Source organism: Ectobacillus funiculus, assembly GCF_004138295.1.
Classification (GTDB): domain Bacteria; phylum Bacillota; class Bacilli; order Bacillales; family Bacillaceae_G; genus Ectobacillus; species Ectobacillus funiculus.
Window position 1 is genome coordinate 1 of the sequence record NZ_SCFM01000001.1, and the last position, 57,671, is coordinate 57,671.

Sequence of the window (57,671 nt, forward strand, 5' to 3'; positions counted from 1 at the left end):
CTTCGCCCAAAAGCAGGGCTCGCCAGTCGGCGAGTTTTCTTTAGAACGTAAGCATAAGAACATTGGAAACAGGCAGTTAGCAGGTTACCTGTTTCCAATATTTTTTATATGTTTCTACTGCCATGACCATGAAATGACGTGTAAAATGAAGAGAGAAGGTGCAGATGGGGATATATTGGAGCTGAGCAGATGGAGCAATTAAATAAATTCGTAGAGAGAATCGAAACAACGCTACTAAAGGGAGTTCGTCTAGAAAGCGAAAATCCGTATGATCCAGTTGTTGTTAAGCACACTCCAACTGGATGGAGCTGTATAGGAGCAGGAAACTATGCGGCTGTGTTTGCATACCAAGGAAATGAAGAGTGGGTTGTGAAAATTTATGCTAGGGAACAAGAAGGACTGAAAAAAGAAGCAAAGGTATACCGTAAGCTAGGGGGGCATCCTGCTTACTCTGAGCTTATTTATCAGGGAGAGCAATACTTAGTGTTAAAAAGGCTCAGGGGTATTACTTTATACGAAGCGGTTCATAAAGGGATACAAATTCATGAGAGTATTATCCACGATGTAAATGAAGCATTACAATATGCTAGAGAGCGCGGACTCACCCCTTGTGATATCCATGGGAAAAATGTGATGATGAATGAAGGGAAAGGGTATGTAGTTGACATCTCTGATTTTTATAAGCCTGGCGAGGACGAAAAGTGGAATGATTTAGTGAAAGCTTATTATAAATTCTATAAGCCATTTTTTTATAAATATTCTATACCAATCCCTGATTTTGTATTGGATGCTATACGGCACTCATATCGATTTTATCGAAAATGGAGAAAGAAAAGAAAGCAAGTGCAGTTGTATAAAGGATAAGATGTTTCCTTGCTTGTATGAACAAGTCCTTATAATAAAATAATCCTCTCCGATGTGTGTTGGAGAGGATTATTTATCTGTAGGGTATAAGCAGTGTTTGTGTTGTTATTCAAAGTTATCGGTAAGGAACCTCACGGGCTAAATATTCTCCTATTAAATCTTTAATATAAGGAGCTTCTTCTTCCTTGAAGAAAATCATAATGCCTTCTTCGGATTCTTCTCCATTTTCCTTTGTCACAGTATTGCGAAGCAGAACGCCGTCTCCTGTTTCTGGGACAATGCCAAGTTTATAATGAATGTTATACTCTATATCTCCATTAGGAGAGTGCTCTTCAATGTGAGCATATTTATCATTTGTAATCCACTCAATAGAATCATTCTCCTCGACGTCTTCTTCAAACTCATCATCATAGTCATCAAATTCTTCAGGATCATCATCATAGTCATCAAATTCTTCAGGATCATCATCGTAGTCATCAAATTCTTCATCTTCTTCATCGAAATCCGCATCTTCCATTTCATCCAAATATTCATGAAAAGCATCATGGATAAATGCGAGCATTTCATCTAAATTCCCAAACAGAGCCTTTGTTTCAAAAGCAGTATCCTCTTCAGAATGATAGCAATAAAATTCTTGATTGACTGGATCAAAATGGATGAGACAAAAGCTTTCCTGTTCACCCTCATCAAAACCGACAGCAACTGAGAAGATAAACGAAGGATGCTTTGTTGTTGTGTCTGTATCAAATACAATATTAAGTTCATCAAAGCCCTCGCATATGCCAGGAAGGCTTTGTCTTACTGCGTGTTCCATTCTATAAAACCATTCTAAGCTCATATGATCTCCTCCTCGCTATAACGACTACCCCTAAAGGTTTCCCATGTAAGGCTAAAACATGCTATTTACTTCGAAAAATACAAATAAGAGGAATAAAAAAAAGGGCAATCACAGAACACTATGATTGCCCTTTTTTATTAGCTTGCTTGTTTTTTGCCTGCGTTAGCCCCGTTTAAGTTGCTGTGTCTGCGTCCGTATACGAAGTAAATAACAAGACCGATAACCAGCCAAATACCAAAGCTAATCCAAGTAACTGCAGGAAGCTGCAGTACGAGATATCCACAGAAGAGAACTGCTAAAATTGGAACTAACGGAACGAGTGGAACCATGAAGCCTCGTTTTAAGTTAGGTTGTGTTTTACGTAGTACTAAAATACCGACGGAAACCATAATAAACGCGAACAAGGTTCCGATGTTTGTTAGTTCCGCTAATTTGCTAAGAGGAAGTACTCCCGCAAAGAATGAAACAACTAAACCAATTAACCAAGAGTTTACCAATGGGGTTTGTGTTTTTGAATTTACTTTAGAGAACACTTTTGGAAGTAATCCGTCACGGCTAATTGCATAGAATAGACGAGTTTGTCCATACATCATAACAAGTAATACTGTTGTAATACCTGTGATTGCCCCTAGAGAGATAAAGCCTGCTATCCAATCTTGACCAATGTAATTTAACGCAAAAGCCACTGGATTTTTTACACCAAGCTCAGTGTAAGGGACAATCCCTGTTAAAATTGCAGAAACGACAATATATAATATAGTACAAATTGCCAAGGAGGAAATAATTCCAATTGGCATGTTACGCTTTGGATTTTTAACCTCTTCTGCAGCAGTTGAAACTGCATCAAAACCGATATAAGCAAAGAATACGGTTGCTGCACCTGTTGCTACACCGGAGAAGCCAAATGGCATAAATGGTGTCCAGTTGTCTGGTTTTACATACCATACACCTACGCCGATAAATAAAAGAACAACTGCTATTTTAATGATTACCATGATCGTATTGAAACGTGCTGATTTTTTTGCGCCTTGTGTTAATAGGAATGTCATAACAAAAACGATTAAAATAGCTGGTAAATCAATAAATGTACCCTTTTCTGGATTATATGCACTTGTTAAGGCTGTTGGGAAATGGATACCAAAGCCTGCAAGCAATCCTTGGAAATAACCGGACCAACCAGCTGCAACAGCTGAGGCTGCAACACCGTATTCCAAAATTAAATCCCATCCTAAAATCCAAGCGATCAGCTCACCAAACGTCGCATAGCTGTAAGTATAAGCGCTTCCAGATACTGGCACAGAAGAAGCGAATTCTGCATAGCAAAGAGCCGCAAATACGCAAGCCAGACCTGAAAGAACAAATGAGAGTACAAGTGCAGGTCCAGCGTGTTCAGCGGCTGCAACTCCTGTTAGTACGAAAATCCCCGTACCAATAATGGCACCGATTCCGAGCATCGTTAAATCGAATGCTCCTAGTTCTTTTTTGAGTCCTACACCTTTATTGTCAGATTCTTTAAGAAGAGTCTGAATAGACTTCTTTCGAAAAAGACTCATATAAATCACCTTCCTAGTGTGCTGAAAAAATTATGTCGAAATATTTTGTTCGCAGAAGTGATTGTATAATGGATATGACAGTTTGTAAAGTTTAAATATTAAAAAAATTATAGAAAGATATGACAAATTCTTTAAATTTATATATAAAGCAACCGAAAAATACAAGGGGTAATTGTTAGAATTTTGGATATATTCTTAACAAGACTAGTTCTTTAAAAGGTTGATAGAATGAGGAAATAAAAGGAATGGAATTATTAGAATAGTTTTTTGGGATCTGGGGAATAGCGGGATAAAAACTTATTTTTATTATTTTAGGAAATAGATGAAGGTTGGATTTATATTGTATGCGTATAAAAGAAAGGCGAAATAGATTGCAACTGCATTCCATTTCGCCTATCGCTTCATTCAGAGCGGCTGAGTCCAGCTTGGAAGGCTGCAAGGTGATTAAGGGAAGCGTGTCGAATGGTTGTCATCGCTCTTTGGACATCTGCAGGGATTCCGGGAGTCTCAAGAAGTTTAGTATACATTGAAATGTGATCTGTTTCTTTCTCGATGCCTACTCTAAAGGCTGCCTTTAAGGATGCTGGCGCTTCTGTAAGATTGGCAGCTTGATTTTTAGGGACAGGGACCTTGTAGGCTTTAAATAACGGTAGTAAGGTTTCAATATGTGATTGCTCGGCCTTTTTAATACGCACAAATGGTTTGACAGCCCCGAATTTTTGAATGACTGCGTCACACCTTGCCTGTGCTGCATATTCATCCTGAAGTGCGTATGTTAATGCTTTTTCTAATGTAATGGAAGAGTCTTGCAGCGCCCCCTTTGCTCCTAGGTTTTGGAGCGTATTTGTTTGAGCGGAAACAGTGTAAGATACTGTAAGGAACAAAATGGAGGCAATCATGCAGCTGATATACTTAGAAACCGAAGTTTTCATGACAAGAAAATTCTCCTTCCGTACTTGTATTACGAATAGCTTATACAATATTTGTAACAATATACAGATAGTATGAACGAAGGATAAAAGATGGTTTTCATTCTTTCAATTCTATGGTATTGTAAGACAATAACGCAAAGGAATGAGAATATTGACACAATTGACACAATTCGAAAATGTAACTATTTCAAAGAAAGCTAATGTGTATTTTGAAGGAAAGGTAACAAGCAGAACAGTAGTGTTCCCTGATGGTACAAAAAAGACATTGGGTATTATGCTTCCGGGAGAATACGAATTCTCTACTTCTGTGAAGGAAGAGATGGAATTCGTAGGAGGGACTTTAGAATATAAGTTACAAGGCCAAGATTGGCAAAAAATCGAGGAGAGCGGCGTATTCTATGTGCCTGCAAACGAGACATTTCTATTGAAGGTTTATACTGTTGCTGATTATTGCTGCTCATATATAAGTGAATAATTATCTATTAACCATGTAACAAATAGAGGGTGTCTCGAACTTCGGGACACCCTCTATTTTTAGTACACGAAGAGTGGGTTTTAAACTAACATACTGATTTTAGATGCTCGATGAGTTTTCTTTAGGTAGATGATAAAGGCTTGTTTCTTTCTTTTAGAATATCTTGAATGATTTCGATGTGAACGGCAGCCCAAGCTTTCTCGTGAAAGTGAAGGATCACGCTAATGGTTAGAAGGAGGATGTAAATAAAAGAGAAGCCAATGACAATTAAACCTCCGTAATTAAAAAGAAATTTTTGCAGTTGATTGGAGAATACTAACAAAATTAACGGTCCCGATGACACAAGGATAGGGATAATTCCTGAACCATTCTTTTCTTTAATCATACGATAATAAATTTTTTTTAACATACGGTCATCAATGGTACTATAAAACTTTTGGATTTCATCAATTTCTGTAAGTTCTTGGATAGATATAAACTGTTGGTCCTTACTCAGTGTTGTTTTTAGTTTTAGATAAAATCTATGAGCATCTCCGCGTGTTGCAAACATATTCAATCCTCCATTATTAAGGAATTCTTAATAGAAGATTTTGCATGAGAGCTGCTTTTTATACGTAGCTGAGGTATTTTAAGATAGGCTGCCTTAGCAGGAGTTGGTAGAATCTAGCTCATAATGCGGAAAAATGGATGTAGGAAAGGCTGGTTCACCATTCAGCCTTTCGCTATAAAGCTGTTCGGTTAAATGTTAGAATATTTTCAAGAATAAACCTCCCGGCTCTCTCCACTCCTCGCTTATTAAGCTCTCGAAATAAACTTTTATAGTCACTGGCAGATAAATCGCCACCAGTATAGCTTTTTTGCAGATAGTCTAATAATTCCATTGTATGTAACGGTACTCGTTTGTTCATGAGTATAAATTGGTGTATAAAGTCTTGCAGTAACACTATTACTCAACCTCCATATAACATGTTTAATATACAAAAATCATACCATGGAACCGATTATAAATTGATTATTTTGAAAATTCAAACTTGCGACATTTATCAACAATATCCTAGTTTATTTTTTTGCACTTTAAGAATGATGTGATGGGATTTGCTCAAGTAGCCAAACATCAGGAAGTAGAACGGTATTTCTTAAGGGGAAAACAAATTGTCCAAAAGCATATGGACTTCTTTAGTGAGATTTTAAAGAAAGAAGACCTTTCTGCTCCTATGTCTTGGGATACAGCTGTTAGTAATTCTACAATAAGTCCCTTTTCAGATAAGTTGATGATGTTTCATGTATCCGCAATGACGGCAGCTGGAATAGGGAACTATAGAGTAGCTATGTCTGCAAGTCCAAGGCGGGATATTGGAATGAGATATGCATCCTTACTTCCTGAAGTTTCGTTATATGCAGAAGCTGGGGCTAATATTATGATTGAGCATGGTTGGTTAGAGGAATCGCCCCAAACAGATGACCGGGATAAGCTGGCAAAGGAATAAATAGTGCACGAATGCAAGCGATAAAGCCTGCAGTAAAAATCTGAGCTATTGATACTAATCAGATTTTTACTGCATAAGGTATGAATGCAGTATCGTTAAATTGTAGATAGCAGATGAATTCTTTTTGCTAATTAGTTAACATAGTGTATAATACCTTGTTGGTATAAAGGAGGGGCGGGACAAATGAAAAACAGAACTTCTATTATGATTAGCATTATCCTTGCGATGTTAGTTGCGTCTATGGATTCTACTATCATGAATACGACTATGCCGATTATTGCAAAGGAATTAGGGCGATTTGACCTATATGCGTGGTCATTTGCGTCATATATGATTTTTTGTACAGTTCTTTCGCCAGTTGCGGGAAGAATTTCTGATTTATTCGGAAGGAAACAAGTATTTGCATCGGGAATTATTTTATTCTTAATTGGTTCGCTTTTGTGTGGATTAGCTCAAGGTATGATACAACTGGTTATCTTCCGTGCTATTCAAGGAATCGGGGCGGGTGTCATGATGCCATTCCCTGCGATTATTGCAGGAGATTTATTTCCGATTGAGAAGCGTGGGAAGATTCAAGCCTTTTTTACGGCAATGTGGGGGCTCTCTGCGATATTGGCTCCGATGCTTGGTGCCTTCTTTGTAGAGTATATGACATGGAGATGGATTTTCTTTGTCAATTTGCCGATTTGTATTTTGTCTATTGTTATGCTGCTGCCGTATAAAGAGGTGTATACACCGAAAAAAGCAAGTGTGGATTATCTGGGTGCGGCTTTATTTGCGATTGGTGTCAGTCTGTTGCTGCTTGTGACGGTATTAGAGAGCGAGCAACTTTTATATGGGATTGCAGGAATTATGATTCTCGTTATCTTTTATTTTTATGAGAAAAAGCAAACGTCTCCTATTGTCCCGATATCGATGATTCACCACAAAACGATTAAGTGGATGAATATTAATGGATTCGTAGGATGTGCTGCTTTATTTGGTACATCCAGTTACATCCCTTTGTTTTTGCAGAGAATGGCCCATCAATCGATTTTTATGAGTGGTGTAGCGTTACTAGGTATGTCACTCGGCTGGATGGTGGCTGCTGTACCGGCAGGGAAATGGATCCTCAAATATGGATACCGTATGCTGCTTATTATTGGCAATGTTTTACTTGTTATGTCTGGTATTATGCTCGCTCTGCTGCAAGAAGGAAATGGCTTCTGGTATGTATTTATCGCTATGGTTGTTCAAGGGATTGCATTTGGTCTAATCTCGACCGTCAGCGTCATTGGTGCACAGCAATTTGTAGCACCGCATGAAAAAGGGATTTCGACGTCTTTTCTAATGTTCTCTCGTAATATCGGTACCGCGATTGGTGTAACAATTATGGGTGCTTTCCTGACAAAGGCGTCCATTTTTATGGAAGGTATGCACCATTTGTTTGTATTTGGGTTTGTAGGAAGTTTGCTTGCGCTTTTAACTGCATTCTTTATTCATGATAAATCGCACGAAGAAACAACGAGCGTACAAGTGGTGTAATAGATAAAAAGGATGAAAGTCACAGGCAGGTATGATTCACTCTATACTTGTTTGTGACTTTTTGTATGACGAAAAGGTGAAAATGAATAACGGCTCTTTTATAATCTTGACTACCCAATAACTGTTTTGTGTAATACATTAGATATACTAGAAGTGGCATCAGCAATTGGATTTATATAAATTGGTAATTGTAACCATTTTTTATTGCTTTTTGGCTGTGAATCCTGAATTTTCACATAAGTTCCATGTGAAAGTGCATGATATTAAACTTTATTAACACAGGGACATAACGTGTCCAAGGATTGCTTGTTATGCCCTCTTATAATATAATTTCACTTGGGAATATTAAGAAAAAACAGTTGTTTTTCTACATGACTTTTTTATGTTTGCTTTTGGATTTATAAATTTTTATCGATCCGCTCTCTAATTAAAAAACTCGGCTGAAACAATACCTTCTCATCCTTTCTTTACAGGTATGAAAAAGTTTGATAGAAATATCTTCGAGTTTTTGAGTCATGTTAAATGGAACGGAGGTCATATGAAGTTTAAGACAAAGCTATATGTTGGACTAGGTTCTATATTTGCCCTAATTATAATCCTTTTAGGCATTCTATTGAGTATGCTTAATCAATTAACTGTAAATATGAATGTTGTAGTGAATGAATTGTCTGATAGGGTAAAGCTCACTTCAGCTATTCAGTATGAGACGAATAATATGGATAAAGAATTGCGTGAGGTTGCATCTCATCCTCCTGAGGACATTCGTCCGAAGATTATAAATGATTGGGAACAATCTCGCCTGAATATCAACAAGTCCCTTGCTTCCCTTCAGGAGATAGATAAACGTGAGAAGTCTCAGGAATTAATCGCAAAGTTTAACACTCTGTATGAAGCATATGAAGGCATTGGTCAGCAAGTTATCACCCTTCAAAAGGTTGATCCCAATGCTGATTTGGATACATTGTTATGGGGGGACTTTAAGCTGACGCAACAACGTATGCTGCAACTCGTAGATTTGCTTCATACGTTGCAGGAACAAGAAATGAAAAATGAGCTTTATCGAACTCGACAAACATATAACTTAGCTGTTCAGGTGATTTATGCTTATGCCATCATAGGGTTTTTAATCGGTTTAGGAATCGCCCTTTGGTTAATAAGAGGCATGATAAGGAATCTAAATCGAGTGACATCAGTGATGACGAGTGTTTCCGAGTATCAAGGAATGCGGTTTCCTCGGATTGAGGTTACTTCTAAGGATGAAATTGGCGCGATTTCCGAAGCTTTTAATGGTATGGCCCAATCCCTAGAGGAATATATGGAGCAGGAGCAGGAATTAAAGAAAAAGGCGGAGGAACATAGCTGGTTAAAGTCAAGGATTGCAGAAATCACTGCTATATATCCTACGGTAGAGGATTTTCAAACATTGGCGAAGTTATTTATTGAAAAGATTACACCGATGGTACGAGCCCAATATGGTACCTTCTATATTAACGAGGGAAGCGGCGAACAGCAGTATCTGAAAAGAATGGCTTCGTACGCATTTATTCCTGACGCGGCTGAGTTCGATGGCTTTCATTTTGGAGAAGGATTGGTAGGTCAATGTGCTATCGAGAAGAAGCCTATTTTAATTACGGAAGTGCCTGACGATTATATGAAAATTACCTCTGGAACTGGTAGGGCAGCGCCGAAGAATATTTTGATCCTTCCTGCTGAGTTTGAAGACGAGGTCGTAGCCGTCATTGAGTTTGCTTCATTTGAGCCGTTTAGTGACCTTGAGCAGCTATTTCTTCATGAAGTTATGAGCCATATTGGAATTACGATTAATAGTATTGGAAGCCGTATGAAAGTGAGAAATTTGCTTCATGAATCACAGGTTCTAACTGAAGAAATGCAGAGCCAATCTGAGGAACTGCAGATGCAGCAGGAGGAACTAAGAACAATGAATGAGCAGCTTGAGGAGCAGTACCAAAGCTCAGAACAGAGGAAAGAGGAGCTTGAAAAAATCAGCAGAATGCTCGAGGAAAAGGCTCAGCAGCTTGTCCTTAGCTCCCAATATAAATCTGAGTTTCTGGCAAACATGTCTCATGAGCTTCGAACACCGCTTAATAGCCTGTTGATTCTAGCTCAAATGTTGGCAGAGAAAGATTATGCAAATCTTACATCTAAGCAATTAGAGTATATTCAAACCATTTATTCATCTGGTAATGACCTACTCCATCTTATCAATGATATTTTAGATTTAGCGAAGGTGGAAGCAGGAAAAATAGAAGTAATTCCGACTGCTGTAAGACTTCAAGATGTGAAACAGCTTGCTGAAAGACAATTTTTACCATTAGCACGTCAAAAGGGAATCCGTTTTTCAGTGCAGCTAGATGAGGACGTACCAGAAGTACTTTATACGGATGAGCATCGACTTAATCAAGTTTTGAAAAATCTATTATCGAATGCTTTTAAGTTTACAGAAAAAGGGAGTGTATCTTTAATCATACACAAGGCTGTTAAAAAAGGCTCGAAGGATAGATTTTCTGTGGAACAAAAAGATTCAGCATTAGCTTTTTCAGTAATTGATACCGGAATTGGTATTCCAAAAGAAAAACAAGCGCTTATTTTTGACGCCTTTAAACAAGCCGATGGGACTACTAGCCGCAAGTATGGCGGTACCGGATTAGGGCTATCGATTAGTCGAGAAATTGCTCAATTGCTGGGTGGATTTATTGAAATGGATAGTGAAGAGGGAGCAGGGAGTTCTTTTGTCCTATACCTTTCAAACTATGAATTAAACAGTCATGGAGAATCCCTATCTGCAAGAATGGAAGTTGCAGCGGGTCAGATGGAGCAGGAGATTTCTTCAGTTGAAAATAAAGTGAGCGCCTATCCGTATGAGACAAATGAATCTAATACAAGTGGAAATGCCTTGATGAGAGGGAAGAAGATTCTAATTGTGGACGATGATATGCGGAATATATTTGCCTTAACAGCAGCACTGGAAGGATATGAGATGGAAGTTTTATTTGCGGAAAATGGCGAGGAAGGAATTGAGGTTCTACAGGAAAATCGTGATATAGACTTGCTTATGATAGATATTATGATGCCAAAAATGGACGGATTTGAAGCAATGCGCTTAATTCGAGGTATGAGCGAGTTTGCAGAGTTGCCAATTATCGCTTTGACGGCTAAGGCTATGAAGCACGACAGGGAACAATGTATTGAAGCAGGAGCCTCCGATTATATTAGTAAGCCAATTAATTTAGATCAGCTATTCTCTTTAATGCAAGTATGGCTATATAGATAGGTGGGGACGGCTATTACAGATCAATTTAATAAAATCAGAGACAATCATCATAGTGAGCTGGAAAAAATAGAGATAGAGCTATTGTTGGAAGGTATTTACCGTTATTATGGTTTTGATTTCAGAAACTATGCCTTCCCGTTCCTGCAAAGGCGAATTCTGCATTGCATGGGAGCAGAGAAGCTTACAAGTGTATCAGCATTGCAGGAAAAGGTCTTTCGTGATTCTGCAGTAATGAAAAAATTGTTTGCTGAGTTCTCTGTGAATGTGACAGAGATGTTTCGTAATCCTTCCTTTTTCTTGGCGCTTCGTACAAAGGTGCTCCCTATGCTGAGAGAGTGCAATAATATCCGTATTTGGCATGTTGGTTGTGCCTCAGGAGAGGAAGTGTACTCTATGGCAATTCTTTTGCATGAAGAAGGGCTGTATGAGAAAACAACTATTTATGCAACTGATATGAATGCGAAGGTTTTGAAAAAGGCTAAGCAAGGGACCTTCCCTTTAGAAAGAATGCAAACTTATACAAAAAATTATTTTCAATCCGGAGGGAAAAGAGCTTTTTCAGAGTACTATACAGTGCAGCAGGAACAAGTAATTTTTCAGCCATTTCTTAGAGAAAATATCGTGTTTGCTCAGCATAATGTTGTGACGGACCATTCATTTAATGAGTTCCATATTATTATTTGCCGGAATGTTATGATTTACTTTAATAAAGTTTTGCAAAATCATGTACATCGACTATTATACGACAGTCTAAGCGTATCTGGTTTCCTTGGACTGGGTGAAAGAGAGGAAGTTCAATTTACGAGCTATGCAGACTACTATAACGAATTTGACTCGAAAGAAAGACTATATCGGAAAATCAAATAGTGTAATAACTTCTAAGAAAGTGAATATCTTAATGGTTGATGATCGACCAGAAAACTTGTTAGCTCTAGAGGCAGTGCTTACATCTCCTCATTATCACTTAGTTAGCGCAAGCTCTGGAGAAGAAGCGTTAAAGTGTTTGTTGCAGAAGGATTTTGCAGTTATTTTACTGGATGTACAAATGCCGGGATTGAATGGATTTGAAACTGCGAAATTAATTAAGAAACGAGAAAAGTCCAAGAATATCCCAATTATTTTTATTACAGCTATCAGCCAGGATATGGAGCATGTTCTTCAAGGCTATTCCGTTGGAGCTATTGATTATATTTTTAAACCATTTTATCCAGAAACGCTCCAAAGAAAAATAGAACAATTTGTAAAAATACATCAAAATCATGAACAAATCAGGATGCAAAGTGAAGCAAAGCGTTCCGTCGAACTTGAGGAAGTGCATAATAAATTAGATATAACAACTCTTGATTTACGCAAGACAGAGGCACTTTCAAGAGTAATTGGTGAAACATTAAGGGATACAATTGTTACTTGTGATGAGCGAGGCTACATTCTATCTGTCAATCCTGCGGTAACAGAGATGTTTGGATACCAAACAGAAGAGTTACTAGGACAATCTATTACAGATCTCCTCCTTTCTATAAAGCAGGATGGGGGAGAAAGTACTACTTTTACCACTGCTTCCTTTGTTAAGCAAGTTACTAGGCAGGTAATGGAATGTACTGCGTTACGCAAAGATGGAAGCCATTTCTTTGCTGACATTCAAATCGGAGAAGCTATCATTGAAGGCGATTGCATCTTTGTGTGCTCCATTCATGACATTACAGAGCGGAAGCAAATGGAAGAAGTGAGAAACCAAAGATTTAATGAGTTAGAAAAGCTGGTGGAGGAAAGGACGTTAGACCTTTTATTAGCTAATGAGAAGTTACAGAAGGAAATTGAGGAAAGAAAAAAGATAGCAGATGATCTCTATCTATCTCAAGACCGCTTTCGGAAGATTTTTGAATCCAGTCCGTGTTTAATAGCGATTCGTTCCTTACAGGATGGAAGATATATAGATGTGAATGCAAGCTGGTTACATTATACCGGTTATCATTATGATGAGGTGAAGCAGCAAACGTCTGACTTATTAAATTTTGTTCAGAGCTGTGATGGCGACGATACTGACTTTGATACTCTTGCATTTAGTAAGCCAATTCGGAACATGAAAATCAGTTATCAAACTAAAATGGGAGAAGTACGGCGTGGTTTATTATCAACAGAAATGATAGAAATTCAGGATGAAACATGCGTCCTGATTGTGCTGATAGATATTACCGAAAGGGATCTTCTAGAGAAAGAAGTGTCGCGATTAGATCGTTTGAATTTAGTTGGGGAGATGGCTGCTGGAATTGCCCATGAAATTCGAAATCCGATGACAACGGTTCGTGGATTCTTGCAAATCGGAAGAATCGACAGCAAACAGCTTTCGCCTGAGCATATCGATTTAATGCTGGAGGAGCTTGACAGAGCCAATGGTATTATTAAAGAGTTCCTGAATCTGGCCAAAAACAAAACGAACCATAAAACAAAACAATCTCTCAACTCGATTATTGAGGCCTTATTTCCGCTTATACATGCAGAAGCCTTGCTTGCAGGCAAACGGCTTTTGTTAGATTTGGAGGACTGTGCGGAGCTGTACTTAGATGAAAAAGAAATTCGCCAGCTTGTATTAAATCTTTCTTTAAATGGGCTAGAGGCTATGACCTCTGGAGGCCAGCTTACGATTAAAACCTATTCCGAGGGGCAAGAGGTTGTAATGGAAGTACAAGACCAAGGCACTGGCATTACAGCAGAATTGCTTGATAAAATTGGAACTCCATTTTTTACAACGAAGGATAATGGAACAGGACTAGGTTTAGCAGTATGCTATAGCATAGCTGAACGCCATCATGCTGTAATTAAAGTACAAACAAATGACCAGGGAACTATCTTTTCAATTCATTTTAAAGCCTGATTTGCTCCGCTTTAAGAAAGGATAAATTTCCAGCTTGAATTATAATGGAAAGGGAATCGATAGTGAGAAAGAGATGGAGGAACATTCTATTTATTTGTGCTGTCCTTTGTGTCGTTTTTATAGGTTATACAGTTACATTTGCTAAAAAGGACAAGCCTGAGATTGTTGTTGTTTTAAAAGGATCAGATATACAGTATTGGAAAATTGTTAAGGCAGGAGCCGAAAAAGCATTTAAGGATTTTGGGGTACAGGGGAAAGTTGTAGCGCCTGAGACCACCTATCCAGCCGAAAATCAAATTCGTATACTGAAAAATGTGTTGAAGGAAAAACCAAAAGCATTAATCGTTGCCTTGACGGAGCCTTCTATAACTGTACCTGTATTAAAAGAATATAAAAAGAACAATATTCCTGTGTTATTAGTCGATACAGGAGCAAATTGGGATGGTCAAACTGCTTTTATCGGTACAGATAACCCTACACTAGGAAGAAAGGCAGGAGAGTTGTTAGCTTCTATGCTGCAGCCTGGGGATAAAGTAGCCCTTATTGGCGGGGAAAACTCGGTGTTTGTTGAGAGAAGCGCGGGGGCGAAGGATGCCTTAGGGGCTGCAGGTATCGGCATTGTCTCGGAGCAATCGGGGTATAACGAAATTGGTGATCTAAAACCAGTAATGGAAAACGTATTACAAGCACATCCTGAGATTAAAGGTGTATTTGCTACTGACGATATAATGGCTTTAGATGCATTAAAGGTAATAGAACAAAAAAGGTTAAACATACCAGTTATTGGTGCAGATGGTATTATAAAACTTATCGATTATATTGAAAAAGGAACTTTAACGAGTACAGTAGCACAAAACCCATATGATATGGGATATATAAGCGTAGAAAATGCAGTAAAAGCCATAAAGGGTGAAAAAATACCAAAACAGATTGATAGTGGTGTTGATATTATAACGAAGGATAATGCGAAAGAGAAATTAGACTTTTTAGAAAAGGTCTTGAAGGAAAGATAGATGTTGCGAAATATTTATAATCCTGAATAAGTTACTTGAGGAACAAGAAAAAAGCTACAGAGATATGATGCTCTGTAGCTTTTTTCTTGTAAGATAAGAAAGTATAACTTTTCGGGGTGCTGTCTAGCTCCCAAGGCCAAAAATGGCAGACTCCGAGCTGAATCTCCGCAAAAGGAAAAAAGTTCCTTTTACTCCGACACACCCCTACACAGCCATAAAAAGGTTAACTTCTCCGCTTTTCTTATAGAGGACAAGTTAACCCTTTTGGCCAGTAAAAATATTCTGCAGTGATCAGGAAGGTTATCGAATACCTTTCATAAAACGCTGGAGTTTTGATGACATTAAAAATAATAGAATTGACAAGAGGATCGAGGCTGCGCCAATAACACCAAAGTAGATCATTTCGGTTTCAGGTGTGTAAAATTTAACGATTTGTGCATTGATTGCTTGGGCAGCAGCATTGGATAAAAACCATAAACTCATGGTTTGTGCTGAGAAAGCAACAGGTGCTAATTTTGTGGTAGCTGATAATCCTACAGGTGACAAACACAATTCACCAATTACGACAACGAAGTAACTTAGAACAAGCCAGAGCGGGTTTACTAATGAATGAGTGCCGCCGAAGTAAGCAGGCAGAAGAATCACTAGGAATGACAAACCAGCGAATAATAATCCTAATGAAAATTTTTGTGGAATTGTTGGCTGTCGATCTCCTAGCTTTACCCATACCCAGGCAAGTACAGGTGCCATAATGATAATAAATAATGGATTCAAGGATTGAAACCAAGCTGGTGAAATATGAATTCCAGCAAAATCTAATTGTGTACGTTTATCGGCATAGCTCGCAAGGATGGTCGCTCCTTGCTCTTGTATAGCCCAAAACATGATCGATGCGATAAATAACGGAATATAGGCGATGATTCGTGAACGCTCATCATTTGTTGTTTTAGGACTGCGGTACATCGTAACAAAATAAGCGATTGGAATTGCAATTCCTAATACCCCCACAAGTGCAATAAAGGTTTTAACAGTTAAAGCGTCCGTTAGAATAGCAATGATAATTAAGATAGCAACAATAACAGCAGCTAGTCCAAAAAGAGTGAAAACCTTTTTCTTTTCTGCTTGTAATAAAGGATTTGCTATCAATGTACCTGCGAGACCAAGATTTGTTTTCTTAGTGAACATAAAGACCATTAATCCTAGGAACATACCGACAGCAGCAATTCCGAAACCTAAATGGAAATTATATTTCATTCCAGCAGTTCCGGCTATTAAAGGGGCAAGGAATCCTCCAAGATTAATTCCCATATAAAAAATGCTAAATCCAGCGTCTCGACGATTGTCCTTTATACTATAAATTTCCCCGACAATGCTAGAAACATTAGGCTTTAATAATCCAGTACCGATGATAATGAGAACCATTGAAATAAAGAACATTGCTAGGCTTCCAGGGATAGCTAAAACAATATGGCCAAGCATAATCGATATTCCACCGTAAAACACAGCCTTTGATGTTCCGAAAAGCCTGTCAGCAAACCATCCTCCAATAATTCCTGACATATAGACTAATGATCCGTATATAGACATAATAGCCAGCGCAGTCTGCTGATCAAGTCCTAATCCCCCTTTTGAAACTTCATAGTACATGTAGTAAACAAGGATTGCCCTCATTCCATAATAGGAAAAACGCTCCCAGAATTCCGTGAAGAAGAGAGTGAATAAGCCTTTAGGGTGTCCGAAAAACCCCTTTTGAGGAACGCTTTCCACAATTTTACGCTTATTTAAGTCTGACATCCTGCAACCTCCTTTATATTATTTTATAATAATACTATTGATGGTTTTACTTAGTCAAAAATTACTTCTATATATTCAAAAAAATTTCATAATGTTAAGTTTTTTTGTTTGTTTTTATGGGGTTATTATGTTTTTTTGAAGCTTTTATGTATCGTTCTTGTTGGAATTGTTTAATAATTATGAAATATAAAATTTTTTTGAGATATTAATTTAAGCGGAGGTGGCTGCTGCTGTTTGATGTAATGATAGGTTAGGAGCAGCAGTCGCTGCTCCTTTTCTGTAGAGAAATTTTAGGCATAGACGTCTTTAAAATAGAATATTAATTTGTTTTAAGAGAGCGAGCAATTTGATTATTTGCAGCATAACATAAAGTACCAATCAACAGGGAGATGATGACAATAGGTGCTTGGATGATTTACGCGCTGTGGGCGGTATTAGGTTTTATGTTGCTTGATTTGGTTGTTGGCTTTGTTAAAGCTTTGGTTACTGGGACGTTTTCTTCGAAATTGGTGTTAGATTATTTAAAAGATGTTCTATACTATGTATTTCCGTTATTATTTGTTATGAATATTATGTCAATTGATCCTACAGGCTGGATACTTATGATTTTTTACTATATTGGCAGCTTGGCTGTTATTTGGAATTATTTGGTCTCAATTAAAAATAAATGGAAAGCATAAGCTCTCTCTTATTGTTAAAAAAGTCGCTTGTTAACAAACGACTTTTTTATTTGGTGTATTTTAACAATAGTGTGTATATGTAACTAAGTCTCTGTCTTCGCCTAACGGCTCGCTAATCGGCGAGTTTTTTTATTATAGTGAATATTGGGTTCAAGCTATTCTGGGTACTTATTTTGAATTAAATGTAAAGTGCTGGATTTTGATGATGAGTATATTAACAGCCTGAAAAAGAGGTTAGTGAAACAACTTCGGTTCTAAAAAGAGAAACAACGAATAAAATCTGTGGAAAGATTCTTTTTATAAGACATCCTTAGAGGGAGAGTTTATAGTTTTTGTTTAATTCTGGTAACTGAAAAGCAGGATGAGGGTATGTCTGCTTTTCAGGAATCTATGGACTTTATAGGTAATGAATATTATTTTTTTACATGGAAAGAAAAAGCCTTTTAATGCTATAAAGAAGGCTTTTTTGGGTTCAGGGAAACCAGTGAAAGGGAAGAGTGAGTCCTCCTCACTATACTTTATGGAGTTTTCATCATGTAGCGTTTGTCTTTAGGTATGAAGTACCCCTTGAGACTGTGTTTTTGTAGAACAGTAAAATCTGTAAAGGGAGTGGGGGCATGAGGAAGTATCGGTGGATTAAGTGGCGTAAATTCCTTCTTTGGTTGGCAATCTTCGTTCTTATCGGTGTCGTGTTATGGATAGGAGGGCCGCCAGCCAGGGAGATCGCATTAGGCATTCTTAATATTTTACTGCAGCTGCTTTTTGCTGTTGTGTTTATAATTATCCAATTTGTTGCTCTTTTCTGGTTCCTGGCCCGCGGACGCACATATTGGATTTTGCCTGGCGAAACCGGTGCTACCTGGGATGATTATCGAGGGAATCCTGAGATTGTTGAAAATGCTAAGCGGATTGTTATCCTGCTTAAAGGTGTCAAAGAATTTAAGGAGATGGGTGGCGAGGCAATACGGGGATTGTTGCTTTGCGGACCTCCCGGAACAGGAAAATCTTATCTAGCTCAGGTGATTGCCAACGAAGCACAGGTGCCCTTTGCTTATGCTTCAGCTCCAAGTTTTCAAAATATGTTTTTTGGTGTCGGCAACTTAAAGGTCATGTCTTTATATAAGAAAGCCCGGAAGCTGGCAAAGGTATATGGTGCTTGTATCATCTTTATTGACGAAATCGATGCGATTGGGATGAACAGGCAGGCAGGGGCTGGCGGAATGGGAGGGATGTTTGGCATGGGTGGGGCAGGCTTGCTTAATGAGCTGCTCTTGCAGATGGATCCCCCGAACATCGATAACTCCTGGTTTGCTAAGACGCTTCGCTCACTCGGGTTGCGCCGCACAAAGGCAGAGCGTCCGGCGGTGTTGACGATTGGAGCGACTAACATGCCCGATGTACTCGATCCTGCACTGCTCCGACCTGGACGCTTCGACCGGAAGCTTTGGGTAGACTCTCCTGACTATGATGGCCGAGTGGATGTCTTCCATTATTACCTCGAGAAGGTGAAAAGGGACCCCAGCTTGACTCCAGAGCGTGCGGCACTTGACACAGTTGGCTACAGCCCCGCGCAGATTAAACATATTGTCAATGAGTCAGTTGTAATTGCTCATCAGCGAGGAGCCCAACTGTCTAGCTATGAGGATTTCCGGGCTGCTATGGAGACCTATGAGTGGGGACTCAAGCAGCCGCTTCGCTCCATGAGCGAGGATGAGAAGCGGAACGTTGCTTACCATGAGGCTGGTCATGCAGTGGCTCAATATCTGCTAAAGCCGCATGAACGGGTTTGGAAGGTGACAATCATCCGCAGGGGCAGTGCGCTCGGTCTTGCCGCTACCAAACCGATACATGAAAGGTATAATCGAAGCAATAGTGAGATTTTGGCGGAGATCCAAGTTTGTTTAGCAGCCCGTGCGGCGGAAGAAGAGTTTCTAGGGAAGAAATTCAATGGAGTGACTTCTGATTTGAGGCGGGCTACAGAGTTGGCCGGTGCTTATCTCGGTTTGGTTGGTATGGGGGATGAACTGTTTAGTTGGCTTGCTTTAGACTCGCGACCAGATGGACTTAAAGCGCTCCGCCCTAAAATTAACGAGTTGTTAAATGGCCAGATGATTGAAGTGAAGAATTTAGTACGGGAACAAGCTGAATTTGTTCATACCATCGCGGATGAGTTGCTGAAGCGGGGAGATTTAACCGGGGAGGAGATTGAGCAGATTTATAATCAATTATCTCATCATAACTAGTTGGTTACCGAAGGCAGAATCCAAAGAATATCCTTCAGCTGCTATTCTTATCTATATAAGTTGAATTTAATTTTTGCATCCTGATACACAGTCTATTAATGACTTCTTCCGGCGTTTGGTTAATAGAAGCAATGAATGCTTGCACATGTTTTCGAATTATCGGGGACCTAGGTAGTGGTTTGAATTATCAAAAAAAGGTTTAAAGGAATTAATGAAGTTGATACAATCCAACCAAGTAAAACGGATTGTTGTAAACTATCGGGATAGACTCATTCGCTTTGGAATGGAACTTTTAGAACAAATATGTGAGTGTCACGGAACAGAAATTGAAGTCATTAACCATACAGAAGACAAAACGTATGAACAGGAACTTGTCGAAGATATGTTATCCATTATGGCTGTTTTTAGTAGTCGTTTGTATGGGAATCGGGGCCACAAACAAAAGCAGATAAAAGAAAAGATTGAAGATATTTTAAAAGGGTAAAATGATCTAAAGTTACTCTTTTTTTGTTTATACATCTATTTACACTCTTGTTGTATGATGAACCAAATAAAGGTTTTAAGATGTTAGTACACCTTCTATCGTGATATTAACAGTAGTATAAATCATGCACGAAAAGCCAAAAAGATATTGCCACGCACGGGCTACATCGGGGTGGAACACCCAATGTATATGGTTTGGTGGGATTGGAAGCGGGGGAAACTCTCTCGCGGAAGATTTCCAGCTCCAGCTAAGGGAAATAAGTTCTTAGGTTGAAACAAGGAACCTTACCCCTTATAGGATAAGGTCCCGTAAATCTACTCATTTTCATTCATTTTAGTTGAAATGGAGTAATTTATGGAGTGCGGCTATTGGAAAAGAGATGGCTGCAATAAAACACCGCTACAATAGCCCCGCTTCGGTAATTATGAAATGAATGATTTTATACTTCAATGATGATAGGAAGAATCATCGGCCTTCTTTTTGTACGAGAGTATAAAAATTGTCCGAGTTTTTCTTTTACATCCCTTTTTAGAACACTCCATTGGCTAATATTTGATTTTTGTAAGCTGGTGATGGTTGTTACAACGAGCTGATTAATTTCCTTCATGAGATCTTCCGACTCGCGACCATATATAAATCCGCGGGAAATCGTGTCCGGACCAGCAATGATTTTATGTTCCGTTTTACTAAGGGTGATAACAATCACGAGCATACCATCCTCAGAAAGCTGTTTGCGATCCCGTAAAATAATGTTTCCAACATTACCAATACTTAGGCCATCTACATAGATATTGCCCGCAGGTATTCGTCTAGTTTGTCGAGCCACCTGGTTATGTATATCGACAATATCTCCATTATTAATTATAAAGATATGCTCTTTTTTGACACCGACCGATTCTGCCAGTAAGCGATGATGATGCAGCATTCTAAATTCGCCATGAATTGGAATGAAATATTTGGGCTTCATTAAAGTGAGCATTAGCTTTAATTCTTCCTGATATGCATGCCCGGAAACATGCATTCCCGTTGAACTACCTGAGCCATAAATGACATGAGCCCCTAATAAAAATAAATTGTCGATAATACGTGAAACATTGCGTTCGTTTCCTGGTATAGGGCTTGCAGCTATAATGACGGTGTCCTCCGGCAGAACCTCTACTTGCCGATAGCTTCCGCTGGCTAGACGGGCGAGAGCAGCCATAGGCTCACCTTGGCTTCCTGTACAAAGGATAGCTACTTTTTCAGGATCCATTTGATTAATTGCATTTGCTTCAATCAACATCCCTTCAGGAATATCTAAATAACCTTGTTCCATAGCAACAGACACTACATTCACCATACTCCGTCCCAGCAAGGCTAGTTTCCTGTTCGTTTTTAAAGCGGCATTCACGATTTGTTGTACACGATTCACATTAGAGGCAAAAGTAGAGATGAAAATTTTTCTATGAGCTTTCATGAATGCTTCTTCAATATGCTCGCCAACAAAGCGTTCCGATGGGGTAAATCCCGGGCGTTCAGCATTTGTGCTTTCAGAGAGTAACGCTAAAACTCCATTACTTCCTATTTTAGCCATTTTATGAATATCCGGATATTGATTATTCACAGGGGTCAAATCAAATTTGAAATCACCCGTATGAACGACTGTGCCTTCAGGTGTATGAAATGCAATCCCAAGGCAGTCAGGAATACTATGGTTTGTTTTAAAAAAGGTTAGACGAATTTCTCCAAATTCAATATCCGATTCAGAGTGAATCGGAAACAATTGAGCTAAATCTTGAAGTCCATGTTCTTGCAATTTAATTTCAATTAAACCGAGTGTTAGGCGTGTAGCGTAAATGGGTATATTCAGTTCCTTTAATAGATATGGAACACCCCCGATATGATCTTCGTGTCCATGGGTAACAACTAAAGCTCGAATTTTATCCTTATGTTCTTGTAAGTATGTAATATCAGGTATAATTAAATCAACGCCTAATAAATTTTCATCCGGAAACTTAGAGCCGCAATCGATGACTACGATGTCATTAGCGTATTGTAGCGCATACATATTTTTTCCTATTTCATTAATGCCGCCTAAAGCAAAAATAGACAATGTATTTTCTGTTGTGCTCAAAGTGAACTCCTCCTTTGGAAAGGATTAAAGATATGTAAGGATATAAAGAAATTCTTTTTTACGCTTCTTATTACCACTCAATAGCATTTTGATTTTTTACAGAATGAATGGTTGCTTTCTTTATTATCTAGTTGAGCTGGAGTATAGTTAGTTCAGCTCAATTAACCTTCAGTTTATATGTTCTCCAAGTATATGTAATATAATTCCGAGGGAAGCGCATAGCGTAGGTGATGATACGGTGGGAACCTTGGTAGTTGCTGTTAATTACAATGTGGAAAAGGACAAAATTTCCAGTTAGAAGTCATTCAATGATCTTTTGTTAAAATTTATATATGTGAATTTTTAGTTTTTATCTATAAGTTGTGGTTTAGAATTCATTACCGGATAAACAGAAGCATATGAGTGGTTTTTCTTGCACTGTAAGAAAGTATAAATTTCCAGCTAGGCGCGAATTCGACGTAGTCGAAAATTTTAGGAATACGAATACAGTGTAAGGGCAACTACGCCTCTGTCTTCGCCCAAGGGCAGGGCTCACCAATCGGCGAGTTTTCTTTATTCAACGAGGTACTTATGGAATAAAAAACTCTAGGCAAGTAGCATGCTATGTATGTTAAAATGCTTTTATGTGAATATTTTACGCTTTAGCATCGATAAAGTGAAAATACAGTAGAGAGTCTATAAGTAAAATCTTTTTTAGTTTGAATATTCCATAATAGCCATATTACTTGTGTTATTTAGTTCCTACTTATATGGGATGCCTATATACTTAAATGAATTTAAAATCAATATTACTTATAAGTAACATGACTTATATAAGGTGTTTTATTTTTTACAGAAGGAGAGGTACATGATAGTGTCAATAAAGAAGAGGCTATCTTTAATTTTTACCTTACTAGTATTATGTATTTTAATAGCTAATAATACATTGCACTATATATTATCCAAAAATAAATTAATAGAATATAATGAAAAAGAAATAGCATTAATTACCCAAGAAGTATCGTACCAGGTAGAGAATGCAAAAGAGGGTTCTTTATATGTGGAAAATATTATTGGCAGGGAGTTGAGAACAGCTTCTATCGCCATAAACAAATCTTTACCGTCCAAATATGAAGATGTGACAAATGAACAGTTAAAAGCCTTAGCTGATGAACTAATGATATCCCATATTACGTTATTGGCACGAACGCAGGATGATATTATAGGAGTAAAGTCCTCTGATCCGCATGAGATTAATATGTCAACAAAAGAATGGACCTATTGGCATGATGCCTTTCAACAGCTCTTCTCTTTATCCCCTGTTACAGTGAAAGAAGGGCTAGCTTTACCTAACTATTGGACAGGACCGATTGAGATTGCTTCTAGCAATCCTGATCATACAGATAAATGGGGTTACTATTATGATGGATCCTCTAATTTTATAATAGACCCATATCTCCGTGACAATCAGGTGCTAGATTATGAAAAACGGTTTGGACCAGCTAATGTAATGGATCGTTTCACGAAAAAACTCGATGGTATCTTAGAATTGACGGTTTTTAATCCGAAAAATTTTGGCCAGAAGAATAGCAGTGTATCTATAAATGGGAATACTTATATCAAGATAGCCGATCAGCCGATTTGGTACGGAACATATAAGTATAGAAATCAAAAAACAGATGCAAAACTCATTCAAACAGCGATAAAGACTGGAAAAACACAGAGTTATATTAAAGAGATAAATGGAAAAGATGTTAGGAAAACTTTAGTTCCTATCCGAACAGGAACTGCAGAACCGTATGTTATAGGAGTCACATATGATTACAGCATAATTGAGAAAGAACTCAAAAATGAACTGCTAAAACATTTGTTATTATCCATTCCCTTTATATTAATTGTGCTCATAACAAGTATTGTGTTTTCGCGTTCTATTACAAAACCAATTGGTTATATAGTTGAACAGGTAAATGAGATTGCCCAAGGAAACTTTGGGAAAAAGTTAGTTTTAAAACGAAAAGATGAACTAGGGCATCTTACACAAAATGTAAATGCTTTATCCAGTTTTTTGAAAAACTATGTAGATGATTTAAAACAAAGCCAGGAAGTTATTGAATTCCAAGCGTATCATGATCCGCTCACTGGGTTGCCTAACAGAAGATATTTTCAAGAAGAGCTGCATCAGGGAGTGGCGAATGTGAAAAAAACAGGGAATATCATCGCTTTGTTGTTTATTGATATAGACCGTTTCAAAGACGTTAATGATTCGTTGGGACATGCTAAAGGGGACCGCTTGATAAAGCTGATCTCTGAGCGGATAAAGGGATGCCTGCCTGCGAAAGATAGTGTCCTCACGAGACAGGGCGGGGATGAATTTGTTATTTTATTTAGTAACCTTGATTTAGAGAAAATAAAAGAGATAGCTGAAACAATTGTAGCTGCCGTCAAACAGCCTTATTCTGTAGAAGGAAATGAAGTTTATGTAAGTGCAAGCTGTGGCATGAGTGTATATCCGACTCATACGGAAGATCCTGATGAACTTATGGTATATTCGGACGTATCGATGTACGCTGCGAAAAAACAAGGCGGCAACAAGGTTATCCTATATGATGATGCAATAAACAAAGAGAAAAAACAAAGATTGCGCATAGAAACACGTTTGAGAAAAGCAATTGAAAATGAGGAAATTGAAGTGTATTATCAGCCAAAAATCAATGCTCAAGCAGATGTAATAACAGGGGTAGAGGCATTGTTGAGATGGACTGATGCGGAATTGGGGTTTGTACGGCCAGACATATTTGTTTCCGTTGCGGAAGAAACAGGACTCATTCATTCTTTATGGGAGTTAGCGATGAGGAAAGCTTGCTCTCAAATAAGTAAGTGGAATGAGAAGCGTTTAGAACCGTTGAGCCTTGCTGTTAATTTTTCGGCTAAACAATTTCAAGACCCTGCTTACCTGGTAGGACGGGTGAGAGAAATTTTGAGCGAATGTCAACTGGCAGCACAAAACTTTGAAATAGAAATTACAGAAAGTACGTTATTTATCAACTCGGACGAAACAATTAAAGCTTTAGAAAGCTTACAAGAATATGGCGTATCTATTTCTATTGACGATTTCGGAACAGGGTATTCTTCATTAAGCTACTTAAAGACTCTACCAATAAATTGTCTTAAAATAGATCGATCATTTATTCAAGATATCCAGGAAGATTATAGTGATTCTGAAATTGCTAAAGCCGTTATCAATCTAGCTCAAAGCCTTCGGTTACAAGTAGTGGCAGAAGGGGTTGAGCAAGAATATCAAAAAGAATTTCTAATGAAAAATAATTGCTATCATATGCAGGGCTATTTGTTTAGTAAGCCAGTTTGTAAAGAGGAGCTTGAACGGTTATTGCTAAATATAAATGAACAGAAAACTTACTCATAAGGCTGTTGAGTTTATTTGGGCGGGCTCATGGAATGAGAGAGTGCATTATATATGATAAAAGCTTCATATGATAAAACCAGTATCTATCTAGCTGTATTGACCGAACCTGATAACAGAATGTATATTTTAATTAATGCTTAAAACTACTGGAGTGTTATTGGCGTGCATTACTAGCTAACGAGAGTAAGTAGATATTTAGAATAAAGGAGCTGTATATACGAAGTGTTTATTACTGAAAACAAGGAGCATAGGTTAATTACCCAGAACTTTTTTGATATATTGGAACAAAATCCTGCTGAAATCAATAAAAAGATTGCTCAGTCACAAAATTTTATGAATGCTGTTAGAGAGCTGATTGAATTATGTGGGGATGATCCGGATCGCGATGGTCTTGAAGAAACTCCATATCGAGTACTGAAAGCATTTTTAGAATATACAGAAGGGTATAGAGAAGACCCTAAAGCTCACCTGATGAAAACCTTTGATGTTGATCATCAAGAGTTGGTTTTAGTAAGAGATATTGAATTTCATTCCATGTGTGAGCATCATTTTGCCCCCTTCTTTGGTGTAGCCCATGTAGGTTATATACCTAATGAGAAAATTACAGGCTTATCAAAAATTGCTCGTCTGGTCGAAGGATATGCAAAAAGATTTCAAGTTCAAGAACGAATGACAACTGAAATTGTAGAGGCGATAGAGGAGATTTTAGAGCCTAAAGGAATAATGGTAGTGATTGAGGCAAAGCATATGTGCATGTGTGGGCGTGGCATTAAAAAGTCAAATGCATCCACTGTTACCTCGTCCGTTCGTGGTATATTTGCCGATCAACCGGATGCGCGTGCTGAATTTTTATCACTTCTCCAAGGACGTATTTAAGTGGTTTATAGTTGATTCTATTAAGGAAAAAAAGCGTATGCCAAAGTGTTTACGCTTTTTTTCTTAGGGAAATAGACAATAAATGTAAGGCGTGGCAATAGCGGATATGGTTACAGATTTAAGTTGTATTCAGAGTTGATTTTGTCAAAATAAGAAAATAGCTGTGAGTCAGAAGAACGTATAAATAAAAAATGATTAAGGTGGAAGAATACGGTGAAAAAAACATTGCTAATTGATATGGACTCGGTAATATGTGACTTAATGTCAGTATGGCATGAGCGTTATAACAGAGATTATCAGGATAATTTAACTGTTGATCGGTTAGAATGTTGGAATTCTGAAAAATATGTCAAGCCTGAATGCGGGACAAAAATATATGATTATTTAAAGGAACCTGGTTTATTTCTAGGATTAGAACCACTTCCTAATGCTATCGAGGTGCTAGAAAGATTACACGGTAAGTATGATATTTTAATAGTAACAAGCAGTGTTTCTAATGCTTTTGCCGAAAAGGAACTATGGATCGAAAAGTATCTTCCTTTTATTGGAAAACATAATTTGGTTTTTTCTCATCGTAAAGATATGATTGTGGGAGATTTATTGTTTGACGATGCGCCGCACAATTTAACAGCGTTTTCCTCAACAGGCCGGATTGCAGTAGCGATGGATTATCCTTATAACAAAGAAGTCCCTGTTCCAAGGGTTAAAAATTGGCTGGAGTTTGAAGAGTTTCTAAAAAAAGGGGACTGAGAGGGGGATAGGCTGCATGCAACATGTTGATGTAATCATTATTGGGGGTGGACCAGCAGGAATTTCGGCTGCGATATGGTGCAAGAGACTGGGAGTTAACCATCTCCTTCTTGAGAAAAAGGAAGAACTGGGCGGACAATTCTCCAAGATCCATAATGAAATTATCGATTATCCAGGGCTATATGCTAAGGATGGCAAGGAAATGCAAAGGATGTTTGTAGAGCAGTTTGACTGCTCAGGATGCTCATACAGATTAGGTACAAACATTTTCTCTATTAATCATTCCCTACAAACGATTAAGATTCAACAGAAAAATAAAATAGAAGAAATTCACTTTAACTATCTAGTGTTAGCGACAGGGACTAATCAAAGAAAGCTTGAGGTTCCTGGAGAGAAGGAAATGATAGATAGAGGAGAAAGCTATTCTGCTACAGCAGACAGATATTTGTTTAAAAATAAGATAGTTGCTGTTGTAGGTGGAGGAGACCGTGCTTTTGAAGGAGCAATTTTATTAGCGGAGGCAGGAGCAATAGTTTATTTAATCCACCGTTCTAAATATTTTAAGGCAAGAACCCAATATACTGATATCGCTTCTCAAAAAGGGAATATAAAAATTATTACAGATACTAAAGTCACCGCCATTCATGGAGACAAGCAGGTAACATCCATCGATCTGATCAATACGCATTTAAATAAGGTTTTTTCCTTAGAGATAGACGCTCTATTTGTAAGAATAGGAACAAAGCCAAATACTGAGTTGATTGAAGATAACATAGAAATAACTGAGCAAGGGGTAGTAGTTGTAGATCACATAGGAAAAACTAGTAATGATTCTATTTATGCAATAGGTGATATTTGCACAAAGCCTTTATTTTCTAGTATCGTCTCTTCAGTGGGACAAGGAGCCATTGCTGCAAAGCATATATCCCTACGTCTAACTAGCAATGATGAACACGTAACTTGGTCTTAATAGTTAGGAGTATAACTTATAAGTAACATAATATAAAATTATTAAGACAGTCTGCATCCATACATATAGAAAGTGTATTACTGCAGACTTTTTCTCCATCCCACTTCAGAAACAGTACTAATATTATCAAAAAAATCAGCAAATAATACGATTTTTCGACAAGAAACGAAGTATGCTAGTTAATAATTAATCAGTCTGTGGTATAATAAATCAATGCTTCATATGCAGTGGTATTACTCATAGAACATTAAGGAATTACCACATAATTACCACTTTGGAGGGTTGTAACTACAATGACATTACATTTATCCGTAAAAGAGCAAGGTCACGGCGACCCTTTGCAACGAGATGTAAAATTTTTGGGAGATATCTTAGATGAGGTTCTTCTTCATGAAGGGGGGCAAGCATTAGTCAATAAGGTGGAGAACATCCGTAGTATTGCAAAATCACTTCGAGATGAGCATAATCCATCTGTGTACGCACAGTTAAAAGAAGAAATGACAAATTTACAGCCGCCATTAAGGCAGAATGTAATTCGGTCGTTTTCTATTTACTTACAGCTTGTGAATATTGCTGAGCAAACTCATCGAATTAGAAGACGTCGTGAGTATCAGCACCAGAGCGGTGAACTCCTTCAACCAGGTTCCCTTGAAGATGGAGTGGCGTCTTTAATTGAAAATAATATTTCAACGGATATTGTTGAAAATGCTTTACAAACATTATCACTTGAGTTGATTATTACGGCTCATCCGACAGAAGCAACGAGACGGACGGTATTGCAAATTCACCAACGTATCGCTAACTTGTTACAGCAATTAGATCAGCCGTGCACAAAACGTGAAAAGGAAGACCTAGAAGAGAGCTTATTTAACGAAATCACGGTATTATGGCAAACAGATGAATTGAGAGATCACAAGCTTACTGTTATGAATGAAGTGAAAAACGGTCTCTATTATTTTGATGAAACGTTATTTGATGTGCTGCCTCAAGTTCATCAAGACTTAGAGGATTTACTTGTTGAGAAGTATGGACAAAATTGGGATGTACCTACCTTCCTTCGCTTTGGCTCCTGGATCGGCGGCGATCGTGATGGTAACCCAAATGTAACTGCTGCAATGACGTGGAAAACGTTAGAGCAACAACGTGAACTAGCTTTGCAAAAATACAAAGCTGCTCTTCAAGTTTTGATGAAGCGACTAAGTCATTCGACAAAGAGGATACAGGTCAGTGAGGAGCTGCTTAACTCAGTTGAACAGGAAACAGCTTTATTTGAAGGGCAAAAGAAATGGCGAAATGAAGATGAAATTTATCGCTGCAAAGTAACCATTATGCTTGAAAAATTAGAGCAATGTGGTCAAAGCGGTGCGGGATATCAGTCTGCTGATGAACTGCTTCGTGATATTGTGATGATTGAAAAGAGCATTAAAAGTCATCATCCGCATGGCTATGCATTAAAAATGCTGCGAAAATTAAAGCGACAAGTTGAGTTATTCGGCTTCCATTTGGCTACTCTTGATATTCGCAACCATAGTGGGGAACATGAATCTGCAATTGCCGAAATCTTCAAAACAGTCAATGTTACTCCTGACTATAAAGCGTTGACCGAAGAGGAAAAAATGGCTGTTTTAACAAAAGTTTTACAAGATCGCAGACCATTAATCTCAATTTTTGATACGTATTCTCCAGAAACGCAAGAAATCATCGAAGTATTCCGGATGATTAGAAGAGCGAAAGAGGAATTTGGCGATCGTGCTATTGAAGTGTATTTAATAAGTATGACGCAATCTTCCAGCGACTTGTTAGAAGTGCTCGTTCTAGCTAAAGAGGTTGGCTTATATCGTGTTTATCCGGATGGTCGCGTTGTAAGCAATCTGCATGTTGCTCCATTATTGGAAACAATCGATGATTTAACAGCGGGTCCAAAGCTGATGGAACGATTATTCCAGCTAGAGTTATATCGTAACCATATAGCTGCTCGCAATAACTTGCAGGAAATTATGTTAGGTTACTCCGACGGCAGCAAAGACGGCGGTACGCTTACTGCTAACTGGAAGCTTTATAAAGCGCAGCAAGAGATTCATGATATGGCGAAGCAATATGATATCCGCTTGAAGTTCTTCCACGGACGCGGCGGCTCTTTAGGACGCGGCGGCGGTCCTCTAAATCGCAGTCTATTGTCACAGCCTGCTGAGACATTAGGAGATGGTGTAAAAATCACGGAGCAAGGAGAAGTTCTGTCTTCTCGTTACCTATTGTCTGAGATTGCGTATCGCAGTCTTGAGCAAGCTACAAGCACGCTGCTTACAGCGATTGCACATGTATCAAATGAGGCTGAACAAGATGATTTACGCTCTGCGGAGTGGGAACAAGCGATGGATGAGATTGCAGCGTATGCTTTAGAAAAGTATCAATCACTTGTTTTCAAAGATCCGGATTTCTTAACATACTTTAGACAAGCTACTCCTTTACTTGAGCTTGGGGCTCTTAATATTGGTTCTAGACCAATGAGCCGTAAAGGAAGCAATCGATTTGAAGATTTGCGTGCGATTCCGTGGGTGTTTGCATGGACACAAAGCCGTCAATTAATGCCTGCTTGGTTTGCAGCAGGAACTGGCTTGCAAAGTTTTGTTGAGAAGAAAGAAGGATTGGTTTTACTTCAGCAAATGTACCAAAAGTGGCCATTTTTCCGCTCGACTATCGATAACTTGCAAATGGCTTTAACAAAAGCTGATTTAACAACTGCAAAAGAGTATGCAGATATGGTTAAAGACGAAGAAATTGAACAAAGAATCTTTGGTGTAATTACGGAGGAGTATAATAAAACAAAAGATATTATCCTGCAAATTACAGGACAAAGTAGTTTACTTGACCATGTTCCAAATATTCAAGAATCAGTTCGACTTCGCAATCCATATGTTGATCCGTTGAACTTCCTTCAAGTTCAGCTTCTTTCAGAGCTTCGTCAAAAAGCAGAGAAGAATGATGATACAAGTGAGCTGCTCCGCGAAGTATTGCTTACTATCAACGGTGTTGCTGCAGGATTACGAAATACAGGTTGATATCTAAGCTAACGTTTTTTGTTTAAATATGTTATGAAAAGCAACAGCCCGTAACTTTATTGTTACGGGCTGTTAGTGTTGTAGAAAGAAAACCACCGGTGGCTCTAACTTAATACAAATTCTACTAGCGATTCTTGCTTTTTTTACTATAACGAAAAAGCACTTTGCCTCAAATTAGTGAATTGAATTTTTAGAAAAAAATTAATTGAAAACGCTTTCTTTTTTGCTGAAAGAGTGCTAGAATAAAACTATCAAAAGGGAGTGATAAATGTGATGGTGGAAAACAAATTATTTTTAGAAGAGTTAAAAGTTTTTGTTGAAAAAGGTTTGACACTTAATGAGTATGATGTAGAATATTTGCAGGAAAAATTCGATAAGAGTCTGGATCTGATCAATCAGCTTTATCAGCTCTTGATGGAACAACATCACATGCTGCCAATAGTTTCTGATATTGAAGCAGACGTATACTGTTCCATGATTGGTTACGAAATTGAACATGGTAGAACTCTTTACGGCGCGTCGTTGGCGGTAGCTGAACGTTTTCAAATTCCTCAAACATATGTAAAATATAAAATAAAAGATTACAATCAACCGCGGGTAGCTCACATTGCATAAACAGACTTTTTATTATCCATAAGAGAGTCATTCTTATTAACATATAAGAGGACTCTCTTTTTATATGTTTGATTGCATATTTTCATTTGCTGGAACGAGTCTATATGTTATAAAGCCTCCCGACTTCAAACATTCCGTAAGAAGGTTAAGTGGCGGATGTATTCATAAGTATTCACTAATGGTTTATATAATTAAAACTGATTTGACTTATAGTAATAGTAGAGATACGATTGAGTTAATCATTTTTTCACTGAAAGGTGAAGGGTAAGGATTATTGACAATAGTCATTATAAACAAAATGACATACAATCAGTTTATATTTATTTGAGAGGTGGATATCGTTGCAACTTCAGGTAATAAACAGTCCGTTTAACCAGGAGCAGGCAGAGCTCCTTAACCGTCTTCTGCCAACCTTGACAGAATCGCAAAAAATCTGGCTGAGTGGCTATTTAGCTGCAGCCCAGCCTGCTATTCAGGCTGTTTCCGCTTTAGGAACACTAGAAGCACATGTGGCAGAGGTGCCTACCGCGAACGCTGGACCGACAGTCTCTAAAGAAGTGACTATTTTGTACGGATCACAAACAGGTAACGCACAAAAGCTTGCAGGGAAAGCAGGCAAGACGCTTGAGGCTCAAGGATTTCAAGTAACAGTTTCGTCCATGAGCGATTTTAAGCCGAATAATTTGAAGAAGGTTCAAAATCTACTGATTGTCGCAAGTACACATGGAGAAGGCGAGCCGCCAGATAATGCGCTGTCATTCCATGAGTTTCTTTACGGCAAACGGGCGCCAAAGCTAGACGATCTTCGTTTTTCTGTGTTGTCGCTTGGGGACAGCTCATACGAGTTCTTCTGTCAAACAGGAAAAGACTTTGATCAACGCCTAGAACAGCTTGGCGGCACGCGTCTGTACCCCCGTGTTGATTGCGATCTTGATTTTGAAGAGCCGGCAAGCAAATGGATAGAAGGAGTCTTAGGCAGCTTAAGTGAAGCGAAGGGCGAAAGTGTTGCTCTTGCTACGGCAGCGGCAACTCAGGCGCAAGCAACTGAATCTGTGTATTCTCGAACAAATCCGTTTCATGCGGAAGTACTTGAGAATTTAAACTTGAATGGTCGCGGTTCCAATAAAGAAACGCGTCATCTTGAGATATCTCTTGAAGGCTCTGGACTCACATATGAACCAGGGGATAGCCTTGGTATTTATCCGCAAAATGACCCGGATCTTGTAGATCAGCTTCTTGAGGAAACGAAATGGAATCCGGAAGAAGCGGTGACGGTTAATAAAGAAGGAGATGTTCGTCCGCTTAGAGAAGCGCTCCTCTCTCATTTTGAAATTACTGTTTTAACAAAACCGTTTCTTGAGCAGGCTGCGAAACTTTCTGGAAATGAGGCTTTACGTGAGCTTACATTGCCGGAGAATAAAGAAAAATTAAAAGAATATGCTGCTGGGCGCGATGTACTGGATTTAATTCGTGACTTCGGTCCATGGAATGCATCAGCACCAGAGTTTGTCTCCATTCTGCGGAAACTACCGCCTCGTTTGTATTCTATTGCGAGCAGCTTGTCCGCAAATCCGGATGAGGTCCATTTAACAATTGGTGCTGTCCGCTATGATGCACATGGACGTGAGCGAAAAGGTGTTTGCTCTATTTTATGTGCGGAGCGTCTACAGCCAGGAGATACATTGCCAATTTATATTCAGCGCAGTCACTTTAGATTGCCTGAAAATCCAAGTACGCCAATTATCATGGTTGGACCAGGAACAGGCGTTGCGCCATTCCGTGCTTTTATGCAGGAGCGGGAAGAGGCCGGAGCAGAAGGTAAGTCATGGATGTTCTTTGGCGACCAGCATTTCGTTACAGATTTCCTTTACCAAACTGAATGGCAAAAATGGCTTAAAGATGGTGTGTTAACGAAAATGGATGTTGCCTTTTCTCGTGACACAGCTGAAAAAGTATATGTACAGCACCGCATGCTTGAGCACAGCAAAGAGTTATTTGCGTGGCTTCAAGAAGGAGCAGCCTTTTACGTGTGCGGAGACAAGCAGCATATGGCGCGTGACGTGCATAATGCCCTGCTTGAGATTATCGAAAAAGAGGGCGGCGTGAGTCGTGAAGAGGCAGAAGCTTATCTTGCCGACATGAAAAAACAAAAACGTTATCAACGTGATGTATACTGATTTGGATTGAAAGGAGCTTTTTCAACATGGTGAACCAAATTTTAAAAGCCCCAGACGGCTCGCCAAGCGACGTTGAGGGAATAAAAGATAGAAGTAATTATTTACGCGGTACGCTGAAGGAAGTAATGCTGGATCGGATGACAGCTGGGATTCCTGAAGATGATAATCGTTTGATGAAACATCACGGCAGCTACTTGCAGGATGACCGTGATCTCCGCAATGAGCGCCAAAAGCAAAAATTGGAGCCTGCGTACCAATTCATGCTGCGCGTTCGTTTGCCAGGCGGTGTAGCATCATCGGATCAGTGGCTTGTTATGGATGACCTTGCTCAAAAATACGGAAATGGGACGTTGAAGCTAACAACACGTGAAACATTCCAAATTCATGGTATTTTAAAATGGAACATGAAACAAACGATTCAAGAAATCCATGCGTCTATGATGGATACGATAGCTGCATGCGGTGACGTGAACCGGAATGTTATGTGTACTTCCAATCCATATCAATCTGAAATTCATGCTGAAGTGCATGAGTGGTCAAAAGTTTTAAGTGACCAATTGTTGCCTCGTACAAGAGCGTATCATGAAATTTGGCTAGATGAGGAAAAAGTGGCCGGTACACCGGAGGTAGAAGAAGTTGAACCGATGTACGGACCGCTGTATTTACCGCGGAAGTTTAAAATCGGGATTGCGGTTCCTCCAGCGAATGATATTGATGTCTTTTCACAAGACCTTGGCTTCATTGCAGTTGTGGAGGAAGACAAGCTTATCGGCTTTAACGTGGCAATCGGCGGCGGTATGGGGATGACGCATGGCGACAAAGCGACATATCCGCAGCTTGCTAAAGTGATTGGTTTCTGTAAGCCGGAGCAAATGTATGATGTAGCTGAAAAAGTTATCACGATTCAGCGCGATTATGGAAACCGTTCTGTCCGCAAATATGCTCGTTTCAAGTACACAGTTGATCGACTTGGACTGGAAAATGTTAAGGCTGAATTGGAGAACCGCTTAGGCTGGAAACTAGATGAAGCGAAACCATACCAGTTTGAGAGTAATGGCGACCGTTATGGCTGGGTACAGGGGCTTAAAGGAGAATGGCATTTCACGCTATTTGTTGAAGGCGGCCGTATTACTGATTATGATGACTATAAGCTAATGACGGGAATTCGTGAGATTGCTAAGGTTCATACGGGTGAATTCCGTCTGACGGCAAATCAAAATCTGATTATTGCCAATGTATCAAGTCAGAAAAAGAAAAAAATCAATGAACTCATTGAACAGTATGGTTTAACAGATGGCCAGCATTATTCTGCACTTCGCCGCAGTTCAATCGCCTGTGTTGCGCTTCCGACATGTGGATTAGCAATGGCGGAAGCTGAGCGATATTTACCAGGCCTTATTAGTAAGATTGATGTTATTATTGATGAGAATGGCTTGCGTGATGAAGAAATCACAATCCGCATGACAGGCTGTCCGAACGGCTGCGGTCGTCATGCACTTGGTGAAATTGGCTTTATTGGTAAGTCTCCAGGCAAATACAATATGTATCTTGGTGCTGCATTTGATGGTAGCCGTTTAAGCAAAATACACCGTGAAAGTATTGGTGAGGAAGAGATTTTGAGTGAGCTGCGTGTGCTTCTGCCTCGCTACGCGAAAGAACGAAACGAAGGTGAGCACTTCGGTGACTTTGTTATCCGCGCCGGCATCGTCAAAGAAACGACAGATGGTACGAATTTTCACGAGTAATTAAGATAAATGAGAGACAGGATTCATTTCTGTCTCTTTTTTTGTTTATTAAAACAAAACCTATATTAATTTTTTCTTCCTTACACATTTTGGGGTGATTATTTTATATTTTATTTTGCTATAATGATTGTCAGTGAAGGAGGATACGCATGAAGAAGTTTTTAATATTTGTCTTAGTTGTAACGAGCTGCATAGCTTTAGGAGTTGCTGGTTGGTTTTATTATCCTAAATATCAAATTTACAAGATGAAGAATGCCTCGGCTCCTTCTGTTGAAGCAGAAAAACGCAGCGTTTCGTATATAGATTATGTTCGTCAGCTTAATAAACCCGAATTGAAGCATCTTGCGTTAGGGGATTCAATTATCCGCGGGATTGGGGCTGGTGAAAATGAAAGCTTTGTCGATCGTTTTTCAGCCATGCTAGAGCAACAAACGAACAAGCCTGTTGTATTGCAAAATGAAGGTGTTGCGGGAATGACAAGTTCTGAGCTAAATGCTCTTTTACAAACTGGGAAATTAGATGAGAGTATCCAAAAAGCGGATATTATTACAATCAATATCGGAGGTAATGATATTATCCACTCTGTAAAAAACAGAAATTATCTTCAAGCGATTCAGTCATTTGATGGGCTGCAAGCTGCCTTTGTTGATAATCTTGCCCAAATCACAACAAAAGTGAATGAGCTTAATCCAAAGGCAATAGTTGTGTTGCTTGAATTATATAATCCTTTAGAGCCGGGGAGCGAATTGTATTCCTTGGCTGATCAGTTGCTGCCAAAGTGGAATGTGAAATTATATGAGGCAGCCAGCCGATTTAGCTCGTCCATTGTGATTGAGACAACGAAAGTTATTAATGGGAAACATCTTCAATATCTTTCTGAAGATGGGGTGCATCCGAATGCTTTAGGATATGATGCAATTTCAAAGCAGATGCTGCAACAGTTTCAAAATCAATCAGTTGGAAAACCAGTATAAAAAGTCGCTGTGAAGTAACAGCGACTTTTTATCTACTTTAAGAAAGTATAAATTTCGAGCTGGAAGACTATTCGATATAGCAAGAAATTTTAGGAATCCACTATAAGGGCCTCTACGCCTTTGTCTCCGCTCAAGAGCAAGGCTTGCCAAGTATTTACTCCACCTACGTTATCCCTTTACTATACTTACTCTAGTGATGTTTACCTTTATCCTTCTTATCTTTGTGTCCTGAGTTTTCTTTACTATTTCCCTTATTACTGTTCTGTTTTTGTAGTACAGCTGCTGGTGACGTGGCTGCCGGTGGTGCAATTACTGGCGGTATAACGTCAGGACTAGTCCCCTTAATGTACAGCTCATTATTCAATGTGTATACACTGCTTGGTTGTTGGGATCTGGATGTATCTGTTCCAAATGCTTTTATCATCGCTTTAAAAATAAGGTGTGAGATCTTTGTAGTATCTCCAAGCATATAATTACCAAGACCGTTTTTTGCATACCCTGTCCAAACAGCCAGCGTATATTGTGGCGTGTAGCCGACAAACCAACTATCATTGGTTGCTTTAGATGGATATCCAAATTGACTGCTTGTCTTATTGTCAAAATTTGTTGTTCCCGTTTTTCCTGCTATGTCCAGACCAGGTATATGGGCTGTTGTGCCTGTTCCGTTAGAAGCATTTACTACACCACGAAGCATATCAGTAATCATATATGCTGTATAATCCTTCATAACACGATTGCTTTTTGGCTTAAAATTTATTTCCTTGCCATCTGGAAAAACAACTTTTGTGACGAAATGAGGCTTTGTATACACACCACCGTTTGCAAATGCACCGTATGCTCCTGCCATTTCAAGAGGAGATACAGGGTTGCTTCCAATTGCGTAAGATTCATAAACCTGATCATTTGGGAATGTAATCCCAAGCGATTGCGCAAATTCTTTTGCTCTATTCAAACCGACTTTTTGTAATGTCTTTAAAGCTGGAATATTTCGTGACTCTACTAAAGCATTCCGGATAGACATGGAGCCTTTGTACTCAGTATATGCATTTCGAATAGGCGTTCCATTAGAGTATTGATACGGTTCATCTACAACTTGGTGGTATGTCGACCATTTTAAGTTTTCAATCGCTGGACCGTAATCAAAGATCGGTTTAAATGTCGACCCCGCTTGACGCTTCATATCAATTGCCAAATTATTTCCCAGGAATGTTGCTTTGTATTCATTACGACCACTTCCAAGGGCACGTACTTCACCCGTTTTTGAGTCCATAAACGTGAAAGCTGCCTGAAAACGATCGTTCGGATAACTTACAATATCTTGTGTAGCCATGATTTTCTCAGCATACTGTTGCGCATTAGGGTCAAGGGTCATATAAATTTGCAGACCATCTGTACTGATATTGACATCTTTTAATTTGCTTTCAACTTCTTTCGTTGCAGCATCCAAAAACACTTCATATGGCATGCCTTCTTGATTGTTTCTCGGAACAAGGTCTTTCGTTACTGGAACCTTTATAGCGTCCTGCATTTGTTGTTCCGTAATGTATCCTTGTCTATGCATAGAAGCCAAGACAAGATTCCGGCGTTTTGTAGCTGCGGCTACGTTTTCTGGTTTAGAAGGATCGTAGTTATTTGGACTTTGTGGTAACCCAGCCAACATAGCAGCCTGTGGAAGCGTTAATTTTTTCAAATCATTTGATGCAATACCGTAGTAATTTTGCGCTGCGGCAGCAACTCCATAAGAACGATTCCCTAAGTTAATTTTGTTTAAATACATCATTAAAATATCGTGTTTAGAATATTTTTGTTCCAACTTGTACGATAAATACCATTCCTGTATTTTTCGTTTTAATGTTTTTTGAGGAGACAAAAATGAGTTCTTAATTACTTGTTGTGTAATGGTACTTCCGCCTTGCGATCCGAAGCCCCCAGTCAAATTTTCCAAAATGGCTTTGCCAGTCCGTTTTATGTCCACGCCGTGATGTTCATAAAAACGTGCGTCTTCAGTAGCAATAAATGCCTGTTCTAACACTTTTGGAACTTGATTGTAGGTAATTTTTGTCCTCCGTTCCTTTCCATATTCGTAGATAAAATTTCCATCCTTATCGTAAAATTTCGTTGATAATGGATCTGCTAATTTTGAAGCATCTATTGAAGGAGCATCCTTAATTATATAAAAGAAAACAGAAATTCCTGCCCCTATTGAAATGATACCCATTAGCAAACATGCAAGTAAGATCTTTTTCAAGAGAGGTCTTTTTTTGGGGGGCTTTTTAGTCCCAGGTTGCGTTTGTTGGCTTCTCTCTATTTGTTTTCGTTCCTCACGAGACTGATACGTTCCTGACATGATTCTTTGTTCTAGTTGTTTTCGCTCTTCACGAGAACGATATGCATCTGACATGATTCCTCTCTCCTATGTTTAATCTATTGATGAAGAAGAACTATGTTAAGTAAAGTTCTTATTTACTGTACGATGGGCATTATATTTGAACTAACACGTTCTCCTTTATAATGCGCACATAACGTACTAAAGAGGAGTCGATAATAGAATCTCTCTTTTCTGTAAAATTCCTATCCTGTATAAGCATGCGGTTAACGTTCTGTTTTGTCTTTTCTAGACTAGACATTATACATGAAACAAGTATCCATATCGATAAAATTAAGGACAGCATTCCTACTATTCTTTTGATGTAAACATACGTGTTATCTATAAATATTTCATAAATACCATAGATAGAGCCGAAAAAAATGACGATAAAATCGTGTATAGAAATTCTCATCGGTTTCACTCCTTCGAACTACCATTTATATTTATTCGCAAGAGATCTTATTTTTAAGGGGGTAGGATAAAAATTTTAACAACCTTTTTTATGTGTTCTTCAATAATGTAGTTTGCCTTCTAAACCGAGAGACAGTAGATATGGTATCAATATCTTTTTATATAATCCGATGAATCAGGAAATTTTTTACATAGTAGAAGTAATGTGAGTATGGTGATGAGTAAAGTTGATTTTGTGAGATAGTGAAATTTCGCTTATGTTTCTCACATTTACGAAAAGTATACAAAAGGTATATGCTTTCGGTAATTGGATGTGAAAAAAGCCTTAGGATGAAAATTTTCGATAAACAGGTAGGAAGAAGATAAGGGGAATATAGGATAACGGATAGGGGCCTTTAACGGCAGTTTCTGAAAAATTGGAATATTTTACTTAGAAATTATTGACAAAAGATAAAAATACAATTATTATCATTATTGATAATGATAATAAAACATGGCAATAAAGCAAGGTGATAATGATGAATGAAAAAGCAAATCTAATTTTACATCCAGTTCGCATGCAAATTGTGCAAACCTTAATAGGAGGTCGCAGGCTTACTGTACAGGAAATGGGGCAACGGTTATTAGCTGTACCGCAGGCTACGCTGTATCGGCATTTAAACAAGCTGGTTCAGGGCGGAGTCATTGAGGCTGTGGAGCAGCATCAAGTGCGCGGTGCGGTGGAGAAGGTATATGCCTTATCTAGCGGTGGTGTTATTTCTCCACAGGAATTTATGGAAAGCTCAAATGAAGCAAAGATGGAGGTATTCATCCAATTTGTGAGCGGTTTAATTAACAACTTTGGCAGCTATGTAAACCAAGAAAAAGCTGATTTTGTAAAGGACGGAGCTACATTCCGGCAGGCTGAACTACATATGAATGATGATGAGTTTCAAGAGTTTGCTCAAGGCATCGCGGCGGTATTTCAAAAGTTTATTCAAAATGACCCTCGCGATGATCGGAAAAAGCGGACTATAGCGACAATTATTATCCCTGATGCGGGGAAGGGAGTGGATGAATCGTGAGTTATGAAGTCAAAGAAGAGAATGTAGTTATTCAAAGTGAAGTAAAGCTAGCTGGGACCGTGACGATTCCAAATGGGGAGTCTGTGTATCCGGCGGTACTGATTCTCCCAGGTAGCGGTAATAGTGACCGTGATGGTAGTGGGGGAGGATTATCTTGAAGCACGTTAAATTAGCTATTTTTCTTGCCATTTTATGTGTAATCGGTCTCTTATGCGGCATCCCATATATGATAGCAACTATAGGAGATACATTAGCAGGTACAAAGGTTCCTGTTGCTACAGTGATTATTGCATCCGTTGTACAAGGAACGATTCTAGCCTTTGTACTCGGTTGGCTCGGCTTAATGATGGGAGAGGCTGTAGGACTTGGTGCCCCTATTTTTCGAAGCTGGATTTTAAAAACAGGAGAAGTTGGTTTTCAGAAGAGAGATGTTTGGCAAGCTATTATACTTGGGGGAATAGGCGCGCTGGTTGTTATTGGATTGGAGCTGTTTGTTTTCCGGCCACTTATTCCAGAGCTGGTAAGTATGGACAGCAAGGTTTCCCCTTTAGTAGGGATGCTAACCTTTCTACAGGGAGGAGTGTATGAGGAGGTGCAGCTGCGTCTGTTTCTCATGACCTTGATTGTCTGGGTGCTTTCTAGAGTGTTTCGAAAGCAGCAAGGGTTGAAGCCTTGGATGTACTGGACAGGAATACTAGGAGCAGCTCTTTTATTCGGAATAGCTCATTTTCCGGCAGTACAGCAACTGTTTGGTGAAATCACACCGATTCTCTTTGCTCGCACAATTATACTCAATGGTCTTATCGGTCTGCTTTGCGGTTATTTGTATTGGAAAAAAGGGTTAGAGTATGCGATGATTGCGCATGCGGTTGGAGATATTGTACTTCATGGCTTATATGCTTAAAAAAAATGCTTCATAAAGAAAACTTGCCGATTGGTGAGCCCTACTTATACTTTGTTCCTAAAATTTCTCACTACGTCAAATGATCTTCCCGCTAGAAATTTATACTTTCTTAAAGTGCAAAGTAAAAAAAGCTAATCATCTATATAATAGACGATTAGCTTTTTTTTTCTATTCCAATCACTTTTCCAAATACTGTCTTGGATTTCATCATTAGTGGTTGTAATTATACTTCGAACTGTCTACAGGTGTAAATCCTTCCGGTGTGTAGAAACGCAATAAATCCTCATATACTACCTTGTCAGAAAGGCTTAGCTTTGTTTGGACAAGCTGTTCCATGCGTTTGATTTCATCATTGAGCTCTATTGGATTTCCTGTTGCAGAATCAAAATATTTACCATTTAATGCAGTAACAGTCGGACTTACAAAGTTGCCGTTGCGGAAAGCAACAACCTGCTGATGGTTAGCTGATAATAAATCTGTACCAAATTGCAAATAATTCTTTGTATCAGTGCCCAGCAAGTGAAGCAACGTTGGGAGAACATCAATTTCCCCGCCATATTGATGCATGACACCGCCTTTTATGCCAGGTACATGGATAATTAACGGTACGCGTTGTAATTGAGCATCTTCAAAAGGTGTAATGTCCTTACCTAGAACTTGAGACATTGCTTTATCATGATTCTCTGAGATGCCGTAATGATCACCATAGAGAACAATGACAGAATTATCATATAATCCAGATTGCTTTAAATAATCAAAGAAGCTTTGGACGGATTCATCTAGGTAACGTGCTGTTTGGAAATACGTGTCAACAGAAGCGTCACCTGTTTGAGCCGGCTCAATTGTCGCATCTTCCTTACTGATTGGATAAGGAAAATGGTTGGATAATGTAATAAATTTTGCGTAGAACGGCTGCTTTAAAGTTTGAAGCATCGGAATAGATTCCTGAAAGAATGGTTTATCTTTTAAGCCATAGTTTAACACATCATTTGCGTTCATATCATAGTAGCTTGCGTCGAAAAAGTGATCAAAGCCAAATGATTTATAAATCTGATCTCGGTTCCAGAAAGTTCTGTAGTTGCCATGGAACACAGCTGATGTATACCCTTGTTGACCTAAAATAGCTGGTGCAGCCTGGAATGTATTTTGTGCCTTTGTTGAAAATACAGATCCCTGTGGTAAACCAAACAAAGAGTTTTCTAACATAAATTCTGCATCAGATGTTTTACCTTGTCCTGTTTGGTGGAAAAAGTTATCAAAGTACAGCGTGTTAGCGTCCTTTGTTAATGAATTTAAAAATGGAGTTACTTCTTGACCATTTAAGTTGTAGTTAATTAAAAAGTTTTGGAACGATTCCAAATGAATATAAATGACATTCATACCCTTTGCTTTTCCAAAATACTCCGGGTTAGGACTTGCGTAATTTGACTTTACATTGTTAAGAACAGTTGTAACATCATTGCCGTCTGCGAAAACTCGCTGGGAAGATGACTTCGCGCTTTGAATCGCATCGTAAATGGTATAATTATATGCCCCTAAATATTTCACAATATAGGTACGGTCGAATGTTCGTGATAACAATTGTGGACGGTCAGATTCTGCCAACATTAAATTTGCACTGAAAATGGCAATGGCCACTAGAAATACTAAGGACACCTTATGCTTCCCTACACGAACCGATTCGCGTTTTACGAATTTTGCTGCTACCAACGTAATTAAAATGATTAAATCTATGAAATAGAAAATATCATGTGCTTTTAATAAAGCTAGAACACTTCCGCCCATATCACCAAAGTTTTTCGTTTGAGTAAGAGTCGGAAATGTAATAAAGTCACTAAAAAATCGGTAATAGACAATATTGGCATATAAAACAAAGGACAAAATAAAATTCATTACAATAATACGGGTATAAACCTTTTTACCTTTCGCCAGTAATGCAAGTCCAAGGAAAAATAGAGCTGAACTTATGGGATTGATAAACAAGAGAAATTTCTGTATAGAATTACTAATTCCTAGATTAAATTCAACACGATAGGCAACATAGGATTTTGCCCAAAATAATACTACTGCCAAAATAAAAAAACCAAGATGGTTGCTTAAAAAGCGTTGTGCTTTGTTCACTAAAATCTTCATAATTCACCTCTGCTAATCTAATTTCATGGTAGTAAGCTTGTAGTTTTTTAGTTTGTAAAAACAAAATTACGCTTTGGATTCGAACAGACAACTAAAGGTCACAAAACACATTATAATATTATTGAAGCAGGTCTTCAACTTTCTCTTAACATTTCCTTAATAATTTACAATGAAAAAATGGTTTTATATGGATTGTAGAGTAACTGGATTATGTCATCTTTATAAAAGAAGAAAAAGATAGATTAGAAAGGAGTATACGGTGGTAAACCTTAACTAGTCGCGGGAAACTACTAGAAAACTAGCAGGTTTCTTTACACTTGCAAGAAAAAGATATTTCCAACCAGAAGCGAATTTGACATAATGGTAATTTTTAATAATTAAGTAGAGGTGCAACTGCACCTGCACCTCTGTCCTCGCCTAACGGCTCGCCGATCTATCAGTAATCAATGCGACCAAATTAAGAATTTCATTGTAACCCGTTTAGGGAGAAGATAACTTAAGTTTGAGAATTATTCTTCATTTTCCGTGACCTTGATGCAACCCGTGTAAAAGACAAAAAGTGCCTTTTGCATGGGTGTTCTCCCATGGGGCAGAGTGGACTAGGTCTGCTTTTTTACACTATAGAAAAGTATCAGTTTCCAGCTAGAAGTTATTTGACGTAGTCGGAAACTTTAGGGATACAGTGTAAGTGCAACTATGCCCAATCAGTGGGTTTTCTTTAATGTATATTTTGCTTCGACACAGAAATGGGCGACCCCGTAGAGGTATGTTGGTTTACCCATTCACGAGTTGTATCAGAAACGGCCGACCAGTTTGGGATTTGCTCGCTATGTTGTTGAATCCAGCTCATGCAAAACTGAGGGTCGATGTTATGCTGCTCACATTGAGATAAGAAAGACTGAACGGTAGATTCATTACAGTTTTCCCATGATCCGCAAGTTGTGCGCCAAATGTTCTCCATTGTACCCTGGATAGAAGAATTAGTGGAATTTGTGAACTGATTTTGGTTCGGCATAAGAATTCCTCCTTGTCATAAGCTAATAGTGCTCTAAAAGACACATACACAGTATGTCCAAAGAGGTTAAAATCATGTAAAGTTACGTAGGTAGTTACGATCATTATCATGAGGTATCTAGTGTTTCTGCTTTGGTTTCCCTCTTAAACGATTTCTGGGGCCTCCATACCGATTTGGCTCCATTCCTCTTTAGCAGGACCGTATATGCCTGGAACGATTAGATCTGCTTGCCGCATAAGAATGGTCATTTGACCACGGTGATGGATTTGATGGTTGATGAGGATAGAAAGGGCCATTCCTTTCGTCCAGCCTGCTTGTCCGAACATGTTACATGTTTCTTGCAATGTTTCATCTGTCCATTGCGTTTGAACTGCTTTGGCTAAGGCTTGGCTCACTTGACGATAGGCATCGGCAATTTCCTTTGCAGTAGCAGGAAGATCAGTATTGTGGGCAGGTGCGTCGAAGAGTAAGCCTGTTTGTCCCATAATACTTGAAAGAGCTGTGACGAGGTGCCAAGCAAGACCGCCCAAGGTACGATCATTTGGTTTAACAGCCTGCTTGAGAGACTCATCTGTTAATACATCAAGCACTTTTTGTGTAGAAGAACTTTCGAACTCCCATGCTTTATTAAAACCAGCGGTAGATAAAAACATGTATAAACCCTCCTTATGTAAATCAAGTTATCTAATTTATATTGTACAACCTTCAGTTAATATTTTCCATCTTAAAGTGTAAAAATAAAGAAGGCGTGAAAGATAATAGCCACGCCTTCCTTATTGTTGTCGTTCCTCCAAAGCATCAGTAGAAACGAGCCGCTTTTATTATGCGTTCCTCTCGCATGTATAGTTGCCATGCGGGGACGTTTCAGCAACGCTTTTATCATTTTCCGACAGAAGACCCCCACTTCAAGCACGTGACGTGAGCATTAGCGAGTAGGTGGGGGTAGTTCAATTCCGCTTTACTTATATTTCAGATAATTTTTTCACATGCTTTTCCGCGATTTCGTTTACCTTTTTAACACGTCTTTCATATTTTTCAATCCCGCTAAGGAAATCTGTTTTCATCCATACGTCTACGATTTCAATAGCTAAGGCTGAACCGATTATTTTTCCTCCAATGCATAGAACGTTACTATCTGTATGTTCACGGGCTAATCGTGCGCAAAATGGATCCTGACAAACGACTGCATGCAAACCGTATATTTTATTGGCAATGAGGGCACTGCCATAACCAACACCATCAATGAAGATACCGCGGTCCGCTTCTCCTTTTGCTACTGCTAATGATGCAGGATATATATAATCCGGTAAATCACAGGCATCGGTACTATTTGTTCCGAAATCTAATACTTCATGTCCTTGTTGCTTTAGTAGTTCCTTTACTTCTTCTTTCAAAGCAACTCCAGCATGGTCACTTGCCATAGCAATTTTCATCTATGTACCCTCCAAACATTTTTTAAGACTTCATTATCGTATCATCAATTATGGATGTTTTCTATAGCAGGCAGGTTGCAGGAGTGATTTTATCTTGAATTTGCGCACTTATTACAAAGCTATTTTCTATAACTCATTTACTTGCACTAATCGTAAAGACCTGTTCCTTTTAAAGTTAATAGAATATGGAATATTAAACCAAATTATGAAAAAATTACAAATAAAACATTTTATTTACAATCGCTGGATGTTAATATTACTATTGTTCAAACTTTTAAACAAGTTGAAAAGGGGGGATTCATATGTCTTGGTTTACTAAATGGGCTTTTCAAAATAAAGCCGCGGTTTCCATTATGTCTATTCTCATCTTGCTCATGGGGATTGTTAGCTACCTCACTCTTCCTATGGAGTTTCTTCCGCCCATTGATCAGCCGCAGGTGTCGGTTGTGGTAATGGGTCAAGGAGTTGACTCTTCTACAATGGAGAATCAAGTGACAAAGCCAATTGAAACGGCAGTTGCTACAGTAAGCCGCAAACGCAATATTTTCTCAACAACAGGTGACGGTTATTCTAAAATAGATATTTTCTTTGAGCCCAAGACTGATAAAAAGGATGCTAAGCAGGAAATACAAGACGCGCTTAGCACTATTGCATTGCCCTCTAATGTATCCAAACCGAGCATCGTACAGCTTAATACGTCAATGATCCCAATTGCCGATATTGCGATTACCTTTGATGATGGTCTTACTCCAAGCAATCTGGAGTTTGCAAAAGAAAAAATTTCTCCTTACTTTAAGGATATTAAAGGCGTATCCAACCTTCAGACGTTTGGGACAACGGATTCTTTTATTTCTGTTCAGGTAAAGAACAAAGAAATGGGTGAAAAGCAGGTTTCTTTAGAAAATATTATGACTGTGCTTCAGGGGCAGAACATGGCTGCTTCCATCGGTGAAAAAACCATTGATGGGAAGGCAAGCAACCTGAAGGTAGTCGGGGATGTTAACAAAATTGAAGATTTAAAAAAGCTAACAGTTGCGCCAAACACATCGCTCTCCGATGTGGCCTCTATTGAAATTAAGAAGGCGGAAAATACTTTAACACGCATTAATGGGAAGGATGGACTTCTTTTTATTGTGACGAAGGATAGTCATTCTAATGCCGTTTCCATTAGCCACGAGATTAAGAAGGCAACGAAGGAAATTAACAGTAAGTATGATCATGTAAAGGCAACCGTTATTTTGGCAACAGCTGATATGGTAGAGAATTCCGTCAACAGCATGATGAAGGAAGTACTGCTGGGGGCCTTATTTGCTACTATTGTTATTATGATATTTTTACGCAATATCCGTTCTACCTTTATCACAATTGTTTCAATCCCGCTATCTTTATGCTTGACGTTATTCTTGCTTGTTAAATCGGGTATTACCTTAAATATATTGACACTGGGTGGTATAGCTGTAGCGGTAGGGCGGCTAGTAGATGACAGCATTGTTGTTATTGAAAATATTTTCCACCGAGCTCAGCGCGAGAAAGTTACAGCGGAGCTTATAATGGCTGCAACAAAGGAGGTTGGCGCAGCCATTACCTCTTCTACATTAACGACAGTAGCTGTCTTTTTGCCGATTGGTCTTGTTAACGGTGATTTACAGGACTTAGTGCTGCCATTTGCACTGACGATTACGTATTCCCTGCTTACATCTCTTATCGTTGCATTAACTGTTGTTCCGCTTATGAGTGCGGGGCTTTTGAAAAACGCAAAGCTAAAAGAGCACAAACCGACAGTTAGATTTAAAAATTTGCTGAGCTGGTCGCTTAATCATAAATGGATTATACTCTTAACTTCATTTGTTATGTTCGCAGGTTCCATTGGCGCTTACTTCATGATGCCAAAAGGAACTGTTAATAGATCGACTGTCGATTTTATGCAAGTAACGCTAAGTTATCCGAATGATACACCAATTGAGACTGTGAAAGACAATACGAAAAAGCTAGAAACATTTTTACTCGGTCAAGATGATGTGAAGTATTTGTTTACACAGCTTGGCAATAGTGCGGATGCTGCCAAATATGGTGAAATTGGTTCTCCTACAAAAGCAAGCTATATGCTGATTTTAAAAAAGGATATTGATTCTGAAGCACTTACGAAGAAAATTGAAGAGCAAAAGGGAAATTACTCTGGTGCTAAGCTAACAGCAGGAGCAGGATCTTTGACAGGGAGCGGCGGGCCGCAAATTACAATTGATGTTGTCGGTGAAAAGCTAGGCGATCTAGAAACTGCTGCCAAGGATATTAAAGCCAAAATAGCAGGTATAAAAGGCGTGGAGGCTGTTGAAACGAATCAAGAGGAGAAGAAAACAGTATACTCCTTTGTAGTTGACCCGTCTAAAGCGAAGGCAGAGCAAGTTGCACAACAGCTGGCCGTAATGTTTAATAGAATGCCAATGGGAACGATTATGGTCGATGATCAACAGACACCAGTTCTGCTGGAGCCAGTTTTAGATCCGAAGAAAGAATCAGACTTGAAAGATATCAATCTAGCAACTCCGGCAGGTACCATTCCTGTCTCAGAAATTGCCACGCTCAAAAAGGAAGAACAACCAACCAATGTGTTTCATAAAGATGGAGATTCTTATATTCGTGTGACAGCTACGGTAGAAGCTGATCAGTTATCTGTTATCTCTACAGAAATCAATAAAGCATTGTTTGGAGAGCAACCAGGAAAAGGGCTGGACTTTCCAAAGGGAGTGGATATATTTGTAGGCGGTGCGAGTACGCAGCAGGCTGATGATTTCACTGATTTGTTCATGACAATGCTCGCTTCCATCGGGATTGTATTTTTAATCATGGTTATCACATTTAAAACATTACGTGCTCCTATCGCGATTCTCTTTTCCTTGCCGCTTGCAGCTATCGGTGCTATTTTAGGATTGTTAATTAGCCGCATCGTGGTAGATCCAACCGCATTGCTTGGAGCATTAATGCTCATTGGAGTTGTTGTAACAAACGCCATTGTACTGCTTGATCGGGTGAAGAAAAATGAGACTACGATGACGATTCGCGATGCCATTCTTGATGCTGCGGCAACACGCATGCGCCCAATTCTCATGACTGCAGTTGCGACTATTTGCGCTATGCTGCCATTACTATTTAAGAAATCAGAAACCGGCAGCCTTGTGTCCGCCAATCTTGCCGTTGTTGTTATTGGAGGATTGAGTGTTGCGACGTTGTTAACACTGGTTGTCATTCCGGTTGTATATGAATTGCTTCATTTTAAAAAGGCGAAGCAGCAGCGAATGCAGAAGGAAACAAACACAGCATTATAAAGAGGGGAAAGCTCCTGTTTAGCAGAGGGCTTTCTTTTTTTCATTATTTAGCATGTTCAGCCTTTAATACGTTAACATGCTCTTGAAAATGAGAAATAGCCTCTATTTAAATTCTATTTATCATTTTCCGACAGAAGACCCCCACTTCAAGCACGTGATGGGTGAGCATTAGCGAGTAGGTGGAGGTAGTTCAATTCTTTGTTGTAAAACTCGTTGAATGTAGATCGTTTTGCCAACGTTTGCTGGTACTGTATATCGGGCTAAAAGAAACTTGTTAGCTGTTACTGTTTATGAATCCGTCGTACAGGGATATTCGATCTATGTGGCATTAAATTGTATGATTTATCAAATCTCCTCTTTAATTTTTTGCATAATTCTGTTACAATCACTCGCAACAGGAGGTGTTTAGTATGTCTATTAACTTAACGGAATTACTAGGTGTTCCATACGATAATCTTATGGAAGCGAAGGTAGATAAAAGTCCAAGTGAGATCGTGATTACGAATAACAATGGCGAAACATATTACATTGTAACGCCTGAAGTATACGAAAATGGACCGAAGCAATCAGGTTATGAAATCGTAGTGTCTGACGGAGAATAATTTTTCTCCGTTTTTTAATGCCGGTTTGTTGATTGATTACCGTTCATTTCGGAAAAACATGTAGCTTGAGAAAGGATTAGTTTCAGATAATAATGTATTTGTCTATAAAAGATATATTAATTTCAATTACCATAATGATAACAAAAATTACATTTAGTTAACAAAACATTTACAACGCTTTCTGTTCTCGGTGAATACCCTTAATATGTAAAAAAAGGTCCTTAAGCTTCTTGTAGAGTTGCACGAAATAGAATTTCATATTAGGTATGTTTTGAAATACGTAACTTTAGCGAAGTCATTGATGTATATCTTTACACCAATATCTGAAACTAGGGGGCAACATATGCAGCATATATCGGTACTATCCAAGAGAGTAAACATATTGATTTCCGGCGTGGTATTATCTACTGGACTATACGGAACTCTGCCCAGTGACAAATTCGATGATGGAGTTACTGTACGATTAGCGGCAACACAAGAAACATCTGTACAAAAATATAAGGAGCCAGAAACATTTTCCATTACAAATGTTGTAGAACCGGATGCTCATGCTAAAGAAGTCATAATGAAAGCCTTAACTAGGACAGACATTAAACCTAGACTGGATGACGAAGGAGGAGTGTACGGGAATTTATTTGCAAGTCAGCCGCATCTCGTTGACGTGATACTAAAGGCTTCTAAAACATTTTCTATTCACCCCTACTTTCTGACGGCTGTACTCATGCAGGAGAGCGGAAATGGCACTTCCTACTCCTTATATGAAAGAAATAATACATCAGGTATGAGATGTATGAGTCCTGATTCTATTCGGGCAATAAAGCAAGTATATCCTGATTACGGGGAGGTAGGCTGTGTGCGAACGACCGATCATGGGGAATACGCAACATTTTCTTCTATTGAAGACTGTATTGTGTATACATCTTGGTTATTTCGAAATGTATATGCAAACCAAGGGCTTCTTACGGTTGAAGAAATTGGAAAGGTATATGCACCTGTTGGGGATGAGGGAGATCCTGAAGGGTTTAATGAGGAATGGACTGCTGGTGTAAAATCGAAGTTAATCCAAATGGGTGTTCAAAATTTTTAGTTTTTGAGCGCAGGAACTTTAGGGACATTGCAGGACATGATTAGCTTTTACATTCTTATTGCTTGTATGTAAGTTGTATTTCAGGACATTTCGTAGGTTATAGGTAACGGAAGTAAACATGTTTACATTTGCCTGTGCGCTTTCTAGTTTTAAAATAGGCATTTGAAAGGATGGACTATGCAGCTAGATACGGATTCCTTTTATAAAAGCATTTCAAAACATAGAATACTCGGCCTGTTCTTAGATGTTGTTTTCTGAATTTTTAGTTTTTTGATGTTGATATAGGTTCAAAAATATCAACTAGTTATCAGTTAATGTAAGTGCTTTAAAAATTTACGTGTATTGCATGTGTAAATGAAACAGGCTTTATAAATATAATCAGTAATACAGCTAAACATGAAAGTCCCTCATCTACAAGAGGGATGCTTGACAATAGTAGTTTTCATAGGTCAATTGTTTACGCTAGACTTATACATATTAGTATCGAACTTTTAAGGTTGGAGAGAAAAGACATACATACTTATGTAAGCGCTTTTAATGTTAAATTTGGAAATGATATGATCTTTGATCTGAATATCAATCAAAGCGGTAATAAACGGTTGGAGGGGATTAATGATCTAACTGGCCAGTATTTGCGCTACCTAACATAGATAGCATGAAAAACAATATTAGAAGCGGTTAGAGCAGTGGAGAATGATAGAATATATCTTTGTCTGAGCTGTTCACCCAGTAGATTTAGCTGATCTGATCTGTTTCGCTGTAGGAAAGTATAAATTTCCAGCCAAAAGTGGATTCGACGTATCTGGAGATTTTAGGAGTGAAGTATGGGTGCAACTAAGCCTCTGTCTTTGCCCAAGGACAAGGCTTGCCAATCGGTGAGTCTTCTTTCATTTATACATTTGTCACAAAATTGTCACAGATGAAGGTCTCATTTCGACATACAGATAGATTCGGCTTGTCCTATACTTATCCATGTTGAGCATTGTATGAGAAGGCATTATGCATGGAGGATGGGGTGAAGAATAGTATTATTCATTTTCTATTTCTAAGCCACACCATGGTCTCAGAATTACAATATGCTCTTTAGAAATAAACGGTAAGGGAAGCTCTAATTGGACGAGTCTACTAGCTCTGCCTGAGGAAAAAGATAGCTCCAGGCAGTGAATTTTAATATTGTTTTACAAAAATATCTTGATGTAAGGGGAGTGGGCAGTTATGTCAGTACAAGCTATATCTTATAAAGATAAAAAAGTCATTTCAATTGGTGATGTTAGCAAAATAACAGGAATAACTGAACGACAAATCCGTTATTACGAAGAAAGAGAACTAATCTTTCCGAAACGTACAGAAAGGGGAACAAGAAAGTATTCATTTGGCGATATAGAAAGACTAATGGATATTATTGAAAAAAGAGAAGACGGTGTGCAAACATTTGAAATTAGACAGGATCTGTTGAAAAAGGAAAGGCGGTTGGATGGGAAGAAGTTTCAAGTAATATGATGTATGAACGGTAAGATGACAAATTCGATATTTCATGAAGGCTTCTTAATGATTTAGTTTTAGGTACGTGTAAGTTGTCCAATGAACCTGCTTTTAATAGTTATCCTTAGATGCTTACGAGTATTATTTTCTCCACAACGGCTAGGATGGGGCCAATATGTGTCAAAAAATAGGCCAGAACCATACCTTCCTTCAACCAGAGGGGGTTCCTCCTAGGAAGGGGACATAAGGGAAGGGATGGATTGCCATCTCTTATCTGGAGGGAAGCAGCGCGGTATTATTGAAGCATAAAAAGGCCGCAAAGCTTTTTTGCACTTTAAGAACGGATCAACTTCCGGCTAGGGGCGAATTCGACGTAGCGGGAAACTTTAGGAACAAGGTGTAAGTGCAACTACGCTTCTGTCTTCGCCTAACGGCTTGCCAATCAGCGCATTTTCTTTACAAAAAAGGCTTTGCGGCGGGACTGTAGCTGTTTTTGCTTAGATCAAAAGCAGTTGTCTGTTTCGAAAGCTCAAGAATGTGGTGCCATTAGGGTTGAAGTGGCGGGAGGGGAGATGATTCTGTTTCGTTCGAGTTATCGACTTCATTGGTCGTCCCGTTATATTCCCAGCCATTGCTTTCTACCCACCATACGAATAACTCCCAAAATTCATCGTGGGGCATATTGACATTTGTAACAATGCCGTTTATTGCGATGTTCTTTTTCAATTCTATCACCTCACTGATTAATAATTCGTTTAGAAATCAATATATTCCTTTAATGTAAGGCTCGTCTGAGGATACATAAATATTGTTTCTGCTCTTTAATTCATTTATGATAAGGATAATAATTGTTTAGCGTAAGATAAGGATTGTGAGAGTATGAGAACAGAGATTGAGACGATTTACGATGAAGTATATGAGAGTGTTGAGCAGTATCTGGAGAAGGTAAGAGAACTTCAGCTATTAAATCTAGAAGCCTCAACCGAAGAGGAAAAAGAAAAAGCATTACGTATGGAGCTCGCACTGCAAACTGCAAAGGATGTATTGGAAAATCTGATGGTGCCCGGTAAGAAGCTTACCTTTATGTATGAACCGGGATCAGTAACGTTAGAGATTTTCAAAGATAAAAAAGCTTAATGACTTGTTCATTAAGCTTTTTGGGCGTTATAACACTTTAAAATAGATGATCTCCTAGCACTTGGTTGCTTTTGCGAAACTGGCCTGGCGTCATACCGGTTGCTTTTCGAAATACCTTTGTTAAATAGTTTGCATTCGCATAGCCGACATTTGTAGCGATTTCTTCAACTGAATATTTTGTTTGATGCAGCAGTTCGGCCGCTTTGGTAATTCGGATTTTGGTCAAATATTGAATGGGGGTTATGCCGGTTGTTTGCTTGAATAAACGGCTGAAGTGAAAACGGGACAAATTTGCTGCTTCCGCCATTTCGTCAGGTCCGATTTCTTTTTGAAAATGATTGCGGGCAAATAAAACAGCATTTAAAATGTTTTCCGGCCAATCCTCTGTCGATGTATCCAGACTCTTCACGTACTGATATAGCTCCATGATAAAGCGGTACGATAGACTTGAGGCCTGAAAGGGATTTGTAATCTTCTTTTCGCTGGCTTCTTGGAAGATTTGAACAAGAAGCTGGATTGGACTGGATTCAGGATGAAAAGGAACAATAAAATGATGCTGACTCTGAATATAATTCCAGCACTTTTCTACATGCATGCCGTACAGTGTAATAAAAATAAACTCCCAATGTTCGCTGTTTTTCGGCAGGTAATATTGGTGATCGCCAGAGATGTTGATAAGAAAAGCTTTTCCTGCATCTAATTTATATTCTTTTCCATTGATTTCAATCATTCCATAACCGGAAACAGTGTACTGGAAAATGTATTTTTCTGCCTCTTTTCGATTTCGGCCACTCCATTTGTAAAGCGGAGAGGTTTGCTTCTCCCATCCAACAGACCACATTTGCGCAGCTTCATTCGTTGTCTCCTCCAAAAACCGATAGGCAAAAATGCTGTAATCTTTTATTGGAAATTTTGAGAGCAAATTTTCACCTTCTTTCCTAAAAATTTCTCTGTACTTTGCATTCTTTCGTTTTTTAATAAGGCTTCTTGTAGCATTTGAAGGGAGCGGACTCTCCAAGCGATATCATTTTTATGCTTATTATAGATGAAAAAGCAAGAAACTACCTATTTCGCCTTTTTATTTTACCATTGAGAGGCATGAAATAGAATCGTAAAATGAAGGCATAAATAATATACAGTGTCAAAGGATGGGATGAAGCAATGGTAGAGAACCTCATGCAAGAATTTATGAACGTTTTTCATACAACAGATGAACAAATTCGCGCCTTCTTTGCACCAGGGCGTGTAAATTTGATTGGAGAGCATACAGATTATAATGGCGGACATGTTTTTCCTTGTGCATTAAGCATCGGGACTTATGCGATTGCGAAAAAGCGTAATGATGACACAGTAAGAATGTATTCGATGAACTTTAAGAATTTAGATGTTATTACATTCTCCATAAAACATTTAGCTTATGAGCAGCAGCACGGTTGGGCTAACTATCCAAAGGGTGTTATGGATATGTTTCAAAAGCATGGCCACAAACTTGAAAGCGGTTTCGACGTGTTGTTTTATGGCAACATTCCGAACGGAGCAGGTCTTTCTTCTTCCGCTTCTATCGAGTTGGCAACATCGGTTGTAGTAAACGGACTTTTCGATTTAGGAATTGATATGATCAGTATGGTTCAGATGAGCCAACAAGCGGAAAATGAATTTATTGGTGTAAACTGCGGAATTATGGATCAGTTCGCCATTGGGATGGGAAAAGAGCAGCATGCAATTTTGCTAGATTGTCAAACATTACAATATACGTACAGCCCGATTGCGATGGAGGGAGCTTCCTTGGTTATCGCCAATACGAATAAGCAAAGAGGCTTGGCTGACTCTAAGTATAACGAGCGCCGCGGTGAGTGTGAACGAGCTTTGAAGGACCTTCAGCAGGAGCTTACGATTGCATCTTTAGGTGAGTTGAGCCCAGAATTATTTGAGCAATACAAGTACTTGATTCAAAATGAAACAGACCGTAAGCGTGCAAAGCATGCAATCTATGAAAATGCACGTACAAAGGAAGCTGTGCGCTGCCTGCAAGCAAACGATTTAGTCGGACTGGGTCAACTTATGAAACAATCCCATGAATCCTTGCGTGATGATTACGAGGTGACAGGAAAAGAGCTGGATGCATTAGCAGAAGCTGCATGGGTGCAAGAAGGCACTATCGGTTCACGCATGACAGGCGCCGGCTTTGGGGGATGTACAATCAGTATTGTGCAGAACGATAAAATCGATTCGTTTATTGAACAAACAGGAAAAATATATACTGAACAAACGGGTTTAACAGCGGACTTTTATGTTGTACAAGTAGGCGGCGGTGCAAGGGAGCTTACATTTGTAAGATAACGAAGAAGGGGGGACCTTATTATGGCAATTTTAGTTTGTGGTGGAGCTGGATATATTGGCAGTCACACTGTTTCGGAGCTATTAGATAAAGGAGAAGACGTAATTGTTGTAGATAACCTGCAAACGGGACATAGAGAGGCAGTCCTAGATGGTGTTAAGCTGTATGTTGGGGATTTACGCGATACGACTTTTTTAAATGAAGTATTTGCAAACAACGGGATTGAAGCGGTTGTGCATTTTGCGGCGGATTCACTTGTAGGCGAAAGTGTAGAAAACCCGCTCAAGTATTATGATAACAATGTAAATGGCGCCCTTTGTCTGCTGCAGACCATGGTAAAGCATAATGTGAAGAAGATCGTCTTTTCTTCCACGGCGGCAACGTATGGTGAAGCAAAGGAATTTCCTATCGCAGAAGAGACTTTGACTGAACCAACAAATCCATATGGGGAAACAAAGCTGGCAATTGAGAAAATGTTAAAGTGGTCGGAGCAAGCTTACGGTATGAAGTATGTTGTATTGCGGTACTTTAATGTGGCAGGTGCTCATATGGACGGGAAGCTTGGGGAAGATCATACACCTGAAACACACCTAATTCCAATTATTTTACAGGTAGCATTAGGGAAGCGTGAGAAAATCAATATTTTTGGTGATGATTATGATACGTATGATGGGACATGTATCCGTGATTATATCCATGTGACAGACTTGGCTGACGCGCATATTTTAGCAATCGAGAAACTGCGCCGTGATGGTATCAGTGGTACTTATAATTTAGGAAATGGAAATGGTTTTACTGTAAAAGAAGTCATAGCTGCAGCGCGCAAGGTGACAAATTATCCTATTCCAGCCGTGGTGGTAACAAGACGTGCTGGAGACCCGGCAAGGCTTGTCGCTTCTTCTGAAAAAGCCATGACAGAATTAGGGTGGCAGCCGCGTTATACATCACTTGAACAAATGATCCAAAGCGCTTGGCGTTGGTTCCAAAAGCATCCAGCCGGCTATAGCAAGGAGAAAGTCAACTAGAGATTTTTAGAGAAGGGAGCGATGAGATTTGGATACTAAAATTTACGAGCAAATAGAAAGACTGCTGCAATATGGCCTGAAAAAGAGCCTGATTACAAAGTGGGATGTGGATGTTGTTCGAAATAAGCTGTTGGAAGTGCTTGGACTTGATGATTTTACAGCTGTTGAGATAAAAGAAGAACGGCTTGACACTCCTGTTGAAATTTTAGAAAACATATTGGATTGGGCAGCAGAGAACGGTCGTATAGAAGCAAATACTGTCACATATCGGGATTTGCTAGATACAAAGATTATGGCATGTTTTGTACCACTTCCTTCTGAGCTGAACCGTCTTTTCTACGAAAGTTATGAGCGAGAAGGAGCGGAAGCCGCGACGAAGTTTTTCTATCAGTTTTCAAAGGATGTCCATTATATCCGCACAGATCGCATCGCAAAAAATGAGATGTGGATTGCTCCGACGGAATATGAAGGTATGGAAATTACTATAAATTTATCAAAGCCTGAAAAAGATCCAAGGGCTATTGCAGCGGCAAAACATATTAAGCAAAGTGATTATCCAAGTTGTTTGCTCTGTAAGGAGAATGCTGGGTATGCTGGACGTGTGAATCACCCAGCT

General features: G+C 38.8%; 44 protein-coding genes and 1 pseudogene (1 of these 45 running past the window's edge). 32 read left to right on the forward strand and 13 right to left on the reverse strand.

Going from position 1 to position 57,671, the window contains the following annotated elements:
• Both EP737_RS25890 and EP737_RS00005 read left to right on the forward strand, forming a co-directional pair.
• Positions 1–202, forward strand: a 202-nt coding sequence (locus EP737_RS25890; protein WP_205650837.1) for a hypothetical protein, incomplete at its 5' end; no start/stop codon positions are given.
• Positions 190–864 (forward strand): serine/threonine protein kinase, encoded by a 675-nt coding sequence (locus EP737_RS00005; RefSeq protein WP_129725781.1) that lies wholly within the window; start codon positions 190–192, stop codon positions 862–864. The genes EP737_RS25890 and EP737_RS00005, both read left to right, overlap by 13 nt.
• A 115-nt stretch (positions 865–979) precedes the next feature.
• On the opposite strand, the gene EP737_RS00010 is transcribed toward EP737_RS00005, so the two are convergent.
• The 3 genes from EP737_RS00010 to EP737_RS00020 form a co-directional block, all read right to left on the reverse strand.
• Complete coding sequence (locus EP737_RS00010) at positions 980–1,702, reverse strand: hypothetical protein (RefSeq protein WP_129725783.1); 723 nt, start codon at positions 1,700–1,702, stop codon at positions 980–982.
• 137 nt (positions 1,703–1,839) lie between these two features.
• Entirely contained in the window at positions 1,840–3,255 is a 1,416-nt protein-coding gene (gene bcaP, locus EP737_RS00015) for a branched-chain amino acid transporter BcaP (protein WP_129725785.1), read from the reverse strand.
• A gap of 401 nt (positions 3,256–3,656) precedes the next feature.
• The gene (locus EP737_RS00020; protein WP_129725787.1) at positions 3,657–4,187 is read right to left on the reverse strand and encodes a ferritin-like domain-containing protein; all 531 of its coding nucleotides are present in this window, start codon (positions 4,185–4,187) and stop codon (positions 3,657–3,659) included.
• 160 nt (positions 4,188–4,347) lie between these two features.
• Between EP737_RS00020 and ppnP the strand changes: the two genes are divergently transcribed.
• Positions 4,348–4,662, forward strand: coding sequence for a pyrimidine/purine nucleoside phosphorylase (gene ppnP, locus EP737_RS00025; protein WP_129725890.1), 315 nt, complete (start codon positions 4,348–4,350; stop codon positions 4,660–4,662).
• Positions 4,663–4,783: 121 nt separating this feature from the next.
• Here the strand turns inward: ppnP and EP737_RS00030 are convergent, their stop codons facing one another.
• Together EP737_RS00030 and yppF are read right to left on the reverse strand one after the other, a co-directional pair.
• A complete protein-coding gene (locus EP737_RS00030) occupies positions 4,784–5,212 on the reverse strand; it encodes a hypothetical protein (RefSeq protein WP_129725789.1) in 429 nt (142 codons plus the stop codon).
• 172 nt (positions 5,213–5,384) lie between these two features.
• Entirely contained in the window at positions 5,385–5,606 is a 222-nt protein-coding gene (gene yppF / locus EP737_RS00035) for a YppF family protein (RefSeq protein WP_129725791.1), read from the reverse strand.
• A gap of 123 nt (positions 5,607–5,729) precedes the next feature.
• On the opposite strand from yppF, the gene EP737_RS00040 reads away from it, so the two are divergent.
• The 6 genes from EP737_RS00040 (at position 5,730) to EP737_RS00065 (ending at position 14,850) form a co-directional block, all read left to right on the forward strand.
• Positions 5,730–6,149 (forward strand): DUF3231 family protein, encoded by a 420-nt coding sequence (locus EP737_RS00040; protein ID WP_246040103.1) that lies wholly within the window; start codon positions 5,730–5,732, stop codon positions 6,147–6,149.
• A 183-nt stretch (positions 6,150–6,332) separates the two neighbouring features.
• Positions 6,333–7,673 (forward strand): MDR family MFS transporter, encoded by a 1,341-nt coding sequence (locus EP737_RS00045; protein WP_129725795.1) that lies wholly within the window; start codon positions 6,333–6,335, stop codon positions 7,671–7,673.
• A 475-nt stretch (positions 7,674–8,148) separates the two neighbouring features.
• Entirely contained in the window at positions 8,149–10,965 is a 2,817-nt protein-coding gene (locus tag EP737_RS00050; RefSeq protein WP_246040105.1) for a response regulator, read from the forward strand.
• Positions 10,966–11,832 (forward strand): CheR family methyltransferase, encoded by an 867-nt coding sequence (locus EP737_RS00055; protein WP_246040107.1) that lies wholly within the window; start codon positions 10,966–10,968, stop codon positions 11,830–11,832. It begins immediately after the preceding gene.
• Positions 11,833–11,863: 31 nt separating this feature from the next.
• Entirely contained in the window at positions 11,864–13,837 is a 1,974-nt protein-coding gene (locus EP737_RS00060) for a PAS domain S-box protein (protein WP_246040108.1), read from the forward strand.
• A gap of 62 nt (positions 13,838–13,899) precedes the next feature.
• The gene (locus EP737_RS00065) at positions 13,900–14,850 is read left to right on the forward strand and encodes a sugar ABC transporter substrate-binding protein (protein WP_165350626.1); all 951 of its coding nucleotides are present in this window, start codon (positions 13,900–13,902) and stop codon (positions 14,848–14,850) included.
• 300 nt (positions 14,851–15,150) lie between these two features.
• Here the strand turns inward: EP737_RS00065 and EP737_RS00070 are convergent, their stop codons facing one another.
• The gene (locus tag EP737_RS00070; RefSeq protein ID WP_129725803.1) at positions 15,151–16,644 is read right to left on the reverse strand and encodes a peptide MFS transporter; all 1,494 of its coding nucleotides are present in this window, start codon (positions 16,642–16,644) and stop codon (positions 15,151–15,153) included.
• Positions 16,645–17,033: 389 nt separating this feature from the next.
• On the opposite strand from EP737_RS00070, the gene EP737_RS00075 reads away from it, so the two are divergent.
• From EP737_RS00075 to EP737_RS00085, 3 genes and pseudogenes are all read left to right on the forward strand, one after another.
• Entirely contained in the window at positions 17,034–17,324 is a 291-nt protein-coding gene (locus tag EP737_RS00075) for a hypothetical protein (RefSeq protein ID WP_246040109.1), read from the forward strand.
• Between the two features lie 617 nt (positions 17,325–17,941).
• Complete coding sequence (locus tag EP737_RS00080) at positions 17,942–19,567, forward strand: AAA family ATPase (RefSeq protein WP_129725807.1); 1,626 nt, start codon at positions 17,942–17,944, stop codon at positions 19,565–19,567.
• A gap of 199 nt (positions 19,568–19,766) precedes the next feature.
• Positions 19,767–20,051: pseudogene (locus EP737_RS00085) on the forward strand (recombinase family protein); the annotation flags it as partial.
• A 439-nt stretch (positions 20,052–20,490) separates the two neighbouring features.
• Here the strand turns inward: EP737_RS00085 and EP737_RS00090 are convergent.
• Positions 20,491–22,164, reverse strand: coding sequence for a ribonuclease J (locus EP737_RS00090; protein WP_129725809.1), 1,674 nt, complete (start codon positions 22,162–22,164; stop codon positions 20,491–20,493).
• An 817-nt stretch (positions 22,165–22,981) separates the two neighbouring features.
• Between EP737_RS00090 and EP737_RS00095 the strand changes: the two genes are divergently transcribed.
• The 9 genes from EP737_RS00095 to EP737_RS00135 all read left to right on the forward strand — a co-directional run bounded on the left by EP737_RS00095 (position 22,982) and on the right by EP737_RS00135 (position 36,733).
• On the forward strand, positions 22,982–25,567 hold the full coding sequence (locus EP737_RS00095; protein ID WP_246040111.1) for an EAL domain-containing protein: 2,586 nt from the start codon (positions 22,982–22,984) through the stop codon (positions 25,565–25,567).
• A 222-nt stretch (positions 25,568–25,789) separates the two neighbouring features.
• Complete coding sequence (gene folE / locus EP737_RS00100) at positions 25,790–26,443, forward strand: GTP cyclohydrolase I FolE (RefSeq protein ID WP_129725811.1); 654 nt, start codon at positions 25,790–25,792, stop codon at positions 26,441–26,443.
• A 213-nt stretch (positions 26,444–26,656) separates the two neighbouring features.
• Positions 26,657–27,193 (forward strand): 5' nucleotidase, NT5C type, encoded by a 537-nt coding sequence (locus EP737_RS00105; protein ID WP_246040112.1) that lies wholly within the window; start codon positions 26,657–26,659, stop codon positions 27,191–27,193.
• Between the two features lie 16 nt (positions 27,194–27,209).
• Positions 27,210–28,163: an NAD(P)/FAD-dependent oxidoreductase gene (locus EP737_RS00110; protein ID WP_129725813.1), complete on the forward strand. Its 954-nt coding sequence runs from the start codon at positions 27,210–27,212 to the stop codon at positions 28,161–28,163.
• Positions 28,164–28,456: 293 nt separating this feature from the next.
• Complete coding sequence (ppc, locus tag EP737_RS00115) at positions 28,457–31,222, forward strand: phosphoenolpyruvate carboxylase (protein WP_129725815.1); 2,766 nt, start codon at positions 28,457–28,459, stop codon at positions 31,220–31,222.
• A gap of 270 nt (positions 31,223–31,492) precedes the next feature.
• Complete coding sequence (locus EP737_RS00120) at positions 31,493–31,837, forward strand: hypothetical protein (RefSeq protein WP_129725817.1); 345 nt, start codon at positions 31,493–31,495, stop codon at positions 31,835–31,837.
• Between the two features lie 341 nt (positions 31,838–32,178).
• Positions 32,179–34,014 carry an assimilatory sulfite reductase (NADPH) flavoprotein subunit gene (locus tag EP737_RS00125; RefSeq protein WP_129725819.1) on the forward strand — a complete coding sequence of 612 codons (1,836 nt, stop codon included), beginning with the start codon at positions 32,179–32,181 and terminating at the stop codon, positions 34,012–34,014.
• 26 nt (positions 34,015–34,040) lie between these two features.
• Positions 34,041–35,759, forward strand: a complete 1,719-nt coding sequence (gene cysI, locus EP737_RS00130; protein ID WP_129725821.1) for an assimilatory sulfite reductase (NADPH) hemoprotein subunit — start codon at positions 34,041–34,043, stop codon at positions 35,757–35,759.
• Between the two features lie 149 nt (positions 35,760–35,908).
• On the forward strand, positions 35,909–36,733 hold the full coding sequence (locus tag EP737_RS00135) for a GDSL-type esterase/lipase family protein (RefSeq protein WP_129725823.1): 825 nt from the start codon (positions 35,909–35,911) through the stop codon (positions 36,731–36,733).
• Positions 36,734–36,923: 190 nt separating this feature from the next.
• Here EP737_RS00135 and EP737_RS00140 read toward each other — a convergent pair whose 3' ends face one another.
• A complete protein-coding gene (locus tag EP737_RS00140; RefSeq protein ID WP_129725898.1) occupies positions 36,924–39,080 on the reverse strand; it encodes a PBP1A family penicillin-binding protein in 2,157 nt (718 codons plus the stop codon).
• Between the two features lie 950 nt (positions 39,081–40,030).
• Here EP737_RS00140 and EP737_RS00145 point away from each other — a divergent pair.
• From EP737_RS00145 to EP737_RS00150, 3 genes are read left to right on the forward strand one after another with little or no spacing between them, the layout of a single operon-like run.
• Positions 40,031–40,576: a helix-turn-helix domain-containing protein gene (locus EP737_RS00145; RefSeq protein WP_129725825.1), complete on the forward strand. Its 546-nt coding sequence runs from the start codon at positions 40,031–40,033 to the stop codon at positions 40,574–40,576.
• The gene (locus EP737_RS25260; protein ID WP_165350627.1) at positions 40,573–40,734 is read left to right on the forward strand and encodes a hypothetical protein; all 162 of its coding nucleotides are present in this window, start codon (positions 40,573–40,575) and stop codon (positions 40,732–40,734) included. The genes EP737_RS00145 and EP737_RS25260 overlap by 4 nt, the downstream gene beginning before the upstream one ends.
• Entirely contained in the window at positions 40,731–41,480 is a 750-nt protein-coding gene (locus EP737_RS00150) for a CPBP family intramembrane glutamic endopeptidase (RefSeq protein ID WP_129725827.1), read from the forward strand. The genes EP737_RS25260 and EP737_RS00150 overlap by 4 nt, the downstream gene beginning before the upstream one ends.
• 210 nt (positions 41,481–41,690) lie before the next feature.
• On the opposite strand, the gene ltaS is transcribed toward EP737_RS00150, so the two are convergent.
• From ltaS to rpiB, 4 genes are all read right to left on the reverse strand, one after another.
• On the reverse strand, positions 41,691–43,613 hold the full coding sequence (gene ltaS, locus EP737_RS00155; protein WP_129725829.1) for a lipoteichoic acid synthase: 1,923 nt from the start codon (positions 43,611–43,613) through the stop codon (positions 41,691–41,693).
• Between the two features lie 718 nt (positions 43,614–44,331).
• Positions 44,332–44,628 carry a hypothetical protein gene (locus tag EP737_RS00160; protein WP_129725831.1) on the reverse strand — a complete coding sequence of 99 codons (297 nt, stop codon included), beginning with the start codon at positions 44,626–44,628 and terminating at the stop codon, positions 44,332–44,334.
• A gap of 143 nt (positions 44,629–44,771) precedes the next feature.
• Positions 44,772–45,281 (reverse strand): DinB family protein, encoded by a 510-nt coding sequence (locus EP737_RS00165; RefSeq protein ID WP_129725833.1) that lies wholly within the window; start codon positions 45,279–45,281, stop codon positions 44,772–44,774.
• Positions 45,282–45,590: 309 nt separating this feature from the next.
• Entirely contained in the window at positions 45,591–46,061 is a 471-nt protein-coding gene (gene rpiB / locus EP737_RS00170) for a ribose 5-phosphate isomerase B (protein WP_129725835.1), read from the reverse strand.
• 302 nt (positions 46,062–46,363) lie between these two features.
• Here rpiB and EP737_RS00175 point away from each other — a divergent pair, with 302 nt between their 5' ends.
• From EP737_RS00175 to EP737_RS00195, 5 genes are all read left to right on the forward strand, one after another.
• Positions 46,364–49,384 (forward strand): efflux RND transporter permease subunit, encoded by a 3,021-nt coding sequence (locus EP737_RS00175; protein WP_129725837.1) that lies wholly within the window; start codon positions 46,364–46,366, stop codon positions 49,382–49,384.
• Between the two features lie 410 nt (positions 49,385–49,794).
• Entirely contained in the window at positions 49,795–49,986 is a 192-nt protein-coding gene (locus tag EP737_RS00180) for a hypothetical protein (RefSeq protein WP_246040114.1), read from the forward strand.
• Between the two features lie 343 nt (positions 49,987–50,329).
• Complete coding sequence (locus EP737_RS00185; RefSeq protein ID WP_165350628.1) at positions 50,330–51,073, forward strand: glucosaminidase domain-containing protein; 744 nt, start codon at positions 50,330–50,332, stop codon at positions 51,071–51,073.
• Positions 51,074–52,288: 1,215 nt separating this feature from the next.
• Positions 52,289–52,573, forward strand: a complete 285-nt coding sequence (locus tag EP737_RS00190; RefSeq protein ID WP_129725840.1) for a MerR family transcriptional regulator — start codon at positions 52,289–52,291, stop codon at positions 52,571–52,573.
• A gap of 861 nt (positions 52,574–53,434) precedes the next feature.
• Positions 53,435–53,692: a hypothetical protein gene (locus EP737_RS00195; RefSeq protein ID WP_129725842.1), complete on the forward strand. Its 258-nt coding sequence runs from the start codon at positions 53,435–53,437 to the stop codon at positions 53,690–53,692.
• A gap of 37 nt (positions 53,693–53,729) precedes the next feature.
• On the opposite strand, the gene EP737_RS00200 is transcribed toward EP737_RS00195, so the two are convergent.
• Complete coding sequence (locus EP737_RS00200; RefSeq protein WP_129725844.1) at positions 53,730–54,614, reverse strand: AraC family transcriptional regulator; 885 nt, start codon at positions 54,612–54,614, stop codon at positions 53,730–53,732.
• A gap of 239 nt (positions 54,615–54,853) precedes the next feature.
• Here EP737_RS00200 and EP737_RS00205 point away from each other — a divergent pair, with 239 nt between their 5' ends.
• The 3 genes in view from EP737_RS00205 to galT are tightly spaced (at most 28 nt apart) and all read left to right on the forward strand, a layout consistent with a single transcriptional unit that may run on beyond the window.
• Positions 54,854–56,032 carry a galactokinase gene (locus tag EP737_RS00205; protein ID WP_129725846.1) on the forward strand — a complete coding sequence of 393 codons (1,179 nt, stop codon included), beginning with the start codon at positions 54,854–54,856 and terminating at the stop codon, positions 56,030–56,032.
• 21 nt (positions 56,033–56,053) lie between these two features.
• On the forward strand, positions 56,054–57,055 hold the full coding sequence (gene galE, locus EP737_RS00210) for a UDP-glucose 4-epimerase GalE (RefSeq protein ID WP_129725848.1): 1,002 nt from the start codon (positions 56,054–56,056) through the stop codon (positions 57,053–57,055).
• 28 nt (positions 57,056–57,083) lie between these two features.
• Positions 57,084–57,671: the start of a UDP-glucose--hexose-1-phosphate uridylyltransferase gene (galT, locus tag EP737_RS00215; protein WP_129725850.1), read on the forward strand. It continues 939 nt past the right edge of the window; the window shows 588 of its 1,527 coding nt (coding positions 1–588); the start codon lies at positions 57,084–57,086; the stop codon falls past the right edge of the window.

Excerpts from the sequence above, each read along its gene's own strand:
- EP737_RS00030 (WP_129725789.1), bottom strand. The coding sequence starts at position 5,212 with ATGTTTGCAACACGCGGAGATGCTCATAGATTTTATCTAAAACTAAAA.
- ppc (WP_129725815.1), top strand. The coding sequence starts at position 28,457 with ATGACATTACATTTATCCGTAAAAGAGCAAGGTCACGGCGACCCTTTG.
- EP737_RS00080 (WP_129725807.1), top strand. The coding sequence starts at position 17,942 with ATGAGGAAGTATCGGTGGATTAAGTGGCGTAAATTCCTTCTTTGGTTG.
- EP737_RS00070 (WP_129725803.1), bottom strand. The coding sequence starts at position 16,644 with ATGTCAGACTTAAATAAGCGTAAAATTGTGGAAAGCGTTCCTCAAAAG.
- EP737_RS00205 (WP_129725846.1), top strand. The coding sequence starts at position 54,854 with ATGGTAGAGAACCTCATGCAAGAATTTATGAACGTTTTTCATACAACA.
- galE (WP_129725848.1), top strand. The coding sequence starts at position 56,054 with ATGGCAATTTTAGTTTGTGGTGGAGCTGGATATATTGGCAGTCACACT.
- EP737_RS00195 (WP_129725842.1), top strand. The coding sequence starts at position 53,435 with ATGAGAACAGAGATTGAGACGATTTACGATGAAGTATATGAGAGTGTT.
- EP737_RS00180 (WP_246040114.1), top strand. The coding sequence starts at position 49,795 with ATGTCTATTAACTTAACGGAATTACTAGGTGTTCCATACGATAATCTT.
- EP737_RS00190 (WP_129725840.1), top strand. The coding sequence starts at position 52,289 with ATGTCAGTACAAGCTATATCTTATAAAGATAAAAAAGTCATTTCAATT.
- EP737_RS00140 (WP_129725898.1), bottom strand. The coding sequence starts at position 39,080 with ATGTCAGGAACGTATCAGTCTCGTGAGGAACGAAAACAAATAGAGAGA.
- EP737_RS00005 (WP_129725781.1), top strand. The coding sequence starts at position 190 with ATGGAGCAATTAAATAAATTCGTAGAGAGAATCGAAACAACGCTACTA.
- EP737_RS00175 (WP_129725837.1), top strand. The coding sequence starts at position 46,364 with ATGTCTTGGTTTACTAAATGGGCTTTTCAAAATAAAGCCGCGGTTTCC.
- ltaS (WP_129725829.1), bottom strand. The coding sequence starts at position 43,613 with ATGAAGATTTTAGTGAACAAAGCACAACGCTTTTTAAGCAACCATCTT.
- EP737_RS00060 (WP_246040108.1), top strand. The coding sequence starts at position 11,864 with ATGGTTGATGATCGACCAGAAAACTTGTTAGCTCTAGAGGCAGTGCTT.
- EP737_RS00045 (WP_129725795.1), top strand. The coding sequence starts at position 6,333 with ATGAAAAACAGAACTTCTATTATGATTAGCATTATCCTTGCGATGTTA.
- EP737_RS00185 (WP_165350628.1), top strand. The coding sequence starts at position 50,330 with ATGCAGCATATATCGGTACTATCCAAGAGAGTAAACATATTGATTTCC.
- EP737_RS00010 (WP_129725783.1), bottom strand. The coding sequence starts at position 1,702 with ATGAGCTTAGAATGGTTTTATAGAATGGAACACGCAGTAAGACAAAGC.
- EP737_RS00020 (WP_129725787.1), bottom strand. The coding sequence starts at position 4,187 with ATGAAAACTTCGGTTTCTAAGTATATCAGCTGCATGATTGCCTCCATT.
- bcaP (WP_129725785.1), bottom strand. The coding sequence starts at position 3,255 with ATGAGTCTTTTTCGAAAGAAGTCTATTCAGACTCTTCTTAAAGAATCT.
- EP737_RS00050 (WP_246040105.1), top strand. The coding sequence starts at position 8,149 with ATGAAAAAGTTTGATAGAAATATCTTCGAGTTTTTGAGTCATGTTAAA.
- EP737_RS00160 (WP_129725831.1), bottom strand. The coding sequence starts at position 44,628 with ATGCCGAACCAAAATCAGTTCACAAATTCCACTAATTCTTCTATCCAG.
- rpiB (WP_129725835.1), bottom strand. The coding sequence starts at position 46,061 with ATGAAAATTGCTATGGCAAGTGACCATGCTGGAGTTGCTTTGAAAGAA.
- EP737_RS00145 (WP_129725825.1), top strand. The coding sequence starts at position 40,031 with ATGAATGAAAAAGCAAATCTAATTTTACATCCAGTTCGCATGCAAATT.
- EP737_RS00075 (WP_246040109.1), top strand. The coding sequence starts at position 17,034 with ATGATGACAATAGGTGCTTGGATGATTTACGCGCTGTGGGCGGTATTA.
- EP737_RS00110 (WP_129725813.1), top strand. The coding sequence starts at position 27,210 with ATGCAACATGTTGATGTAATCATTATTGGGGGTGGACCAGCAGGAATT.
- EP737_RS00165 (WP_129725833.1), bottom strand. The coding sequence starts at position 45,281 with ATGTTTTTATCTACCGCTGGTTTTAATAAAGCATGGGAGTTCGAAAGT.
- cysI (WP_129725821.1), top strand. The coding sequence starts at position 34,041 with ATGGTGAACCAAATTTTAAAAGCCCCAGACGGCTCGCCAAGCGACGTT.
- EP737_RS00135 (WP_129725823.1), top strand. The coding sequence starts at position 35,909 with ATGAAGAAGTTTTTAATATTTGTCTTAGTTGTAACGAGCTGCATAGCT.